Source organism: Candidatus Pelagadaptatus aseana (assembly GCF_040362265.1).
Taxonomy (GTDB): Bacteria; Pseudomonadota; Gammaproteobacteria; order Pseudomonadales; family Cellvibrionaceae; genus Pelagadaptatus; species Pelagadaptatus aseana.
Map to the genome: position 1 here is coordinate 1 of NZ_BAABNJ010000006.1, position 57671 is coordinate 57671.

51 protein-coding genes (1 of these 51 running past the window's edge) are annotated in these 57671 nt (G+C 52.5%); 32 read left to right on the forward strand and 19 right to left on the reverse strand.

Annotated elements, in window-relative coordinates; all coding sequences use genetic code 11:
* Positions 1 to 144: 144 nt before the first annotated feature.
* Positions 145 to 786 carry a S1 family peptidase gene (locus ACPXV9_RS10185; protein WP_423896531.1) on the forward strand — a complete coding sequence of 214 codons (642 nt, stop codon included), beginning with the start codon at positions 145 to 147 and terminating at the stop codon, positions 784 to 786.
* Between the two features lie 166 nt (positions 787 to 952).
* Here ACPXV9_RS10185 and argF read toward each other — a convergent pair whose 3' ends face one another.
* Entirely contained in the window at positions 953 to 1867 is a 915-nt protein-coding gene (argF, locus tag ACPXV9_RS10190; RefSeq protein ID WP_423896532.1) for an ornithine carbamoyltransferase, read from the reverse strand.
* Between the two features lie 4 nt (positions 1868 to 1871).
* Positions 1872 to 3047 (reverse strand): aspartate aminotransferase family protein, encoded by a 1176-nt coding sequence (locus ACPXV9_RS10195; protein WP_423896533.1) that lies wholly within the window; start codon positions 3045 to 3047, stop codon positions 1872 to 1874.
* Between the two features lie 288 nt (positions 3048 to 3335).
* Here ACPXV9_RS10195 and grxD point away from each other — a divergent pair, with 288 nt between their 5' ends.
* Both grxD and ACPXV9_RS10205 read left to right on the forward strand, forming a co-directional pair.
* The gene (gene grxD, locus ACPXV9_RS10200; RefSeq protein WP_423896536.1) at positions 3336 to 3659 is read left to right on the forward strand and encodes a Grx4 family monothiol glutaredoxin; all 324 of its coding nucleotides are present in this window, start codon (positions 3336 to 3338) and stop codon (positions 3657 to 3659) included.
* A gap of 301 nt (positions 3660 to 3960) precedes the next feature.
* Complete coding sequence (locus ACPXV9_RS10205) at positions 3961 to 6459, forward strand: EAL domain-containing protein (RefSeq protein ID WP_423896539.1); 2499 nt, start codon at positions 3961 to 3963, stop codon at positions 6457 to 6459.
* A 19-nt stretch (positions 6460 to 6478) separates the two neighbouring features.
* Here ACPXV9_RS10205 and ACPXV9_RS10210 read toward each other — a convergent pair whose 3' ends face one another.
* A complete protein-coding gene (locus ACPXV9_RS10210; RefSeq protein ID WP_423896541.1) occupies positions 6479 to 7828 on the reverse strand; it encodes a DUF1329 domain-containing protein in 1350 nt (449 codons plus the stop codon).
* 234 nt (positions 7829 to 8062) lie between these two features.
* On the opposite strand from ACPXV9_RS10210, the gene ACPXV9_RS10215 reads away from it, so the two are divergent.
* On the forward strand, positions 8063 to 9316 hold the full coding sequence (locus ACPXV9_RS10215) for a methyl-accepting chemotaxis protein (RefSeq protein ID WP_423896544.1): 1254 nt from the start codon (positions 8063 to 8065) through the stop codon (positions 9314 to 9316).
* Here ACPXV9_RS10215 and lnt read toward each other — a convergent pair.
* From lnt to miaB, 5 genes are all read right to left on the reverse strand, one after another.
* On the reverse strand, positions 9313 to 10857 hold the full coding sequence (gene lnt, locus ACPXV9_RS10220; protein WP_423896546.1) for an apolipoprotein N-acyltransferase: 1545 nt from the start codon (positions 10855 to 10857) through the stop codon (positions 9313 to 9315). The two genes, ACPXV9_RS10215 and lnt, sit on opposite strands and share 4 nt — an antisense overlap.
* An 11-nt stretch (positions 10858 to 10868) precedes the next feature.
* Positions 10869 to 11723, reverse strand: a complete 855-nt coding sequence (locus ACPXV9_RS10225; RefSeq protein WP_423896547.1) for an HlyC/CorC family transporter — start codon at positions 11721 to 11723, stop codon at positions 10869 to 10871.
* Positions 11724 to 11756: 33 nt separating this feature from the next.
* Complete coding sequence (gene ybeY, locus ACPXV9_RS10230) at positions 11757 to 12230, reverse strand: rRNA maturation RNase YbeY (RefSeq protein ID WP_423896550.1); 474 nt, start codon at positions 12228 to 12230, stop codon at positions 11757 to 11759.
* Positions 12231 to 12232: 2 nt separating this feature from the next.
* Positions 12233 to 13249 (reverse strand): PhoH family protein, encoded by a 1017-nt coding sequence (locus ACPXV9_RS10235; RefSeq protein WP_423896552.1) that lies wholly within the window; start codon positions 13247 to 13249, stop codon positions 12233 to 12235.
* Positions 13250 to 13401: 152 nt separating this feature from the next.
* Positions 13402 to 14757 (reverse strand): tRNA (N6-isopentenyl adenosine(37)-C2)-methylthiotransferase MiaB, encoded by a 1356-nt coding sequence (gene miaB, locus ACPXV9_RS10240; protein WP_423896555.1) that lies wholly within the window; start codon positions 14755 to 14757, stop codon positions 13402 to 13404.
* A 159-nt stretch (positions 14758 to 14916) separates the two neighbouring features.
* Here miaB and ACPXV9_RS10245 point away from each other — a divergent pair, with 159 nt between their 5' ends.
* From ACPXV9_RS10245 to ACPXV9_RS10270, 6 genes are all read left to right on the forward strand, one after another.
* Entirely contained in the window at positions 14917 to 15258 is a 342-nt protein-coding gene (locus ACPXV9_RS10245) for a DUF1820 family protein (protein ID WP_423897105.1), read from the forward strand.
* A gap of 159 nt (positions 15259 to 15417) precedes the next feature.
* Positions 15418 to 16536 carry an efflux RND transporter periplasmic adaptor subunit gene (locus tag ACPXV9_RS10250; protein ID WP_423896558.1) on the forward strand — a complete coding sequence of 373 codons (1119 nt, stop codon included), beginning with the start codon at positions 15418 to 15420 and terminating at the stop codon, positions 16534 to 16536.
* Positions 16537 to 16538: 2 nt separating this feature from the next.
* Positions 16539 to 19730 carry an efflux RND transporter permease subunit gene (locus tag ACPXV9_RS10255; RefSeq protein WP_423896560.1) on the forward strand — a complete coding sequence of 1064 codons (3192 nt, stop codon included), beginning with the start codon at positions 16539 to 16541 and terminating at the stop codon, positions 19728 to 19730.
* 116 nt (positions 19731 to 19846) lie between these two features.
* Entirely contained in the window at positions 19847 to 20494 is a 648-nt protein-coding gene (locus ACPXV9_RS10260; RefSeq protein ID WP_423896563.1) for a flagellar brake protein, read from the forward strand.
* On the forward strand, positions 20460 to 21047 hold the full coding sequence (locus ACPXV9_RS10265) for a hypothetical protein (RefSeq protein ID WP_423896565.1): 588 nt from the start codon (positions 20460 to 20462) through the stop codon (positions 21045 to 21047). The genes ACPXV9_RS10260 and ACPXV9_RS10265 overlap by 35 nt, the downstream gene beginning before the upstream one ends.
* Before the next feature lie 18 nt (positions 21048 to 21065).
* Entirely contained in the window at positions 21066 to 21893 is an 828-nt protein-coding gene (locus ACPXV9_RS10270) for a hypothetical protein (RefSeq protein ID WP_423896566.1), read from the forward strand.
* Here ACPXV9_RS10270 and dinB read toward each other — a convergent pair.
* From dinB to ACPXV9_RS10285, 3 genes are all read right to left on the reverse strand, one after another.
* Positions 21882 to 22955 carry a DNA polymerase IV gene (gene dinB / locus ACPXV9_RS10275; protein ID WP_423896569.1) on the reverse strand — a complete coding sequence of 358 codons (1074 nt, stop codon included), beginning with the start codon at positions 22953 to 22955 and terminating at the stop codon, positions 21882 to 21884. The two genes, ACPXV9_RS10270 and dinB, sit on opposite strands and share 12 nt — an antisense overlap.
* 48 nt (positions 22956 to 23003) lie before the next feature.
* Positions 23004 to 23480, reverse strand: a complete 477-nt coding sequence (locus tag ACPXV9_RS10280) for an aminoacyl-tRNA deacylase (protein ID WP_423896572.1) — start codon at positions 23478 to 23480, stop codon at positions 23004 to 23006.
* Between the two features lie 240 nt (positions 23481 to 23720).
* The gene (locus ACPXV9_RS10285) at positions 23721 to 25181 is read right to left on the reverse strand and encodes a M48 family metalloprotease (protein WP_423896575.1); all 1461 of its coding nucleotides are present in this window, start codon (positions 25179 to 25181) and stop codon (positions 23721 to 23723) included.
* A gap of 113 nt (positions 25182 to 25294) precedes the next feature.
* Here ACPXV9_RS10285 and ACPXV9_RS10290 point away from each other — a divergent pair, with 113 nt between their 5' ends.
* The 5 genes from ACPXV9_RS10290 (at position 25295) to aceF (ending at position 34103) form a co-directional block, all read left to right on the forward strand.
* Positions 25295 to 25522 carry a sulfurtransferase TusA family protein gene (locus ACPXV9_RS10290; RefSeq protein WP_423896578.1) on the forward strand — a complete coding sequence of 76 codons (228 nt, stop codon included), beginning with the start codon at positions 25295 to 25297 and terminating at the stop codon, positions 25520 to 25522.
* Between the two features lie 12 nt (positions 25523 to 25534).
* Positions 25535 to 26608 (forward strand): AI-2E family transporter, encoded by a 1074-nt coding sequence (locus tag ACPXV9_RS10295; protein WP_423896580.1) that lies wholly within the window; start codon positions 25535 to 25537, stop codon positions 26606 to 26608.
* Between the two features lie 37 nt (positions 26609 to 26645).
* Positions 26646 to 29528 carry an insulinase family protein gene (locus tag ACPXV9_RS10300; RefSeq protein WP_423896582.1) on the forward strand — a complete coding sequence of 961 codons (2883 nt, stop codon included), beginning with the start codon at positions 26646 to 26648 and terminating at the stop codon, positions 29526 to 29528.
* Between the two features lie 207 nt (positions 29529 to 29735).
* Positions 29736 to 32381, forward strand: a complete 2646-nt coding sequence (aceE, locus tag ACPXV9_RS10305; RefSeq protein ID WP_423896585.1) for a pyruvate dehydrogenase (acetyl-transferring), homodimeric type — start codon at positions 29736 to 29738, stop codon at positions 32379 to 32381.
* Between the two features lie 36 nt (positions 32382 to 32417).
* Positions 32418 to 34103, forward strand: a complete 1686-nt coding sequence (aceF, locus tag ACPXV9_RS10310) for a dihydrolipoyllysine-residue acetyltransferase (protein ID WP_423896587.1) — start codon at positions 32418 to 32420, stop codon at positions 34101 to 34103.
* Between the two features lie 3 nt (positions 34104 to 34106).
* Here the strand turns inward: aceF and ACPXV9_RS10315 are convergent, their stop codons facing one another.
* Both ACPXV9_RS10315 and ACPXV9_RS10320 read right to left on the reverse strand, forming a co-directional pair.
* Complete coding sequence (locus ACPXV9_RS10315) at positions 34107 to 35330, reverse strand: hypothetical protein (protein ID WP_423896589.1); 1224 nt, start codon at positions 35328 to 35330, stop codon at positions 34107 to 34109.
* A complete protein-coding gene (locus ACPXV9_RS10320; RefSeq protein ID WP_423896592.1) occupies positions 35330 to 35902 on the reverse strand; it encodes a tRNA-(ms[2]io[6]A)-hydroxylase in 573 nt (190 codons plus the stop codon). The genes ACPXV9_RS10315 and ACPXV9_RS10320 overlap by 1 nt, the downstream gene beginning before the upstream one ends.
* 151 nt (positions 35903 to 36053) lie before the next feature.
* Here ACPXV9_RS10320 and fabV point away from each other — a divergent pair, with 151 nt between their 5' ends.
* From fabV to ACPXV9_RS10350, 6 genes are all read left to right on the forward strand, one after another.
* A complete protein-coding gene (fabV, locus tag ACPXV9_RS10325) occupies positions 36054 to 37241 on the forward strand; it encodes an enoyl-ACP reductase FabV (protein ID WP_423896594.1) in 1188 nt (395 codons plus the stop codon).
* Positions 37242 to 37353: 112 nt separating this feature from the next.
* The gene (locus ACPXV9_RS10330; RefSeq protein WP_423896597.1) at positions 37354 to 38244 is read left to right on the forward strand and encodes an MBL fold metallo-hydrolase; all 891 of its coding nucleotides are present in this window, start codon (positions 37354 to 37356) and stop codon (positions 38242 to 38244) included.
* 453 nt (positions 38245 to 38697) lie between these two features.
* Entirely contained in the window at positions 38698 to 39573 is an 876-nt protein-coding gene (dapA, locus tag ACPXV9_RS10335; protein ID WP_423896599.1) for a 4-hydroxy-tetrahydrodipicolinate synthase, read from the forward strand.
* 26 nt (positions 39574 to 39599) lie between these two features.
* Positions 39600 to 40859, forward strand: a complete 1260-nt coding sequence (bamC, locus tag ACPXV9_RS10340) for an outer membrane protein assembly factor BamC (RefSeq protein ID WP_423896601.1) — start codon at positions 39600 to 39602, stop codon at positions 40857 to 40859.
* A gap of 13 nt (positions 40860 to 40872) precedes the next feature.
* On the forward strand, positions 40873 to 41628 hold the full coding sequence (locus ACPXV9_RS10345; protein WP_423896604.1) for an MBL fold metallo-hydrolase: 756 nt from the start codon (positions 40873 to 40875) through the stop codon (positions 41626 to 41628).
* Positions 41629 to 42119: 491 nt separating this feature from the next.
* Positions 42120 to 42413: a PilZ domain-containing protein gene (locus tag ACPXV9_RS10350; RefSeq protein ID WP_423896605.1), complete on the forward strand. Its 294-nt coding sequence runs from the start codon at positions 42120 to 42122 to the stop codon at positions 42411 to 42413.
* Here the strand turns inward: ACPXV9_RS10350 and ACPXV9_RS10355 are convergent.
* Positions 42410 to 42913 carry a leucine-rich repeat domain-containing protein gene (locus ACPXV9_RS10355; protein WP_423896607.1) on the reverse strand — a complete coding sequence of 168 codons (504 nt, stop codon included), beginning with the start codon at positions 42911 to 42913 and terminating at the stop codon, positions 42410 to 42412. The genes ACPXV9_RS10350 and ACPXV9_RS10355 overlap by 4 nt on opposite strands.
* A 135-nt stretch (positions 42914 to 43048) precedes the next feature.
* Between ACPXV9_RS10355 and ACPXV9_RS10360 the strand changes: the two genes are divergently transcribed.
* From ACPXV9_RS10360 to ACPXV9_RS10400, 9 genes are all read left to right on the forward strand, one after another.
* Entirely contained in the window at positions 43049 to 43699 is a 651-nt protein-coding gene (locus ACPXV9_RS10360; protein WP_423896609.1) for an OmpA family protein, read from the forward strand.
* A 68-nt stretch (positions 43700 to 43767) separates the two neighbouring features.
* Positions 43768 to 45054 carry an HDOD domain-containing protein gene (locus ACPXV9_RS10365; RefSeq protein WP_423896611.1) on the forward strand — a complete coding sequence of 429 codons (1287 nt, stop codon included), beginning with the start codon at positions 43768 to 43770 and terminating at the stop codon, positions 45052 to 45054.
* Between the two features lie 133 nt (positions 45055 to 45187).
* Entirely contained in the window at positions 45188 to 46126 is a 939-nt protein-coding gene (locus ACPXV9_RS10370; RefSeq protein ID WP_423896613.1) for an ABC transporter ATP-binding protein, read from the forward strand.
* Positions 46127 to 46145: 19 nt separating this feature from the next.
* Positions 46146 to 46904, forward strand: a complete 759-nt coding sequence (locus ACPXV9_RS10375; protein WP_423896616.1) for an ABC transporter permease — start codon at positions 46146 to 46148, stop codon at positions 46902 to 46904.
* Positions 46905 to 46909: 5 nt separating this feature from the next.
* Positions 46910 to 48817: a Gldg family protein gene (locus tag ACPXV9_RS10380; protein ID WP_423896619.1), complete on the forward strand. Its 1908-nt coding sequence runs from the start codon at positions 46910 to 46912 to the stop codon at positions 48815 to 48817.
* Entirely contained in the window at positions 48817 to 49620 is an 804-nt protein-coding gene (locus tag ACPXV9_RS10385; RefSeq protein ID WP_423896622.1) for a class I SAM-dependent methyltransferase, read from the forward strand. Before ACPXV9_RS10380 ends, ACPXV9_RS10385 begins: the two co-directional genes overlap by 1 nt.
* A gap of 121 nt (positions 49621 to 49741) precedes the next feature.
* Positions 49742 to 50896, forward strand: a complete 1155-nt coding sequence (locus ACPXV9_RS10390; protein WP_423896623.1) for a CaiB/BaiF CoA transferase family protein — start codon at positions 49742 to 49744, stop codon at positions 50894 to 50896.
* A 377-nt stretch (positions 50897 to 51273) separates the two neighbouring features.
* Positions 51274 to 52650 carry a DNA repair protein RadA gene (radA, locus tag ACPXV9_RS10395; RefSeq protein WP_423896626.1) on the forward strand — a complete coding sequence of 459 codons (1377 nt, stop codon included), beginning with the start codon at positions 51274 to 51276 and terminating at the stop codon, positions 52648 to 52650.
* Positions 52651 to 52722: 72 nt separating this feature from the next.
* On the forward strand, positions 52723 to 53100 hold the full coding sequence (locus ACPXV9_RS10400) for a hypothetical protein (RefSeq protein WP_423896628.1): 378 nt from the start codon (positions 52723 to 52725) through the stop codon (positions 53098 to 53100).
* Between the two features lie 60 nt (positions 53101 to 53160).
* On the opposite strand, the gene ACPXV9_RS10405 is transcribed toward ACPXV9_RS10400, so the two are convergent.
* Positions 53161 to 53547: a PilZ domain-containing protein gene (locus tag ACPXV9_RS10405; protein ID WP_423896630.1), complete on the reverse strand. Its 387-nt coding sequence runs from the start codon at positions 53545 to 53547 to the stop codon at positions 53161 to 53163.
* A 165-nt stretch (positions 53548 to 53712) separates the two neighbouring features.
* Here ACPXV9_RS10405 and ACPXV9_RS10410 point away from each other — a divergent pair, with 165 nt between their 5' ends.
* Both ACPXV9_RS10410 and ACPXV9_RS10415 read left to right on the forward strand, forming a co-directional pair.
* Positions 53713 to 54174 (forward strand): NUDIX domain-containing protein, encoded by a 462-nt coding sequence (locus tag ACPXV9_RS10410; protein ID WP_423896632.1) that lies wholly within the window; start codon positions 53713 to 53715, stop codon positions 54172 to 54174.
* A 53-nt stretch (positions 54175 to 54227) separates the two neighbouring features.
* Positions 54228 to 55193, forward strand: a complete 966-nt coding sequence (locus ACPXV9_RS10415) for a YbgA family protein (RefSeq protein WP_423896634.1) — start codon at positions 54228 to 54230, stop codon at positions 55191 to 55193.
* 110 nt (positions 55194 to 55303) lie between these two features.
* On the opposite strand, the gene ACPXV9_RS10420 is transcribed toward ACPXV9_RS10415, so the two are convergent.
* The 4 genes in view from ACPXV9_RS10420 to ACPXV9_RS10435 are tightly spaced (at most 11 nt apart) and all read right to left on the reverse strand, a layout consistent with a single transcriptional unit that may run on beyond the window.
* The gene (locus tag ACPXV9_RS10420; RefSeq protein WP_423896637.1) at positions 55304 to 55795 is read right to left on the reverse strand and encodes a chalcone isomerase family protein; all 492 of its coding nucleotides are present in this window, start codon (positions 55793 to 55795) and stop codon (positions 55304 to 55306) included.
* On the reverse strand, positions 55774 to 56271 hold the full coding sequence (locus ACPXV9_RS10425; protein ID WP_423896639.1) for a DUF2878 family protein: 498 nt from the start codon (positions 56269 to 56271) through the stop codon (positions 55774 to 55776). The genes ACPXV9_RS10420 and ACPXV9_RS10425 overlap by 22 nt, the downstream gene beginning before the upstream one ends.
* Before the next feature lie 11 nt (positions 56272 to 56282).
* Entirely contained in the window at positions 56283 to 57566 is a 1284-nt protein-coding gene (locus tag ACPXV9_RS10430) for a class I SAM-dependent methyltransferase (RefSeq protein ID WP_423896640.1), read from the reverse strand.
* Positions 57547 to 57671: the 3' end of a DUF1365 domain-containing protein gene (locus ACPXV9_RS10435; protein WP_423896642.1), read on the reverse strand. The gene runs 754 nt beyond the window's last position; 125 of the gene's 879 nt are visible here — the last part of the coding sequence; its start codon lies off the right edge, out of view; the stop codon is at positions 57547 to 57549. Before ACPXV9_RS10435 ends, ACPXV9_RS10430 begins: the two co-directional genes overlap by 20 nt.

Sequence of the window (57671 nt, forward strand, 5' to 3'; positions counted from 1 at the left end):
AGGAGCCCGAAGGGTCAGAAGCGGAGCTTCTGATCAATGTAGGTCATCGTCAGACATTTAATACTAAAGGCCCAGTGCTAACGCACTGGGCCTTTTTTTGTTTTAAGCTATGCTTTAAATACCTCAATCAAGAAGGCGCTCATTATGCTGACAGGCGCGTTCAAGGTATTTTGTATTCTATCTGTCTCTTGTCTGGTTCAGGCTTCTGATCGGTGTCTGGAAACTATACGGCGGGCGGATTATCTGTTACTTGCTTCCGCAAGCACTTCGCATCATTTCTCTGCGGTTCTTATTGCTCCTGATTTAGCCATAACGACTGCTCATGGGCTGCCGGCCGGCAATGATATTTCTCTGTGGCAAGGCAACTACAAGGTTGAGGCCAATCTGTTGGCGCTGCATTGGGGGATGGATATTGCCCTGCTAAAGTTGTCATCACCGCTATACGGTGCGGTAACTTTGTCTGATAAGCCTGTGGCGCTCCAGACAATCATCTGGGCCAGCAGTTTTGATCACAATGCCAATGCAGATATACGCCGTGGTGAGGTCATGGTTAGTAAAAGGGGGGAATTGATAACTACAGCAACTCTCGAACCTGGAGGCTCCGGTGGAGCGTTGCTGGTTTGTAATCAGGGCTCTGAGCAGCCAAAACTTATCGGCGTGCTGCGTGCTGCGTGCTTATCGGTTGATCCGAGAGGCGTATGGCTGGCGCGAGGCTGGTATCTCTGTATCAACTCCTATCAAAACGCTCTATCACTTTATTGTCGAGAATGGTCTGAAAGATACTGAATATTACGATCGAAATCTGTATGCCGGGCAATGTTCACAGCAGGTATTGAGCAGCAGAATTTGCTGAAATAAAAAAGCACCAGTTGTATGGTGCTTTAAAAGATTGTCTGAGCCTGACAGGCTAAAGAATAAGCCACTTAAGTCAGCAAGTTATCAGGCTTAAAAGTTATTTTCTGTGATTCAAAAGAAATTCCATCAATGCCTTTTGCGCGTGCAGTCTGTTTTCCGCTTCATCCCATACCACTGAGATAGATTCGTCTTCCAGTAGCTCACCACTGACTTCTTCGCCTCGGTGTGCAGGCAGGCAATGCATAAAGATGGCATCCTTGTTAGCCAGTTTCATCAGCTCGTGATTCACTTCATAGCCAGCAAACTTGGCTTCACGCTCCTTTTGTTCTTCTTCCTGACCCATTGAGGCCCAAACATCAGTGACAACCCAGTCAGAACCTTTGACCGCTTCTTTAGGATCGCGATAGATGGTGACTCTGTCAGAGTTTTTACTGACCAGTGCTTGATCCGGGTCGAACCCCTCCGGGCAGGCAATATTCAAATGGAAGTCGCACTTGGCTGCTGCATTGATATAAGAATGACACATGTTATTGCCATCCCCTACCCAGGTGACAGTTTTCCCTTGAGGGCTGCCACGGTGTTCAACATAGGTTTGAATGTCAGCAAGCAGCTGGCAGGGATGGTAGTCGTCGGTTAATGCATTAATCACCGGTACGCTTGAGTATTGCGCAAATCGCTCGATTTTCTCGTGCTCAAAGGTTCGAATCATAATGATATCGACCATGCGTGAAATAACTCGTGCGGAATCTTCAATCGGCTCACCACGACCCAATTGGGTATCTCGAGGCGAGAGAAAGATCGATGAGCCTCCCAGCTGAGCCATTCCCGCTTCAAACGAGACTCTGGTACGTGTCGACGACTTTTCAAAGATCATGCCCAGTACATGATTTGGGAAAGGGGCATTCTCAATGTGTTGCTTACGCAGGGCCTTCATTTCGACTGCCCGCTCAATGATGGTTGCCAGTTCGCTATCTGACAGGTCGTTCAGCGTTAAAAAGTGTCTGACAGTCATAGGATTATCCTTGTGCTTCCAGTTCGTTAACCAGTGACGAAACGATTTCAGCTACGTCATCGGCTTGTTGTTTACTAAGTGTTAAAGGAGGCAGGAGGCGAATAACAGAACCTGCGGTGACATTGATCAGAAGACCCTTATCGGCTGCTTTGCCTACCAGTTCAGGGCAGTCCATCGTAAGCTCAATACCAATCATCATGCCCATGCCCCGGATCTCTTTGACCAGTGCCGAACTACCGATCGCCTGATTGAAACTATCAAGCAGGTAGTTTCCAGTTTCCATGGCTTTACTATCAATACGGTCTCGCTTCAGAACCTTTTGAACGGTTAAAGCGCCCTGGCACACAAGCGGATTGCCGCCATAGGTTGAACCATGAGTACCCGGGACAAGTATCTCTGCTGCTTTACCTCTGGCCATACAGGCGCCAATTGGAAGACCGTTGCCCAGTCCCTTTGCCGTAGTAACAACATCCGGCTGGATCTGGTTGTGTTGAAAAGCAAAGTGCCTCCCAGTTCGACAGTTACCAGTCTGAATTTCATCGAGCATCAGCAACCAGTCATTTTGATCGCAAAGTTCACGTAGCTGATTCAGGTAATCGGTGGCAGGGATATTGACTCCGCCTTCCCCCTGAACTGGTTCTACTAAAACGGCAACAACGTCACTGGTTGCTGCGGCCTTTAGTTCATCTATGTTGTCGTAGGGGACGTGTACAAAACCTTCAAGCAATGGCGTGAAGCCTGTTTTAACTTTGGAATTGCCTGTGGCGGTCAGGGTGGCCATGGTTCTACCGTGGAAGCTGCCGTCCATGGTGATAATAACTGGCTTGGTGATGCCTTTATCGTTGCCGTATTTGCGGGCAATCTTGATGGCCGCTTCGTTGGCCTCGGCACCTGAGTTGGAAAAAAATACCTTTTCCATTCCCGTTTCTGCACAAAGGTTATCCGCCAGTTCCAATCCGGGGTCGGTCAAATACAGATTGGAGGTGTGTAACAGTGTAGAGGCCTGCTCGGCTATGGTTTGTGCTACTTCAGGGTGCGCATGGCCCAGACCGCATACGGCAATGCCACTGAGTGCGTCGAGATATCGATTACCCTGTTTGTCCCAAAGGTAGCAACCCTCCCCTTTGGTAAAGGTCAACTTACGCTCACCGTAAGTATTCATAATTGATGCGGTACTCATGCAAATCTCCCGTTTTGTAAATCGTCGCTAACGGCTTCCTGCCTATCGCGACATACATTACATCCCTGTAAATAAATAAGGCAGCGCGATGGCTGCCCGAAACAGGCGATACTATAAGCAATTTGCATTTGCTGCAATAAGGCTCAGGGGGAATTGAAAAAGCTATCTGTCGATTCCCTTGTCATGTAAAATGACACATAACCCAGTAATTGACTCGGCTTTTCTTTTCTCTGTGATTAAAGAATGCGTCGATAAGCTCATTTAAGTTTTAAAGAGGTTATTATTCCTATGGATATCATGGATACCATCAAGCAACAAATTGCGGATAACGATATTATTCTGTACATGAAAGGCTCGCCTAATGCCCCACAGTGTGGCTTTTCCATGCGTGCCTCTCAGGCGATCATGGCCTGCGGTCAGCGTTTTGCCTATGTGGATATCCTCAGTAACCCCGAGATTCGCACCAATCTGCCCAAATACGCTAATTGGCCTACATTCCCACAGCTGTGGGTAAAAGGTGAGCTTGTAGGTGGTTGTGACATCATCACTGAAATGCATGAGAGTGGTGAGTTGAAGCCGTTGATCGACGCAGCGGTGGCCGAAGAGGGCTAGTCCACTTTAGAAGCATAGCTTGTCACAAAGGCTCCGCTGTCATGCGGGGCCTTTTTTGTTTCAGCTCCCAATGCATGTCACTTTAGGCCTGGCTGTTGAAGGAGGTTATCGCAGGATGACCGGAACCATAGGGTGATGGATGACCCGCTTGTCATTTTGTAATAGGGACTATACTGGTCAGCAGGACTTACTGTTGGGCGGTAGGGGTGCTTGCGTTCAGGGGTTTTTCTATGGATGTGTTGCTTGCGCGCTATTCGTAATCATTGTTGATGGGTTTCTCAAGGAGTGAGGTCTGTTGCGGATGTCGGTTTTGAAATCTCTGGTGTTGTGGGGCTCTGCTCTGTTTTTTGCCTCCGTGGTCGCGGCAGAGCCCTATATTTTTCTGGAAGACAGTTACGACCGCTATACGGTAAAAAAACCTCTACCGACCTTACTCGATGATGGCTATGGGCCGGCAGACGTGCTGTTGTCCCAACAGTTTTCCAACCTTCACTACGAACAATCCCTGAATGAGGGGCCGCAAACCTACTGGCATCGCCTGCACATTTCTGCGGCCCAGGAGTTACAGGAAAAGGGCGACTACTATCTGGTTGCTAAAAATCCGGTTTTACAGCAGCTGACTTTTTATCTCTATGATGAATCTGGCGCCTTGATCCAGCAACGACAAGCGGGAGTGCGGCAGCGCCAGCCTGGAGACGAAGTGGATTTAGACCCGGTGTTGCAGTTCTCGGCTACTCCGGGGCAAAAGCTGACGGTGCTGATTAAAAAGCAAAGCGATGGCCCGGCGGTGATGCCGCTGGTGGTATATAGTCAGGAGTCCATGTATGAATACCGATCAAAGCGTTATGTGATGATTGGTGGTGTTGCTCTGTTCCTGGTTGTTATAGCTCTGTTTAACAGCTTTGTCGGTATTCTTATTCGCAGCCAAACCTATATTTGGTATCTCGCCTTTTATGTCCTGACCTTTCTGGAACTGTCGGTATTGATGGGATTTGGTCAGTATATCTGGCCTTTCTCCATGCAGATTTGGCTGGCAACCCACATGCTGGTCATCAACTTTCTGTTGTTGCTAACCGCTTTCCTGTTCGGTAGCCAGTTTCTGGTCGCCAGACTCTATGCCTCCGGTTATTACAAATACCGGGCGCTGATTATTTCCCTGTTATTAATGGGGGCAATGTCAGCTCTGTTTGTGCCTGAGTACTATCTGTTGCAACCGTTTATAGTGGCTCAGGTGTGGGGCAGTCTGTTTATTCTGGGGATGTCACTTACCGCTTACCGCAATGGTTTTCTGCCGGCACGCTTTTTTTTGCTGTCCTGGGTGTGCCTGTTAATCGGAGCGGGTGTCGGTATGGGCAGTTACAAGAACTTGTTGCCTTTCAATGATATTACACGCCATGGTTTGGCTCTGGGAGCTTTGGCGGAACTGTCCATTCTGTCGTTTGCGTTAGTGGATCGACAGTTTTTTACTGAGAGAAAGGGCATTAAAACCGCCTACACCGATCCTCAAACCGGGCTACCCAATTATTCCTTCTTCCGCAATCGCTTTGCCGAGGCGGTAGAAAACTCCATGGGTCATGGTGATCAGCTTTGGGTGATTATGCTGCGCATCACAGGTGTTGAATCATTTACGGGGCTGTTGGGGCCGGACGCAAGTTCCAAAGTCTATCGCCAGCTGGTGGACCGTTTTAATAAGTACCTGGAGGCATCACCTTGGTCGATTCCAGTGGAGCTGCCCTATGGCGGTAAAACCTATCTGATCAGTTTACCGGGGAATCAGATGCTGCTGATGGCCGACAGTCGCAGTGATCCAAATGAATTTATCGAGGCTTTTTTACAGCGCGCAGAGAAGCCTGTAAGAGTTGGTGCCATGGAGAGCAGCTTGTCACTGCAGGCTGGATTGACTCTGTACCAGATGGATAAATTCACACTTCAGGAAGCCTATCGCAAGGCTCAGCTGGCATTGAATGATTGTGAACTGCACCGTACTCGCTGGTCCCGTTATGACCCTCAAAGTGATCAGGTTTCAAAAGAGCGCTTGCATTTGCTGGAGGATCTGCGCGAAGCCATCGTGCATCGGGATTTGACCTGTCAGCTTCAACCTCAATTCGACATGGATAAAGCACTGATCGGAGCCGAGGCGTTGGTTCGCTGGAATCACGTTAACAAGGGGTTTATCAGTCCGGCGGTATTTGTACCTCTGGCGGAGCAATCCAGTCTGGTGTTCTTTATCACCCGGATAATGATTGAGAAGGTGTGCTCCTGGTTGTCAAAAACCAAGGTGCCCGATGGTTTTCATGTCTCGGTAAATCTCTCTCTGCTGGATTTGCTGGAGCCTGAACTGCTGGGCTTTATTGAAACCTGTCTGGTGCGTTACAACATTCAGCCATGCCAATTGGTGTTTGAGGTAACAGAAACGGCTGCTATGGAGGACGATGCCAATTTTGTGGCCACCATCGAAGGCCTTCACCGAATGGGGTTCCGTGTGGCTTTGGATGATTTTGGGACCGGGTATTCGTCACTGGTCTACATGCAGCGAATGAAGCCAGATATTGTCAAAGTGGACATGGGATTCGTACAGAATATTCACGAGTCCGAAATTAACCGGAAGATTGTTCGCGCGATTGTCCAGATTGCCCACGCTACCAAGGCCACCACCATTGCCGAAGGTGTGGAGCTGGAAGAGGAAATGCTGTTGCTAGGGCGCCTGGGGGTTGATTTTGTGCAGGGTTACCTGATGGGCAAGCCGGTACCCATTAACGAGTTTTCCGGCCTTTTCTTTGAGGAGCAGGAATCGACCTGAATCGATTCCTGGGGCCCGATTATCTGACACCGCTGCGCTTCAGTGATGACGCGGTGTAATATCTGGATTTCTTGGGTTTTTTTCTGGATGTTGTGGTCATCGCGTGAGGCAGGCTGACGTGATAACTTTTTTGCAGCAGGTCGTACATGGCAATACCGCCTGAAGAGGCAAAAGATTTATCCATGTAGTTGGGGGCAAACAAGGCAAAGTTGGTGCGCCACAGATTGCCCCGGTTGTCATACAGGTCGCCCATCAACGCAACCCATGAGTCCTCGTCGATGTAGTAGCGGCGTTTACTGTATACATGACGTAGGCCCTCCTTGAGTGTGGCCTCTACCACCCAGCAGCGGTGGATCTCCCAGCGTACCGCGTCCGGATTGAAATGGCCCGGGGTGATCAGCGCTTTTGGTTTATCGACGTTGGTTGTTCTCCAGTTGTTGTAAGGCGTCAGGCACTCCTGTTTGCCAACCAGTTGCCAGTCAAATCGCTCGGGAGAGCCATTAAAAATATTGCTGTCGTCATAGGTGTTGTTGCCGGAAGAGGCAGGCGCTGGAGTATCAAAGGCGATGCTGGGGGCCATGCGGACCCGGCGCTGTCCTGTCAGGTATTGCCAGGCTTTGCGGCCCTGAGCTTTGCTGAAATCATAGGGCTCGCGCACCAGAATGATTTCACCGGCACGACGGGGAGGCGCCAGAAAGTTGGCTCTGAGCAGAAACAGTTCATTGGCGCCTTTGCCCCAATCCCGATCCGGGGAATAAACCGGTGATGCAAAGCTGATGAACTGGGTGCTGGATTGGATGACTTTGCCATTTGAACTGGAAAAGTAAACGGTAGAGGTGTACTCGCTGTGACTGCCGGACCAGCGCGTCAGGTGATTCCAGATGGCTTCCAAGCCATTTTGGGGAATCGGGAAGGGGACGCCTGGCTGCCAGTTTTCCAGTGTTAATCCGTCATTGGTAAGGCGAGTGTGTGTGGCATTATGGCGGGTATTGTCGTAGATAAATTGTGGAGCGACTGCCGTGCGCAGAGTCGGGTAAACCGACATGCGATAGTCCTCTTTGTCCTGCAGCAAAGCTTTACTCCCTTGCGAGAGCAGGGCGCTGTAATCGTCCATATTATCGCGGGTGATGTCGAACAGGGCCTGCTCATCGTTCAGCGGGTTGGTGATGTAGATGGGATCGGATGACGACAGTTCTACATTTGGGCTCCAAGCCGGGATGGTGCCAGAAGCGTTGCCGCTGGTTTCTGCCCCCAATGGTGTCAGTGTGCTTCCCAGTTGTTCGGCTTGTTGTTCGGATACGGCGGCGTTTAAGCCGTGACTGATAACCAGTAACAGTGGCCACCGTAAGAGAGAGATGATTTTCAACATGTTTCCTGCTTTTATCATTATTGTTTTAAAGGTTGATCTGAATGATGGCTGGCAAGCCAGATATGTAGATAATCTTACGGCAGCTGCCATTGGCATTATAAGCTCTGGTGGTTGATCAAAACTGACGCAGAGACATTCGTGGATGGATTTACCCCTTGAGAAAATCCGGTTTCTGCCGCTATAAACAGTGATCAGTGGGTCTGGCAGATGACTCTGCCTCAAGAAGGATTGAATATGAGCCGTAAACAACTCGTCGCCATTATTGTGGCCTCATTTCTGTTAACCGATATCTTGTTTTACAAATATCTCGACAGTCTCTGGTTACTGATGTTGAAGGATATCGTCTTGCTTGGTGTGTTTATTCCCTGGGCATTTGGCCAGTCGCAGAAGCGCATTGGTTATATCGAAGACAAGATTGGCGATGTACTCAAAGACGGCAAAGTTGATTTGCGGGTGCGGATGATGGATGGCGAAGTACCCGCGCCGCTTCTGTCCTGGGCTCAGGAATCCGATCGCATGTTTAATGATCTGGATCAGAGCATGATGGATCTGGCCTCGTCAGCCTCGCGTCTGGTGCCCATGTCGCAGGAATTGGCCGACACCCACAATGACGTCAATCAGAAAGCCCTGCTGCAGACGCGCTACTCCCAGAGTGTGATGGAGGCGATGCTGACCATGTCTGAGCAAACCCGCGATGTGGCAGATCAGGCGGCCATGATCGCTGATCAACTCAAACAGGGGGATGAGTCAGTCAATACCTGTCAGAACACCATGATGGCAACCAGCGGTGTGGTGAGTGAGTTGTCCGAACATATGGAGGATGCCGAGACCGTGCTCACGGAGCTCAAGCAGGAGACTGATCAAATTGGTTCCATTGTTGAGGCCATTAACAGCATTGCTGAGCAGACCAACCTGCTGGCACTGAATGCCGCGATTGAGGCAGCTCGCGCTGGGGAGCAGGGGCGTGGTTTCGCCGTGGTTGCCGATGAGGTTCGTTCGCTGGCATCCAGAACCCGTGAATCCACTGATGAGGTTCGCGGCATGCTGGAGCGTGTTCAGGAGCGCACCAGTGATATGGTTGAGGTAATGAGCAAGAGTGGTGAAGCATCCAAGGAAAGTCTTGCTCAGGTGTCACGTGTGGCGGAGCAATTGACTGAGCTTGTTACGGTCATCGGTGCCGTCAATGACTCGGGTGCGGCCATCAGTGACTCGGCCTCACGTCAATTGAGTACGGCAGAGAATGCCAGAGAGTCCGCCGATGGCCTGGCGGAAATGAATAAGGAAAGTTTGGAAGAGTCGAAGATGCAGGCCATCTCCAAAGACGATATGGAAAAAATAGCCAACCAAATGTTCGATAACTTTTCACGCTTTCTCACCACCGAAGAAGTTTGGCTAACCCAGCGGCGCCAGACCGCCCGGATGAAGCCCTTGGGTGATAACGCAGTGGAAATGTCCTCATCCTCTGATGAGGACATCGAGCTGTTCTAAACCAACGGCTCGAATGATTTCACTTTTCGCTCCGGTAGAAAAGCCAACCCCAATAACAGGCCACAGAGCAGCACCCAAGGCAGGCTGCCCCATCGCATAAAGGGGGTGCTGCCGGCTCTGGGGGTGGCCTTGCCGGTTACCACCTCCCTTTCAAATTGGCGGCTTTGCAGGGCAATGGAGCCATCCGCGGTAATGATGGCGCTGATGCCATTGTTGGTGCCGCGAATCACATCACGTTGAGTTTCCAGTGCCCGCATTTGTGCCATCTGCAAGTGCTGCAAGGGCCCCCAGGAATGGCCAAACCAGGCGTCGTTACTGAGAGTGGTTATAAAGTGGGTATCGGTGGCTCTGGCTGCAACCAGATCCGGGTAAACAATTTCATAGCAAATGGCCATCCCGGTCTTAACCTGGCCCATCAGTATTGGGGGCTGTTGCTCTCCTCCGGATTTAATCGCGGACATGGGCAGATCAAAAAATGCGATGACTCCCCTGAGCCAGTCTTCTAAAGGTACGTACTCACCGAACGGAACCAGACGGGATTTATGGTAAAGCCCTGACCCCTGACCCAGGGCAACCGCACTGTTATGAAGATGGCCAGTCTCCGGATTGTCATAAATAATGCCGGTCAGAAGGGCGGTGTTGTGCTGTGCCAGCAGAGCCTCCATTTCGGCAAGAAAGGGGCTGGCCCGGTGGTATAGCATCGGGACGGCGGCTTCCGGCCATACGATCCAATCAACACCCTCCAGCTCCTGACTCATATGACGCAATAGTTCCAGAGTGGGCAGGCGATATTCTGGTCGCCATTTCTTGTCTTGGGGAATGTTGGGCTGCACCAGAGTAATGCGCTGATCGGGACCAACTGGGGCGGTCCAGTTCTGATCTTGCAGCAGTGCACCTGCAAGCCAGAGTATGAATACTGCCGCTACAGCCCCCAGTCGCTGTCGACGTTTGCCTCGCCAGATGAATACCAAAGCCAGAGCGGTAGCAAGCGTTGCCAGAGAAACCGCGAACACCCCACCAATGGGGGCAAAGCCTGACAGCGGTGTCGTCAGTTGACTGTAACCGACATACAGCCAGGGGAAACCTGTCAGCAACCAACTCCTGAGCCATTCTCCCAGCACCCAGAGGGCTCCGAAGGCGGTCAAAAAATTTCCGTTGGTAGCGTGCTTTAAATATCTGAGCGGATAAAAGGGCAGGGCAAATACCAGCGCCAGGCCGGCGACAAACAGCAGGGTCAGGCAAGCCGCCAGAGGCACACTGGCGTAACCAAAATTGTGAATGCTGACGTAAACCCAGGAGGCGCCGACACCAAACAGTCCCAGACCAAAGCTGTAGCAATGGTGCAGGGTATTGCGGCCCCTGCTGATGACGGCCAACAGAGCAGGAGAGATGATGGCCAGTGGCCAGAGATTCAATGGTGCCAGCGACAGAGGCAGCAGGGCACCGGCGACAAGACTGAGCAGCAGGCTTTGCCAGCGGCCGAGGCCACTGAAGGTGATATCAGCTGTGGGATGCTGCGGATTGTGTTGATTGGCGAGCACAGGCCGGTGCTCTAGGGAACGCTGAGACGCAACAGATGGATCTGGCGATCATCGGCGAAGAGCACCCGAAACTTGTAGCCGGATACTTCGGCAACTTCATTGCGTTTGGGCAGGTGTCCAAACGCCCCCATCATAATGCCGCCGATGGTATCGAATTCGTCTTCGTCAAAGCCTGCATTAAAGTATTCATTGAAATCTTCTACCGGAGTCAGAGCTCGTACAATATAGTCGCGGTCGGATACCTTGCGAATCAGAGCGGAATCGTCATCGTCATCGGTTTCATCTTCAATCTCGCCAACAATTTCTTCCAGAATGTCTTCAATAGTAACCAGGCCGGAAATGCCGCCGTACTCATCAATCACCATAGCCATGTGGTAGCGATTTTCACGGAATTCTCGCAGCAGAATATTGAGGCGTTTACTTTCCGGAATAATGGTGGCCGAGCGGATGATATTTTCCAGAGAAAAGTCGTCGGCGCCGTTGAGGATCAGTGGGAGCAGGTCTTTTGCCAACAAAATGCCGCGTACGTCATCGGTGGATTCACCAATGACCGGGAAGCGTGAGTGGCCAGAGTTGATTACCTTTGGCAGCAGATCTTGCAGAGTGTCATCAAGATTGACGACCACCATTTGTGAGCGGGGGATTTGAATCTCACGTACCTGACGGTTTTCAACGTCAATGGCGCCCTGAATGATTTCCAGTGATTCAGGGTCTACCAAATTCTTGGCTGCAGCCTCCTGAATCACTTCGAGCAGTTCTTCCCGGGATTTGGGTTCTCCGGAAAAGGCGTTGAGCACCCGATCCAACCACGATTTATCGCTGCTGGTGCCGGGTGCGCTTGTACTACTCGCTGGTTCGTCGTTCATTGTTTGTTGGTTCCTTAAGGGTGTTGCTGTTGCTTATTGAGCATCATCGGCGTAGGGATCAGGATACCCCATGGCCATTAAAATTCTGGTTTCGAGCCCTTCCATGGTTTCGGCTTCGCGATCGTCCTGATGATCGTACCCCTGCAGGTGCAGTGTGCCATGAACCACCATGTGGGCCCAGTGAGCTTCAAGTTGTTTGCCTTGCTCGATAGCCTCTTGAGCAACCACCGGAGCGCAGATTACCAAATCCCCCAGTAGCGGCAAATCTATCCCTTCAGGTAAATCGGCAGGAAACGACAGCACATTAGTGGGTTTGTCCTTATGGCGATAGCGGTGATTCAGCTCCTGACTTTCCGCGGCATCGACAATGCGAACACTCAATTCACTGTCTTCGACTGGAGATTGCAGTGCCGCACCTGCCCACTGCTGCAGTTGCAATTGTTCCGGCAGATTCGGTGCTTCGCTGGCGACTTGAAGGTCCAGTTGCAGATCGTACTTGGGTGGCACGATCAGCGACCTTGATTCGGTTTTGGCGGTTCCGCCGCATCGTAGGCTTCGACAATGCGCTGTACCAGTGGATGCCGAACCACATCTTTGGCATTAAAGTGCGTAAAGCTGATGCCTTTGACGTTTTCCAGGATATCCGAGGCGTGACGCAGCCCGGAAAATTGCCCGCGCGGCAGGTCAATCTGAGACGGGTCACCGGTGATCACGGCTGTAGAGCCAAAGCCGATCCGGGTCAGGAACATTTTCATCTGCTCGCGGGTCGTGTTCTGGCTCTCATCGAGAATCACAAATGAGTTATTCAGGGTACGTCCACGCATATAAGCCAGAGGTGCCACTTCAATCACATTGCGTTCAATCAGTTTGCCGACGGTCTCAAAACCCAACATCTCGTAGAGGGCATCGTAGAGTGGGCGCAGGTAAGGGTCTACTTTCTGGGCCAGGTCGCCGGGTAAAAAGCCCAGCTTTTCTCCAGCCTCGACCGCGGGGCGAACCAGCAGAATGCGTTCCACCTCGTCTTTCAGCAGAGACTCTACAGCGCAGGCGACAGCCAGATAGGTTTTGCCTGTGCCGGCCGGGCCGATGCCAAAATTGATGTCGTGGGTTTGTATGGCGCGCACATAGTGCTGTTGATGCAGTCCTCGGGGCTTAACGGTGCACTTTTTGGTGCGGATCAGGGCCAGAGGTTGCTGCTCATCTACCTTCGCTTGCGCCGGCTCGGGTAAATCGATTTCCATGCCCGATTGCTGCAGGGCCAAATGCACTTCGTCAGGGGTCAGTTGGCCACCATTATCGGTATCCAGATAGAGGTTCTCCAGAATTTGCTTGGCGGTCAGAGCCAGCTTTGGGGCACCACTGAGGGAAAACTGATTACCGCGATTGCGTATCTCCACGCCAAGGCGGCTTTCGATCTGTTTCAGGTGTTCGTCAAATTGGCCGCAGAGTTCAGCCAGGCGGCGATTGTCGTTGGGCTCCAGAGTCAGCAGTACTGGCTGCTCCGGGGTTGAGGTCGCACTGTCCAAAATTGTTTCTTTTAACACCTTGATTTCTATGAATAGGGTTAGACTAGCCTAATCGTCGTTACGGTAAAACCCGGTTTTGGGTTTAATAGATTCTTAAAAAAAAGTTGCTTATAGCTGAACTATTTAGCCGGCGTGATTTTAGCCGTCCAGCTTTAGTCGTCCAGCTCAGATCCCACCAGCGTGCCGCGCAGCGAGTTGGGCAGAGCTTCTTCAATCAGGATGTCGGCGAACTTGCCAATCAGCTCGGCGTTGTCGGTTCTGAAGTTCACCACGCGGTTATTCTCGGTGCGCCCCGACAATTGGCCGGGATCTTTTTTGCTGTACCCGGTGACCAGAACCCGCTCGGTATTGCCTACCATATTGCGGGCAATTCGCTGGGCTTGCTGATTGATGCGCTGTTGCAACAGTTTCAGACGCTGTTTCTTGACCTCTTCCGGGGTGTCATCGGGCAGGTCGGCTGCCGGTGTGCCCGGACGAGGGCTGTAGATAAAACTGAACGACAGATCGAAGTCCATGTCCTGAATCAGATTCATGGTGGCCTCGAAGTCGGCATCGGTTTCACCCGGGAAGCCTACGATAAAATCGGACGAGAAACAGATGTCCGGGCGCAGCTTTTTGATGCGGCGCAGCTTGGATTTGTACTCCAGCGTTGTGTGGCCTCGCTTCATCGCCATCAGAATGCGATCAGAGCCACTCTGTACCGGCAAGTGCAAATGGCTGACCAGCTCTGGCACTTCGGCGTAGACGTTAATCAGACTCTCGGAAAATTCCACCGGATGAGAGGTGGTGAAGCGAATGCGATCAATGCCGTCGATGGCGGCAACATAGGTTATCAGTTCGGCCAGATCGACGATCTGACCATCCGGGCCGTCGCCGCGGTAGGCGTTAACATTCTGGCCCAGCAGATTGATTTCGCGCACGCCCTGTTGCGCCAAATGGGCGACCTCTTTGAGTACATCGGTGGCCGGGCGGCTGACTTCTTCACCGCGGGTATAGGGCACCACGCAGAAGGTGCAATACTTGGAGCAGCCTTCCATAATGGAGACAAAGGCACTGACGCCATCGGCTTCCGGCTCGGGCAGCTTGTCGAATTTTTCAATCTCGGGAAAACTGATGTCCACCACCACGGCGCCATTATCCCGGGGGGTTTCCATCATCTCCGGTAGGCGGTGCAGGGTTTGCGGGCCAAAGATCAGGTCGACATAGGGCGCGCGCTTGGCAATGGCGTCTCCTTCCTGACTGGCGACACAGCCGCCAACCCCGATCACCAGATCCGGGTTCTTTTCTTTTAGATGTTTCCAGCGACCCAGTTGATGAAACAGCTTTTCCTGGGCTTTTTCACGAATGGAGCAGGTGTTGACCAGCAGTACGTCGGCTTCTTCCGGATCGTCAGTGGCTACCATTTGGTGAGAGTCTCCCAGCAGGTCGCGCATGCGGGCAGAATCGTATTCGTTCATCTGGCAGCCGTGGGTCTGGATAAACAGCTTCTTTTCAGGTTTTGCGGTCATGGGTCTATCTGAACAAAATTTAGTCAAATTAAGGGGCGGGCATTATAGCCATAGCCATGGTTGATAGCCATAGATGGATGGCCAAATTGGGGGTGTTTTGTGCTATCCTTGCGCGCCCTCCGGCTCTGGTGCCGGAGATTGATGAATTCCGAGAGCCCTATGTCCGCCAAACCCATCTACAAAGTGATCTTCTACAACCAGAATCAGGTGTATGAGGTCTATGCTCGTGCCATTTATCAGAGTGATATGTATGGCTTTATTGAGGTGGAGGAATTTGTTTTTGGTGAGCGAAGCCAGATGATTGTGGATCCAGCCGAAGAAAAGCTGAAGTCTGAGTTTGGCAACGTCGCCCGTTCCTATATTCCGATGCAGGCCATTATTCGCATTGATGAGGTGGAAAAAGAAGGCGAAGTCAAAGTTACCGACATCAAGGCCGGTGACAAGGTTGCCCAATTTCCCGGGCCGGCCGGTCTGACGCCTCCGTCAACCCATAAGGATTAATCAGTCCTGAGTGCATTGATCTTCTGGTGGGGTCGAGGCTAACCACATACAACTATAAAAATCAGGGTTTTTACAAAACTTGGCTTGTGGCTTGCTTCGGGCTTTTTTAGAGTTCAGTGTAATCCTGTCCTAAAATAACCAGACATAAGCTTGGCCTCGATGAAAAATTATCTCCAAACCTTTTGGTCCAACACCAATTATCGCAAAGCACTGTACATTCTTGTTCTCATCAGTGCCTGGCTGGTCAGTGGCACGCTGCGATCCGATCCGGATGCGCTGCCCGATGCTGAGGGGCAGAACAACAAAACCTTTGTGGTCAAAGCTCGCTATATTGAGGCGCAAAATTTTCAGCCAGCGGTAAAAGTCCGCGCTCAAACCGAGGCCGACCGCAGTGTCAGTCTTAAAGCTGAAATCAGTGGTCGGGTGGTGTCACTGCCGGTTACAGAAGGGCAGGTGGTCAAGACTGGCGATACCATTTGTGAGTTGGCGGTGGAAGATCGGGCGTTGCGCCTTGAAGAGGCCCGCTCGGCCGTTGCTCAGGCTCAGTTGGAATACGATGGTGCCTTGAAACTCAAACAGGGCTACCAGTCGCGCAATGCGATTGCCGCTGCCAAAGCTCGGTTGGACTCCAGAAAGGCCGATTTAAAACGGAGTGAGCTGAATCTTGCCAACACCCGGGTGAAAGCACCTTTCTCCGGTGTTGTTGAACGTCACAGCGTTGATGTCGGTGACTTTATGGATCGGGGTGCCGAGTGCGGTGTGATTCTGGATCTCAATCCTCTGATTGTTACCGGCGAGGTGTCAGAGAAAGAAGTGGTTAATATGCGTGTTGGCCAAAAAGCCCTGGCGAGTTTTGCCGGTGGTCATCAGGTCGATGCCGAGTTGCGTTTGGTTTCTTTTGAGTCGAGCCCAGTCACTCGAACCTATCGCGTTGAAGCGGCCATCGATAATGCCTCACTGGCATTGCGCAGTGGTCTGACCTCGGATTTGATGGTGTCTCTCGACAACGTTCAGGCTCATTTGATCCCTGCGTCACTGCTGTCGCTCGACGATTATGGTGATATCGGTGTGCGCATCCTCGATGAAAATAATGTGGTGCAGTTTGTGCGTCTGACCATTATTGGCGATCGCGATGAAGGTGTTTGGGTGTTGGGTCTGTCCCAGCGCAGTCTGCTGATTACCGTTGGTCAGGAGTACGCCATTATTGGATCCACCGTCGGTGTTGAAATCGAAACTGCTGAAACCGGTGTGGCAGGCAAGACGGCGGGTGTGAACTGAGTATGAATTTTCTGCAGAATGCGGTTACCTATTATCGCAGTACCTTTTCCGTTCTCACCCTGATTCTGCTGGCGGGTATTTTCAGTTACAGCAAGATGCCGGTTGAAGCGCAGCCCTATGTGAAAATTCCTTACGCTTCGGTCAATGTCCGGCTTGAAGGCGTTTCTCCAGAGGATTCTGCACGTTTGTTGGTGCGCCCGCTTGAGCAGGAAATCAGAACCATCGCCAATGTGGAAGAGATCCGTGCTTTCGGTCGTGAATCCTATGCGCTGGTGTTGGTAAAATTTGAGGCCGGTGCCGTGGATTCGGAAAAGGCCATCAACGATCTGCGCGTAGCTGTCGATCGAGCCAAGGCGGAGTTGCCCAGCGATGCCGACGAGCCAATAGTTGAAGAATTGACCGCTGACGATTTCCCTTCCATTACCGTAGTCCTTACGCCAACACTGCAAACCTCGGAACGCGACCTTTTCAAAACCGCCAAGATGTTACAGCGGGAAATTGAGGGTGTTGACGGTGTTCTTGACGCACCTTTGGCAGGCCATCGCGAAGAGGTGGTGGAAGCCATCATTGATCCGGCCCGTCTGGAAAACTATCGCTTTACCAGTAATGAATTAATCACCGCCATTTTGGGAAATAACATTCTCGTGCCTGCGGGCTCACTGGATTCTTCCCAGGGCCGTTTTTCAATCAAAGTGCCGGGCTTGATCGAAAACTACAAAGACGCTTATACCATTCCGCTGAAGTCCACCTCAGAGGGTGTCATCACCCTGGGCGACGTGGCCGAAATTCGTCGCACGTTTAAGGATCCCAGTCGCTTCAGTACCTACAACGGCCGCAAGGCCATTTTGCTGGAAGTGAACAAGCGCATTGAGGCCAATCAGATCGAGGTGGCGCAAAAGGTCAGGGAGTTGGTGACGAGTCTGAAAAGCCGAATCCCTGCTGGTGTAGAGGTGGACTACGCCTTTGACCTGTCGGAGTTTTCTCAAGGGCTGGTCAATGAAATGCGCGGTAATATCATCACCGCCATGGCGCTGGTTATGGTTATTGTTGTCGGGGCGCTGGGTTTTCGCTCCGGTATTCTGGTGGGACTGGGCATTCCGGTATCGCTGTTGATCGCCATGATCGCCATGAACTATCTGGACTACTCCTTCAATATGATGGTGATGTTCGGAATGATGCTGGCATTGGGGATGTTGATTGACGGCTCGATTGTGATTACCGAATTTGCCAATCGCAAAGTGGCGGAGGGTCTGGGTAACCGGGCGGCCTATCAGTTGGCGGTCAGACGCATGTTTTGGCCGGTGATGGCCTCGACGGCGACGACTCTGGCGGCTTTCCTGCCGATGATGTTCTGGCCGGGTGTACCGGGCCAGTTTATGGGTTATCTGCCAGTGACAGTTTTCTGTGTGTTGCTGGCCTCGTTAAGCTACGCGCTGTTTTTCGCACCGGTGGTCGGTTCACTGATGAAAAAAACTGAACTGGACAAGCGCACCCGGGATTACCTGATTCACTTGGAAGAACAGGACCCGACCACCTTGCCCGGTCATACCGGTCGCTACGCGCGATTTTTAAGCTGGGTGCTGCGCCGCCCTGTGGTCTGGACGCTGGTGGCCCTGATGGTGCTGGTGTCAATTTTCCAGATTTACGGTCGCTACAACAACGGCGTGACTTTTTTTACCGATACCGAAGAAACGGCCGGTGTGGTTGCCATCCGCGCTCAGGGTAACTTCTCCATTGAAGAGAAGAAGGCGCTGGTTGCTCAGGTTGAGCAACGGGTGTTGTCTCTGAAAGAGGTGAAATCCGCTTACTCGGCCAGTGGTGGCGATAGCTCAGCCCGGGTAAAAGACAAAGACGAAATCGGCAGCATTCTGGTGGAGCTCTACGACCCCAAGACTCTGGGGCGTTCAACTCACGATGTGTTCGAAGAGATGAACACTCTGACCGAGGATATGGCGGGCATCATTGTCTCTGCCCAAGTGTTTGAAGGTGGGCCGCCGGTGGGTAAGCCGATCCAGTTGCAGCTGGAGTCCAACAATTACGACAAGCTGCGGGCTACCACCAGTTATCTGCGCAATTACATTGAAAACAATTTTGAGGGGGTTCGGGATGTCACCGATACCACCCCGTTGCCGGGCATTGAGTGGGAAATGAAGGTTAATCGCACTCTGGCTGCCCAGTTTGGCGTCAATGTCATGGAAGTGGGGCGCGCGGTGCAGTTGGTGACCAATGGCATCCTGTTGAGTGAATACCGTCCCGATGACTCCAATGAAGAAGTGGAGATTCGTGTTCGTTACCCCGCCGATGACCGTGGTTTGCGGGTGCTCGATGAGCTGCGCGTGACCACCGCTCAGGGGCCGGTTCCCATCAGCACCTTCGTCACTCGTGAGGCTCACCCGAAAGTGGATCAGATCGAGCGGGTAGACTCGATCAATATCATGAAGGTGCAGTCGGAACTCGAGCCCGGTTATCTGGCCGATGATATCGTTCAGGAAATTAAAGCCTGGCTGGAGGAAAACCCTCTGGATAAGGAAGTTAATCTGGTATTCCGTGGTGCGAACGAAGAGCAGGAAGAGTCTTTGGCGTTTTTGTCAGTAGCCTTCTTGTTGGCCCTGTTTCTGATGTACATCCTGTTGGTGACCCAGTTCAACAGTTTTTATCAGGCTTTTTTGATTCTGTCATCCGTGGTGATGTCCACCGCCGGTGTGCTGTTGGGGCTACTGCTGACCGGAGATTCTTTCAGTACGATTCTTACCGGCGTGGGCATTGTTGCTCTGGCCGGGATTGTGGTGAACAACAATATCGTTCTGATTGATACCTACAATTATGTGCGTGAGGAAGAGCCGGATTTGTCGCTGACCAGTGCTGCTGTCAAAGCCTGTGCCCAGCGTTTACGGCCGGTATTTTTGACCACGGCTACCACCATTCTGGGGATGGCGCCAATTGCCATGGGTGCCAGTGTCGACCTGATCGCCAGAGAAGTGGTGATTGACGGTGTGGTTGCCTCCTATTTTGTGCTGGTGGCCCGGGCCATTGTCTTTGGGTTGTTGTTTGCCACCCTGCTGACATTGATAGTTACACCGGTCATGTTGATCTTGCCCTCCCGTCTCAAGGAGTTGTTGGCTCTCTATCTGGCTCCCGTCTGGCGGTCGATGAACCCCGGTTGGTTGACTCGCAAGGGTGAAGCCGGGCAATAAAGTTTCGCAGTGCCGGGTATTTCGTATAAAGTACCTTTCTGGCGGTCGATGGTTTCTGTCATAGTAACCATCGACCGCTTCGATATTCAGTACGTTTTATTCCAGCACCCGAATCTATGAAGTTTGAAGAACTAAAATTGCCCTACGGTTATCCTGTCCAATTACAGGCTGGCAGTGGTACTGACGCCGTTAAACTCAGTTCCCGGCTGTTGGGCTGTGTACCAGGTAAGACGTTGATGGTATCCGTACCCAAGGCGTCCCGTCTGCGCACCGGGCAGAAGATCATTGTTCGTATCATGGCTGCCAATGGCATTTGTCTGTTTCCGGCCGTTCTGGAATCCACTGCCAATATGCCCTTACCCATGTTGTGCCTGAGCTACCCGGGGTCAGTCCAGTTCAAAGAAATCAGGGGCGCCACCCGGGTTGATGTGGGTTTGGCTATTCAGGCAACCAACCTCAGCTCCCTTGAAGAGAAAAGCTGTGATGGCAAGGTCAGTGATATTTCCCTGTCCGGAGCTAAAATAGAGCTGCGTGAAGCCATTGGCGAAGTGGGAGAAGAGCTGGACCTTGAAATGACGGTTAATATCGCCAACCTGACCCGGAAGCTGAAAATCAAAACCCTGATACGCTCCAGAATTGAACGCAGCACCCGGGAGCAGGATGAAGAGTTTTCTGCCGTATACGGGGTGGAATTCAAAGAAAACAATGAAGAACAGCTGTTGGGACTCTATGCCTATATTTACAGCGCCATGGCGCAAGCTTAGTCTGTTTCTGGTTTTGCTGGTTGCCACCCCGACCAGCTGGGCGGTGAACGATCTCGATCTATGGTTGCCCTCGAGTATGCGTGACCTGATGCCGCAGTTGCGCAAGGCGGCTCTGGCAGTGGAGGCAACCGAAGAGTGCAGCAAGTTGATGCAGGCCGGTCTCTATGAGCCCTCTCGCAAGGCTGAAGTTCCCAAATTCCGGATGCTGTGTCGCGATGCCAATCGCCGTTCTTATGCGGTGTTGGTCAATTCTCAAAGCCTTGAAATTACCTATCCGGGACGCAAGCCTGAGGTTACGACTTTTAATAAAAAAATGGTGGCTTCCATTTGGCGTAACTGCCAGCAACAGCTGCAACAGAAAACCAAGTTTATGAACGATATGGTGTTGCTGACCAAGGGCATGCCAAAGCCTGATACATCGGAGCCGGGGGCTCTGACCATGCTGGTGGATTTCGATGCCAAAACCATGCAGGGCAAGCCTCTGCGTTATCGGGCGACCTGCTTTGCCACATTGGATAAGCCGGCTCGTTTGACCATCAAGGGTCGCCCCTGATTTCGGCTGTTTGATTCTATGTTTGCGCTTCGCTCTCTCTATATACGGTTTTACACTCTGGTGGCCGTGATGGTCTCTGTTTTTGCTCTGATGCATTTAGTGCAGGGACACTGGCAGTGGTTGGCGCCTCTGCTGGCCTGGGTACCAATGCCGCTGCTGAATTTATGGCGACGATTTAAAACCAACGCCTGGTATCGCGATGAACGCGAGCGCCCGGTGATGACCCTGACCTTACTGGCTGTGGCCATGGTTTTGATTACCGGGGAGCGCGAAGCCCCCCTGTGGTGTACTTTGGCCGGGCTGTTTGGTTTGCTGCTGTTACTGTTTGTCGCCACCGCGGTACCACGCGGTCTCAGGGAAAAGCAGGGCAATTCGACGTTATTGGCAGAGCTGGAGTTCTCTGATGCTGCAGGCAAGCCATGCCGTTTACGGCAGTCCCTGCCGCAGGGGCCGGTGATGGCCCTGTTTGTTCATTCGCCTTCGCAGGTATACGGCTGTATGGCCGTGCGGGAATTACAGCAGTGGTTGCAGCAGGGGCATTCCCCCATACCGGCCAGCCAGATTGTGGTGATTTTCCCCGGGGATATTCCCGCTTGGGTGGAGCCTTTGAAATCCTTGGGGGTGCATTGCTGGCAGGATAGTCAGGGGGCTTCTCTGGCGACGCTGGGGCTTTGGTTGCGCGGTGGCAATGTCGGCTTTCCGGGTGGGCCCAATGCTGCCCGCCCGGCGCTTGCGGTACTGGCGGATGATCAACAACAACCGGGTTTGTGGCAGGTGGCGGATAATCTGCGTATGCCGCCTTCTCTTGAGGTGCTGCAGTCCAAAATAGACCGGTTAGTTAAATAACCCCAGCTGTGGCTCCGAATTATCCGGTGCCGGCGCTTGTGCTATTTCCTGAAAGCGGACGCCAATACCAAGTAGCCGAATTGGCCGTGCGTCCCTTTGGACGGCTTCTTTAAGGAGTTGCTGGTAGTCCTCCAATTTGGCTTGGGTTCCCTCTCTTTCCAGCGTGGTGCTGTGAAAATCGTTGAATTTCACTTTGACAAAGGCTTTGCGAACCCGGTATTCCGGGTCAAGTTTTGACAGGCGGCGATTCAGATCCTGCAGCAGTCCGGGCAGCTCGGCCAGACATTCATCAATGTTATTCAGGTCCCGGGCAAAAGTGTGTTCGACACTGAGGGATTTTCGGATTCGGTGGGGTTTTACCGGTCGGTGATCGATCCCTTGCGACAGCTCAAACAGCCTCTCACCGAAGCTGCCAAAGTGCTGGCTCAGGCGTTCAGCCCCAAAGCGGTAGAGGTCGGCACAGGTTTCGATACCGAGCATCTGCAGTTTTTCGGTGGTGACTCTGCCGACACCGTGGATCTTCCTGACTGGCAGTTGGCTGACAAACTCGTGTACCTGATCAGGGCTGATGACAAACAGGCCATCAGGTTTATTCCAGTCACTGGCAATTTTGGCGAGAAATTTTGATGGCGCAACTCCCGCAGACACGGTGATGTTCAGTTGTTGCTTGATTCTCTGGCGTATTTCTTCAGCGATGCGGCTGGCGCTGCCTGCGTGGGCCTGACACTCAGAGACGTCGAGGTAGGCCTCATCCAGCGACAGGGGTTCGACCATCTGGGTGTAGTCATGAAAAATATCGTGCATTACCGAGGAGGCGACTTTGTATTTCTCCATGTGGTGTGGGACAAGAATCAATTCCGGACAGAGGCTTAAAGCCTGTCCGGTTGCCATGGCTGAATGCACGCCATATTTGCGGGCCTCGTAATTGCACGCGGAGATGACTCCGCGTCGGTCAGAGCGCCCGCCAACGGCCACGGGGCGGTTTCTCAGGTAGGGGTTGTCCCGGATTTCGATGGCGGCGTAAAAACAGTCGGCATCGACATGGATGATTTTTCTCGGCATCAAAAAATCATAGCATTTTACTGTTTTTATATACAGTTTTTGTCGAGCTCAGTGACGGTGACCACTGATGCGGTCGTGCATACAGCTTTGCATTAAGCGTTCAAAATCGGCTTTTGACACATGAATCAGGTGTTCGTGATCACCCGCTTCCAGCCAGAAATCAGGTGCCTCCAGCAATTGTTCGTCCCAGATGACGTTAATGCCATAAGCCTGACCAAAGGAAGGGATGGCCCCGTGTTCGCAATCGAAAAAAATGTTTTCCAGTTCATCCTCGTCAGCGAGTACCAAGTGCCGGTCAAATACCTGATTCAGGGTGTGGCGTAAAACCCGATTGCTGGCCGGAATCACGGCCATGGTGTAGTGGAAGTCCTCGTCCCGGAATACAACGCCTTTGATCAGAGCGGTCGCGGGTATGTTGGCACTTACGGCGGTATTGTAAGAGCCTTCGGTATAGGGGTGATGTACGACATCAAAATCGATGTCTTTGGTTTTGAGAAAATTATCCAAAGTAACCGCAACGCCCATAAGCCACCTCCAGTGAGTGTGACCAGCGGAACGCGCAGGCATCGTGGGATGCATCAATGGTACGGCAGACCAAGCTTCAGGCAACTTGAGCTGGGTTCAACTCAAGCCTGAGTCAACGACAGCGGTTCCGTCTGGTTAGCTGTTCTTGTCGAGCCTTGTTGTAAGTATACGTGCAATCCGGCTTTTTGAAGTTTAGTTTGTGACTTTGCTGTTAGTTTTGGTCACGCGTGTTGCCGGGGTTTACAATTTGGTGTCTTCCATTAATGCATTGAGTTGACGGATTCGCTCTTCCAGCAGAGTGCGCTTCATGTAGTTGTCTTTCACCAGCGCCAGGGCATTTTCAAGTTGCTGTCTGGCCTTGTCGAGCACGCCGTTTAGGATGAAGTATTCCGCCCGGGCCGTGTGAACCCCGTAAATATTGCCCGCCAGACCATGTGCTTCAGCCAGCAGATACCAGACGTAGTCGTCTTTGGGGCGGCGCTTGATATGAGCCGTAAGGACTTCTTCACACAGCGGGTAGTTGCCGTTGCGCATCAGAAGTTCGGCGTAGCGCACGGTAAGCGGGTGGTTGCCCGGCTGTTGTTGCAGGTGTTGCTCAACCAACTGCAGGGCGCCGGTAAAGTCTTCCTGCCCGGCCAGAGTATCGGCGCGGGCCATGACATAGGCCACTTTATCCGGGGACTGTTGCAATAGCGGGATAATGGCTTCAGTGGCTTGCTGATACTGGTGAGACTTGTTCAATGCGATCACCAGACCATAGCGGCTGGCTTCTTCGGACAAGGTGTCACCTTCAAGTTCGCTGCGGAATCGCTTGACCGCTTGTTCCGGTGTCTCCGTGTGCAGCAGGGTGGCGCGGGCCCGCATCAGGTGAAAATCGAGGGAGCTGGGGGTCGACCTTTTGGGGTATTTTTGGGCGCGATTGAGAGCGTCGGCAATACGGCTTTCGGTGACCGGGTGCGTCAGCAGGAATTCCGGAGGGCGTCTGCTGTAGCGGGTGGTACGGAGCATGCGCTCGAACATTTCAGCCACGGAGTGAGGATCCATTTCCGCCGCCACCATGGTTTGCATGCCGATGCGATCGGCCTCCTGCTCGTTTTGACGACTAAAGCGCAGTTGCGAGTCGAGGGCTGCGGCCTGAGTGGCGGTGATGGCCGCCAGGCCGGCATCGCCACCGGTGGTCGCTGCTATCACCAGGCTGGCGAGCATGGCTGCCATCATGGGAATGGTGTTTTGCTGTTGCTTGGCGACACTGCGGGCAAAGTGGCGCTGACTCAGATGAGCCAATTCGTGGCTGAGTACCGAGGCCAACTGCCCTTCGGACTCGGCGTGCAAAAACAGCCCGGTATGGACACCGACAACACCGCCGGGCACGGCAAATGCATTCATGCTGGGATTGTTGACCACCACCAGTTCGAGTTTGTTCTCGCTCAGTTGACTGTGACGAGCCAGGCGGTTTAGCAATTGTTCCAGATAAACGTAGGTCAGTGCGTCGGAGTTGGCGGGGACTTTACTGCGAAACGAACGCAGCCAGGCCTGACCCAGCTCGTATTCTTTCTGGGGCGAAATGGTTGCGCTGGTGCTGTCACCCAGAGAGGGCAGATTGTAATTTTGTGCCTGGGATACGGTCGGCTGAAACATCAAAGCGCCGGCAAACAATGCTCTTTGTAAAAACTGTTTGGCGTGTTTTAAATCGAAGGACACAAAAAAATCCAGTGGTTATTTATTATCGGATAACAGCAAGTGTATAGGGTCTGGTTACGATCGGGTATCATTTCAGGCTATTATTCTGGCTCTATTTTTGGATGATGTAATTGATGGATATTACTCAGGAAATTGACGCTCGTGGATTGGAGTGTCCCATGCCTTTATTAAAAGCCAAATTGGCTCTCAATAAGTTGGACTCTGGTGCCACCTTAAAAGTTCAAGCGACCGATGCCGGCTCCGTCAGGGACTTTAAAACCTTTGCTGAATTAAGTGGCAATCCCCTGCTGTCCAGTGATGAAAGCGACGGCGTATACACCTACATATTACAAAAAGCCTGACAGGGACTGGCCATGTTTAAGATCTTGAGAAATTGGATTGATCGCTATCTTGGCAATGAAGAAGCGGTACTGTTTGCCATGTTGCTGATTGCGGCTGTGGTGATTGTCTGGAGCCTCGGCAGTGTCTTGACCCCGGTTTTTGCCGGTATTGTGATTGCCTTTTTGCTGCAGGGGTTGGTTGACAGGCTCAAAGACTGGGGTATGCCCCACTGGGCTTCGGTGACGGTCACCACTCTGCTGTTGGTGCTGGTACTGGTTATTACTTTGCTGTTTGTATTGCCAGTGATCTGGCAGCAAAGCACCAAGTTGATTGGGGAGGTGCCGGCCATTTTGGCAGAGGGGCAGGAGCAGTTGATGTTGTTGCCGCAAAAATATCCACAGTTGATTTCCGAAGTGCAGATCAATCAGATGATTGAGTTGGCTGGACACGAAATTGGCCAGCTGGGGCAGAGCCTGGTGAGTATGTCGGTGGCCAGTTTGCCGATGTTGGCTACCTTGCTGATTTATCTGATTCTGGTGCCCATTCTGGTGTTCTTTTTCCTCAAGGATAAAGATCAGATACTCGGTTGGTTGGGCAATATGCTTCCGGCTGAGCGCCCCATGATGCGTCAGGTTTGGCATGAGATGAATGCCCAGGTCGCCAATTATGTGCGCGGCAAAGTCATCGAAATTCTGGTGGTGGGCGTAGTCTCCTGTATTGCGTTTGCGCTGCTGGGACTGAAGTACGCTCTGTTGATGGGATTGTTGGTGGGCCTGTCGGTTGTGATTCCCTACATTGGGGCTGCGCTGGTGACCATTCCGGTGATGGTGGTGGGCTTCTGGCAGTGGGGCATGGGCAATGAATTCTACTGGTTGTTTGTGGTCTACACGGTGATTCAGGCGCTCGATGGCAATGTGCTGGTGCCGCTGCTGTTTTCAGAGGCGGTTAATCTGCACCCGGTGGCCATCATTTTGGCGGTGCTGGTGTTTGGTGGTCTCTGGGGCTTCTGGGGCGTGTTCTTTGCCATCCCTCTGGCGACTTTATTCAAGGCCATTGCCAGTGCCTGGCCGGTGGCCATGCATAAGCTTGAAGCGTCTGTGGATTAGCCTTACGACACAATAACTATTTAACACGGAGCTCCTTATGGGCAATCGTCCAGCAATCTGCTTTTTGATCTTACTGGTGTGGGGACTGACGGGTTGTGATGCCGAATTGTCTTCATCGAAAAACAAGGATGAGTCAGGTGAGCTGACACAAGCAGCAGCGTCCGGTGATGTTATTCCCGGTGTGGTTATTAAAGGCGACAGCGACCCCAGAACTTATCGTTACCTGTCATTGGCTAATGATCTGCGGGTGGTGCTGATATCAGACCCTGAAACCCAAAAGGCTGCAGCTTCACTTGATGTGGCAATTGGCAGTGCTGACGACCCGCGAGACAGAGAAGGGCTGGCTCACTTTCTTGAACACATGCTGTTTTTGGGGACTGAAAAGTACCCGGAGCCCGATGCCTATCAGAGTTTTATTTCCCAGCAGGGGGGCAGTCACAACGCCTACACCAGCCCCGAACATACCAACTACTTTTTTGATGTGAAAGCCGAAGCCTTGCCCGAGGCATTGGACCGGTTTTCCCAGTTCTTCACCGCGCCACTGTTCACTCCGGAATACGTCGATCGTGAGCGCAACGCAGTGCACTCTGAGTACCGGGCAAAAATCAAAGACAGCTACCGCCGCGAGCGGGACGTCTATCGGGAAATTGCCAGCCAGTCTCATCCCATGTCCAAGTTTACGGTGGGCAGTCTGACAACACTGGCTGATCGCGACGGTGATCTCGTGCGTGATGATTTGCTCGACTTCTACCAGCGCTATTACTCCTCTGATCGCATGACTCTGGTCGTGCTGGGGCGGGAGTCACTGGACGATCTGCAAACTCTGGTTGAGCCCTTGTTTAATTCCGTGCCCTTGCGCAAGGCCGACAAGCGGATCGAGGGACAATCACTGTTCGATGACGATTTGTTGCCTGTGCAGCTGCGTGTCCAGTCGGAAAAGCAGGAACAGCTGTTGTCACTGATGTTTCCCGTCAGTTCAGCTCGTGATTACTACCGGCAAAAACCTTTGCAGTATCTGGGCAATCTGCTGGGGCATGAGGGTGAGGGCAGTCTGTTTGCGCTGTTGAAACAACAGGGGTGGGTAGAATCTCTGAGTGCCGGCGGCTATGCCAGTGGGCGCAATCAGGGCGTGTTCGAAATCAGCATGCGGCTTACTGCCGATGGCTATCGCAACAGGGATCAGGTGGTGGCCATGACCATGGCCAAGATTGATCATATTCGCCAGTCCGGCATTGAAGCCTGGCGATTTGCGGAGCAAAAAATGCTGGCGGATATTGCTTTCCGATTTGCAGAGAAAGGTAAGCCCATTGGAGCCGTCAGTCGCCTGTCGAGACAAATGCACGATTACCCGGTGACGGATTATTTGCGCGGCGCTTTCCTGTTTGCCGAGTTTGATAAAGATCTGATCGCGTCTTATCTGGCGCAGATGACAACCGACAACCTGTTGCTGCAGCTTACCAGTCCCGATGAGGTTACCGACCGACAAAGTAGCCTTTACAGCACGCCATACAGTGTTGAGCCATTACCTCCTCTGATGGAGGCTGATGATGAGCTGCTGGCACAGCTGTCCCTGCCGCCAGTGAACCCGTTTGTCCCTGAGCAATTGGGTCTGAAACCAAAGCCTGCGGGATCATTCGAGTTGCCTCGTCAGCTTGAATCTGCTGACGGGCTGGCCTTGTGGCACCATCAGGATCAAACATTCAATGTGCCTAAATCGCGGTTCGCCGTTCGGGTTAAAACGCCACTGATCGGTGACAGCCCGGACAACGCTGCCCTTGGCCATCTCTATGCCGCGCTGGTTAACGACCAGCTCAATGCCTTTTCTTACCCGGCCTTGCTGGCGGGTCTTTATTTTGATTTCGGGGCCAATACCCGAGGTTTTGATATCAGTGTCGGTGGCTATAGCGATCGCCAACAGGTGTTGTTGAAAGAAGTTTTGAGGGTAGCGCGTCAGGCGGAATTTAGCCCTGAACGTTTTCAGGTGTTGCGCGAGGAGCTGCTTAAAAGCTGGCGTAATACTCGCCAGTTAACCCCTTACCGACAATTATTCCGTCGAATCAATACCACGCTCTACAGCCCGGGCTGGGATGATATGAGTATGGCGGATGCAGTGGCTTCAGCCAGTTTTGAGCAGTTACAGAATTTTGCTTCTGAGGTGTGGGCGGGGTCTGAACTGACGATGTTTTCCTCCGGTAATGTGACTGAGGAGGAATCCCTGCAAATGGGCGAGTTGCTGCAGAGCGCATTATTGCTTCCCTCGGATAATAAGCCGGTTGCGGCCAAAGTGGTGGATCTCAAGGTGGGACAGGTGCCTCATTATGGTTTTGCAGTAGACCACGACGATGTCGCGGCAGCCCTGTATTTGCAGGCTGATGACGACTCAATCGAATCACGGGCCTTAAGTGCTTTGTTACAGCAAAATCTGAAATCCGCATTTTTTCATGAACTGAGAACCCAGCAGCAATTGGGCTACATCGTTTTCGTGACCGGACTCGAGTTAAAGAAAGTGACCGGCAGCTTGTTTGTGGTGCAGTCGCCTTCCACCCCACTGCCCGATGTGGTGGCTGCGATTAATCATTTTCTGGCTGAGCAGTTGGGCGATTTTGATGATTTTGAATCCCATCGTCAGGCGTTGTTGCAGAAGCTGCGCGAGCCACCAAAAAATCAGATGGAGCAGGCCACGCGCCACTGGCGACAGATTCTGGGCGAGGACCATGAGTTTGATGATCGGGAGTTGATGGCATCCTATATCGAGTCTCTTAGCAAAGAGCGTTTTGTTGAACAGGTGCGTGGGGTTCTGGCCGCACCTCAATCCATGTGGTTCAGTGCCAGTCGCAATCAATTTGTTATAGAAGGAACGCAAGCGGTGCAAGATGTTCAGGTGTTCAAAGGTGAGCAGGAGGCGTTCCAATACCCTTGAGGAGAGTGCGACTTTAGTCGTAATAAGCCCGTTGATGAAGCCAAATGACGAAATAGTGTCACAATCATTTGGTATTCTTCAAAATTATTTTCGTTATTCATATAGAAAATAATGGTCTGTTCTATATATAATAGACCTGCCGGTCATTTCGTGGCTGGTGGTTATTTATTGGAATAAGCAAAGAAGTCATCAACGAGGATTCTTGGAATGCAAGAGGATATCGATTCCCTTGAAACCAAAGAGTGGATGGATGCATTGCATTCAGTCATTCGTTACGCAGGAAAAGAGAGAGCCTCTTTTCTGCTGCAAAAGCTGGCACAGGGTGCCACCCATGCTGGCGTAAAACTGCCCCAGGCCATTGTTACTCCCTATCGCAACACCATTGCGCCATCCTCGGAAAAGCGCATGCCGGGTGATCTGTTCATGGAGCGCCGGATTCGCTCGCTGATTCGCTGGAATGCGCTGGCCATGGTCATGCGCGCCAACGACAACGATGAGGGGCTGGGCGGCCATATCTCCACGTTTTCCTCGGCGGCAACCCTTTACGATATTGGTTTCAATTATTTCTTCCGCGGCAACGATCAATCACCGGGCGATCTGATTTATTTTCAGGGGCACTCGGCACCGGGCATGTATGCCCGCTCCTATCTGGAAGGCCGCTTCGATGAAGATCAGCTCGACAACTTCCGACGCGAAGTGGATGGGCATGGGCTGTCTTCCTATCCGCACCCCTGGCTGATGCCGGATTACTGGCAGTTCCCCACCGTCTCCATGGGGCTGGGGCCGATTCAGGCCATTTATCAGGCACACGTCATGCGCTACATGTCGGCCCGGGGACTGTCCCCTCGTGGCGATCGAAAAGTGTGGGCGTTTCTGGGTGATGGTGAGTGTGATGAGCCGGAATCATTGGGCGCCATTTCTCTGGCTGGCCGCGAGCAGCTGGAAAACCTGATCTTTGTGGTCAACTGCAACTTGCAGCGCCTTGATGGCCCGGTACGTGGCAATGGCAAAATTATGCAGGAACTCGAAGGTGTGTTCCGTGGTGCCGGTTGGAATGTCATCAAGGTGGTCTGGGGGCGGCATTGGGATCAGTTACTGGAAAAAGACAAAACCGGTCTACTGCAAAAGCGCATGGACGAAGTCTGTGATGGCGAGCTGCAGAACTACAAGGCCAACGGTGGCGCCTACACCCGTGAGCATTTCTTCGGCAAATACCCGGAACTGTTGGAACTGGTCAAAGACCTGAGCGATGAGGACATCATGTACCTCAATCGCGGTGGTCACGACCCTTACAAGGTTTATGCGGCCTACGCCGAGGCCATGGAGAGCAAGGGGCAGCCCACTGTAATTCTGGCCCAGACCGTAAAAGGGTACGGCATGGGTGATTCTGCCGAGGCGCAAAACGAAACACACTCGGTGAAAAAGCTGGATCTGGAGAGCCTCAAACGTTTCCGCGATCGCTTTGGTATTCCCATCAGTGACGAAGAATTGAAGAATGTTCCCTACTATCGCCCTGCACCGGATAGCCCGGAGATGGTGTATATGCAGAACCGCCGTAAGGAATTGGGCGGGCCAATTCCGTCGCGCCAGGCGGGTTTTGATGCACTGGAAACCCCATCAATGGATGCCTTTAAGGCGCAGTTAAAAGGCAGCGGTGAGCGCCAGATTTCCACCACCATGTCGTTTGTGCGGATTCTGTCGTCACTGGCGAAAGATAAAAATATCGGTGAGCGGGTGGTGCCCATTGTGCCGGACGAAGCCCGTACTTTTGGTATGGAGGGTATGTTCCGCCAGCTGGGTATCTATTCTTCTGCCGGTCAAAAATACACCCCCCACGATCACGACCAGATCATGTTCTACAAAGAGAGCAAAAAGGGGCAGATCCTCGAAGAGGGTATTAACGAAGCGGGTGCCATGTCGGCCTGGATTGCCTGCGCCACGGCATACAGCAGCAGCGATTGCCCGATGATACCTTTCTATATTTATTACTCCATGTTCGGGTTTCAGCGTATTGGTGATCTGGCTTGGGCGGCAGGCGATATGCAGGCTAGGGGCTTTTTGATCGGTGCTACGGCCGGCCGAACCACCCTCAATGGTGAAGGTCTGCAACATCAGGATGGTCACAGCCATATTCTGGCCAATACCATCCCCAATTGCCGCACCTACGATCCAGCTTACGGTTTCGAACTGGCGGTGATTATTCAGAACGGTATTGAGCGCATGTTCAATCAGCAGGAAAACTGCTTCTACTACATCACCACCATGAACGAAAACTACGTTCACCCGGAGATGCCGGTGGGTTCTGAAGAGGGCATCATTCGCGGTGGTTATCTGTTGCAGGAGAGCAAGCCCACTGACAAGCACGTTCAGTTACTGGGTGCCGGTACCATTTTGCGTGAGGTTGAAGCGGCGGCTGAATTGCTGCAGGCGGACTTTGGCGTTAGCGCGGATGTATGGTCATTGACCAGTGTTAACGAGCTGACTCGCGATGGCCTGGCCTGTGATCGCTGGAATTTATTGCACCCGGAGGAAGAACCCAAGCAAGCCTATCTGACAGAGCAGTTGCAGGGCCGCAAGGGGCCGGTGATTGCTGCTTCCGATTATATGAAAGCCTATATGGAGCAGTTGCGCGCCTATGTGCCCGGTAATTTCTCAGTGCTGGGTACCGATGGTTTCGGTCGCAGTGATACCCGTAAGAAGTTGCGTCACTTCTTTGAAGTGGATCGCTATTTTGTGGTGATCGCGGCGCTGAAGGCGTTGGTTGATGAGGGCGAGTTGAGTCGTGATGTGGTCACCAAGGCCATAGCGAAATACGGCATTGATGCGGACAAGAAAGATCCGATGAAGTCCTGAGTGTGATCAGAGTAGAGAGAATTTTGAGGAGATAAAGTGACTACTGAGACGATTCTGGTACCGGATCTTGGCGGCGCTGAAAATGTTGATGTGATTGAGGTGTGTGTCGCGGTGGGTGATACCATCGAGGCCGAGCAATCACTGCTGGTGTTGGAGAGCGATAAAGCCTCCATGGAAGTGCCAGCTCCCAAGGGCGGCAAAGTGGTTGCTCTGCATGTTAACGAGGGTGATAGCCTGTCAGAAGGCTCCAAAATATTGGAGCTGGAATTGGCTGGCGAAAGTGATGGCGATAGCGATGCTGAGAGTTCTGTAGCCGCGGTTCAGCCTGAAGCGCCAGCAGTAGAATCAGTTGCCGAGCCCGCCGTTCAGTCTGAGCCGGTCGCGGCAGCGGCGGTTTCCGAGCAGGAAGTGCCCGTGCCTGATGTGGGCGGCAGCGATGCGGTTGAAGTGATTGAAGTCTGCGTTCAGGTTGGTGATGAACTGGCGGAGGGGGATTCGCTGGTGGTGCTGGAAAGCGATAAAGCCTCCATGGAAATTCCAGCGCCAGCGGCAGGTAAAGTCGTTGCAGTAAAACTGTCTGAGGGTGACAAGGTTCACACCGGTGATGTGATTGCCATTATGGCAGTGGAGACCTCAGCGGCTTCCGCTGCGGCGGCCAGCGAGCCAGCCTCTGAATCACCTGTTAAAAATTTACGACGTTCCATGCAAGTCAACTCCGCACCTGCACCTGCACCTGCACCGAGCCATGCGCCTGCGGTGGATGCAGTCTCGGACACTCAGATACCCGACAGTGATATGCCCGGCATTGATGTGGCAGGACACGCCGGCCCCGCTGCCCGCAAACTGGCCCGTCAGCTGGGCGTGGATCTGACCAAGGTGGTTTCCTCCGGGCCACGCAGTCGGGTAACCCGTGAAGATATTCGCAATTATGTGCAAAAAGTGGTGCAGCAGGTTGAGAGTGGTAAAACGCCAGTGGCATCCGGTTCCGGTATTCCACCGATTCCCGAGGTGGACTTTGCCAAATTCGGCGAAGTGGAGATGGTCAAGTTGAGCAAGATTGCCAAGGTGACGGTACAGAATATGTCCCGCTCCTGGCTTAATGTGCCTCATGTGACCCAGTTTGATGATGCCGACATCACCGAGCTGGAAGACTTCCGCAAGTCCATGAAGGCCGAGGCCGAACAGCGCGGTGTGAAACTCACACCCTTGCCGTTTTTGATGAAGGCCGCTGCCGCGGCTCTGGTTAAAGAGCCTTCCTTTAACGTGTCCCTGCACGCCGATGGTGAGCACAAGGTTCAGAAAAAGTACGTGCACATTGGTATGGCCGTCGATACCCCCAATGGTTTGATGGTGCCGGTGATTCGCAATGTGGATCAGAAGAGCCTGTGGCAACTGGCTGAGGAAACCGCCGTCATGGCAGCCAAGGCTCGCGCCGGTAAGCTCATGCCCAATGATATGCAGGGTGGCTGTTTTACCATTTCCAGTCTCGGTGCCATCGGTGGCAACGGCTTTACTCCGATCGTCAATGCCCCTGAAGTGGCGATCATGGGGGTGTCCAAGGCTCAGATCAAGCCGGTGTGGAATGGTTCGGAGTTTGTGCCAAGGCAGATGCTGCCATTGACCGTGTCCTACGATCACCGTGCCATTAATGGCGCTGATTGCGGGCGCTTCTTTACCTATCTGGTGGCAATGCTGTCGGATATTCGCAAGCTGCTTCTATAGCGACTACAGGTTGGGCTGTGACGCAGTCCATCCTGTCAGTGCTCTGGCTTGTGGATAGGGGTTGGTCAGAGCAGGGTAGTGATATTGCTGCAGGTAGTGAATAAATTTCAAGGTGCGAAAGCCATCGAACCATAGGTGAAAATGACTGTGGTGTTGCGATGGCTTTTTTTGTTGCAGGTGTTGCCAGAGATGATCAATACCGGCGTCGCTCAGGGCTGACGTGATCTCGCTCGGCAATTGCGCCATCAGGGATTGTGGTTCAATGCCTGTGGTTTGGCTTGTTCCTATTTCATCCAGTAATTGTTTCAGGCAGGCAAACACTTGTGGATTGTAATCGCGCAATGACGACCCTTCCCCGGTAATGATTTTCTCCACCGCCGGGCCGGTACCGAAGGGCACCCGGTGCGACAAGCGAGGTTGCAGGGTGATGGTGTTATGCGCCGTTGCTGGCAATTGTTGAATGGCGCCGAGTTTGGCCAGTTTATTCAGTAAATAGAAATCTTCACCGCCGGCGCGTTTGGGGAAGCCCCGCGCCTGACAATAGTACTCAATGTGAATCGCGAGAATGCTGCCGAGGGTATGAAAGGCGTAGGGCGAGCCCGCCCAGCGCAGTCCCTCGACGTAGTAATTCAGGCGCTGCTGATAGTGTTGGGTGGCCTTGCTGATGGGGCAGTCGGATACCCGTTTGTGCTGGTAGGGATAGAGTCGCGCGGCTGTTTTATCCTTGTTACTGTCCGTCGTTAGATAATTGTCGGGCAGCTCCGCGTCTGCGTCGGTACTGTGAACCCAGGGGGTTTGTAATTGGCCGAGGTGAAACAATTGTGCTGCCAGATCGCAGCCGATCTTGCGCGCCAACCCCACCCCCTGTTTGCGCGGAATGGCTTGGTGATTGCGGTCTACCAGCAGTACTCCCCAGTCGCTATTGCCCAGTAGGGTCAGTGTGTTGTGGTGCCAGAGGGTTGGCAGTTGTTGCTGCAGATAATCCATCAGTTGCAGGTTGCTGGCCGGTAGCTCGCGGTGTTCCGGTCGATTGATCACCAGAATCAATAAGCCATGATGGCTCGGCAGCAATCCCCGATCACCGATCAGTTGCGGCAAGAAATCCGGTCGCTCGTCGTAAGCGGGAATCACCACGCACTGTCGATAGCGGCAGTGGGCAGGAAAGTCGGTCAGGACTGAGCACTCCGGCTCGGCGTAGTGATCCAGGTATTTGCTAATGGCTCTCATCAGTGCAGGGCGGAGCGGATTGGCAGCTCGCGCACAATTTCCGCTTCAATATCCAGCAGTTCGTCCATGCGCTGTTCCACCACCTCTTTGGGAAAGTACTCCAGAGCCAGATCGTAAAACAGGGTGTTGTGACGGCCTTCGGATTCGGCAATGGCCACATAAAAACGTTTCAGTTTGCCTTCCGGCAGAGCTTCCCCAACCAAGCCAAAACGCTCGCAGCCTCTGGCTTCGATAATGCCGGCAGTGATCAGGCGATCGAGAAAATAAGCGTCGCTGCCTTTGCGGATAGCCCTACGAAATTGGTTGATGTAGGGATCTTTTTCGTCGGCGCTGAGTTGCACGCCTCGCTCCATCATGATTTTTACCACGGAGCGAAAGTGGGTCATTTCTTCAATGGACAAGTCCATCATGGCGTCCACCAGTTTAAAGCGATCGGGGTAGTGGGACAGCATGGAAATGGCCATACCGGAGGCCTTCTTTTCGGCCGCGGCGTGGTCTTGTAAAAAAGTATCGAAGTCGGCCAGTACGGCATCAACCCATTGGCTGGGGGTGGAATATCTCAGTTCAAACATAGTTTACGGCTGTATTTTATGACTGCTCAGTCTATAATCGGGCCTTCTATGATACTGGCTGTGGCTGCCGGAAAGAAGTTGGGAAAAGCAGTCGCTTAAATAACGCCGGGCGAAACGTCGCAATTGATCTCATTAAGAGGATTTTTAGAGCATGATTATCAAGCCCAAAGTACGTGGTTTTATCTGTATCAACGCCCACCCGCAAGGTTGTGCGGCCCATGTACAGGAGCAAATTGACTACATCAAAGACAAGGGGCCCATTGCCGGTGCCGCCAAAAACGTTCTGGTGATTGGCTGTTCTACCGGTTACGGTCTGGCTTCGCGCATTACTGCGGCCTTTGGTGGTGGTGCCAATACTCTGGGTGTCTGTTTTGAAAAGCCACCGACTGAAAAGCGCACCGCCTCAGCCGGTTACTACAATACCGCCGCCTTTGAAGTGGCGGCCAAAGAGGCCGGCCTCTACGCCGAAACCATCAACGGTGATGCCTTTTCGCACGAGTGCAAAGACAAGGCCATTGCCATGCTTAAAGAGCAAATGGGCAAGGTGGATCTGGTGGTTTACAGCCTGGCTTCTCCAAGGCGTCAGGACCCGGACAGCGGTGAGCTGTTTACCTCGGTGCTCAAGCCCATTAACGAAGGCTACACCGCCAAGAACCTCAACACCGACACCCTGAAAATCGGTGATGTGACGGTAGAGCCGGCTAACGAAGACGAAATCGCCCAGACCGTCAAGGTGATGGGTGGTGAAGATTGGGAGTTGTGGATCGATGCTTTGCAAAAAGCGGATCTGCTGGCGGATAACTGCAAAACCGTTTCCTACACCTATCTTGGTGAAAAGCTGACCTGGCCCATTTACGGTCACGCTACCATTGGAAAGGCCAAGGAAGATCTGGATCGAGCCTCGGCTGCCATCAATGAAAAGCTGGCCTGTTTGGGTGGTGACGCCCATGTATCGGTACTGAAAGCGCTGGTTACCCAGTCCAGTTCGGCCATCCCCATTATGCCGCTCTACATTTCTCTGCTGTACAAGGTGATGAAGGAAGAGGGCACCCACGAAGGCTGTATCGAGCAGCTGTATCGTCTGTTTACCGAAGGCCTCTACACCGACAGCCCGCGTCTGGATGACACCAATCGCTACCGCATGGATAATCTGGAGTTGTTGCCAGAAATTCAGGCCAAGGTTGAAGAACTATGGCCTCAGGTAACCGAAGAGAATCTGATGCAGATTTCTGACTACAAAGGTTACAACGAAGACTTCCTGCGTTTGTTTGGTTTTGGTTTTGATGGCGTTGACTACGAAGCCGATACCAGCCCGCTGGTAGAAGCGGACTTTAAATAAGTCTGTTCGCTGTATAAATTGCCCGGCACTGTGAGTGATTAGGGCCTAGGGAGCGCCGTTCATTACTTTATAATGAGCGGCGTTTTCATTTCAGCTATTGATTGGGGGAGTTATGGCCGATTTACATACCACGCTGGTGCATTTTGATCTGGAGCCGGGCAAGCCGGTACAAATCAGCCCGCTGGTGCAGCGTTTGACGGCGGATAACGCCAGTGTGTTTACCGGGCCAGGCACCAATACCTATATTGTCGGCACAGAGCGTTTTACCGTGATCGACCCGGGCCCCAATGATCAGGCTCACATTGATGCGATTATGGCGGCTACGGGTGGCCGTATCGATAAAATTCTGGCCACTCATACCCATGAAGATCACTCCCCGGCGGCAGTGCCTTTGGCGGAGTTAACCGGAGCCGAGATATTCGGTTTGCGCGCAGACAGCAGCTACGAGTACATCGACAAGACTTTTCTTCCCGAGCAGGATGTCACCGAAGGCCAGATCATCGAGGCTGAAGGTTGTCGACTGCGTTGTATTCTGACCCCGGGACATCTGCGCCAGCATGTCTGCTTTTTACTGGAAGAAGAGCAGCTGTTGTTTACCGGTGATCATATTATGCAGGGGGCAACCGTGGTGATTGTGCCTATTCACGGTGGCTCCATGCAGGATTATTTCCACTCTTTGCAGAAGCTCAAGGGTATGGGGATTGAACGGTTGGCGCCGGCCCACGGTCATGTGCTGCAACAGGCTGAGCAGGTGATTGATGAACTCTATGCCCATCGTGTTGCCCGGGAAAATACCATTCTGGCGGTGCTCGCCGAGCACAAGAAAGGCACCGTAGAGGAATTGGCGCCACTGGTTTATCCGGAGTTGGAAGGCGAAATTACCAAAGGTGCGCTGGCCATTCTTTGGGCTCACCTGCAAAAGCTAGTGGATGACGGTCGTGCCAAGCGCACCCATGAGAAGCATTGGATTGTGGGTGAAGAGATTTGGGAGATCATCGAGTAAGTCATTTCTGCCGGTCGGTCGCCAGGGATAGGGGTTGGAGACACGCCGTGAACCCATCCATGGGGGCTCTTTATAGACATCCCTGTCTATAAAGGTCTCCAACCCCTATCCCTGACACCCTCCCTACATTGTGCCTAACTCGAATCTTGTGGGGAGTGAGGGAGGGTGCAGGGGAGTCGCTTTTGAGACCGTTTGCCTGGGCAGTAAACTGCTCCTGCGTTAACTGCATTCACGCCATCCATGGCGCTTGGATGCGGCAACCGAGCTTACAGGGATGTATTTACAGCGTGTCTCAAAAGCGACTCCCCTTTGGCCGACCGGGAACAGAGCCCTGTATCCGTCATTCCTTATTATTTTTCACTTTCAGCCAAAGAAAAGTGGCGCGGAACTTGTGTCCGGCAAGGGGCGTAAGTAACATTAGCCCCTTTGCGTGACCCCGATGGAGACGAGACGATGATGCAAGGTAGTATGGTTGCCCTGGTGACCCCGATGCTGGCCAATGGTGAGCTGGATTGGGACAGTCTCCATAAACTGGTCGACTGGCATCTGGAGCAGGGTACTGACGCCATTGTGGCGGTAGGCACTACCGGTGAATCAGCCACATTGAATGTGTCCGAGCACCTCGCTGTGATTAAAAAAGTGGTTGATCAGGTGAATGGTCGCATTCCCGTGGTTGCCGGTACTGGCGCCAATTCTACTGCTGAAGCTGTGGAGTTGACTCAGTCCGCCAAGAGCGCCGGTGTTGATGCCTGCTTGCTGGTAACTCCTTACTACAACAAGCCGACTCAGGAAGGCTTGTTTCAGCACCACGAATTTATTGCCAAATCCGTAGCCGTACCGCAATTGCTGTACAACGTACCGGGTCGTACTGGCATCGATATGGATAAAGAAACCGTACAGCGACTCAGTGCCATTGATCACATTGTTGGTATTAAAGAAGCCACCGGTGAGATCGATCGGGCCAAGTGGTTGGTGGAAAATACTCCGGATGATTTCCTGATCATGTCCGGTGATGATGAGACTGCGGTGGAATTGATTCTGGCTGGCGGCAAAGCCAATATCAGTGTGACGGCTAACGTTGCTCCAGCCCAGGTGGCCAAAATGTGTGCTCTGGCTCTGGAAGGTAAAGCCGATGAAGCTCGGGCCATTAACCAGCAGTTGATGCCTGTGCACAATGCCATGTTTGTTGAGTCCAACCCGATTCCGGTCAAATGGGCTGTCGCCGAGATGGGCCTGATGCAACACGGTCAGCGTCTGCCGTTGACCCGATTGGCTGACTCTTATCACCAGCAGGTGCGTGAAGCACTGAGCGGTGCAGGGATCTTGTAATTCTAGCTTTTAAGATGAAAACAATAATGATGAATCGCCTATTTTTGAGAGCCTCTCTGGTTGGCTCCCTGACTTTCATGGTTGGCTGCAGTTCTCTGTTTGGACCTGAAGGATACTTCCGCAATCGCGGACACGACTACCTGAGATCCGATGTGATCGAGCCCATGAAGGTGCCTGATCAGGTAGAGACCTCTTCGATTGATCAGCTCTACAATATTCCGCCAGTGGCCGAAGATGAAATGCTGTACAGCGACTCTTTCGAAGTGCCCAGACCTTTGCCAATGGCCGCTGCCGTCATGGAAGATCGGGTGAAAATTCAAAGTCTGGCTGAGCGTCGCTGGATTCTGGTCAATGCCTTGCCGGCCGAAGTTTGGCCGCAAATTCGTGCTTTTCTGGCCCAGAACAAGCTGGATGTGATTTATACCAGTGCCTCTGAAGGTGTGATGGAGACCAGTTGGTTGAAGTTTCAGGACAATCAGTCCTCCAAGGATAAATACCGGATCAAAATTGATTCCGGCATTCAGCCGCGTACTACCGAAATCCATGTGCTGCACATGAGCATGCCCTGGGGCGTTCCTGGCAGTGGCCAGGTTAACTGGCCTACTCGCTCAACCAGCTCTGAGCGTGAAGGTTGGATGTTGGACGAACTTGCAGCAACTCTGGCTGTGAATGCCGCACCGGGTTCATCGGCCTCCCTGTTGGCCCAGACTATTGGTGTCAGCGATCGGGTTAAACTGATCTCCGACGCAGGTGAGCCGGTTCTCAGTCTTGGTCTTGATTACACTCGTGCGTGGGCGACAGTCAATCACGCTCTGACCACTGAAGGCTTTACGTTGTGGGAATCTGACGATGTGGTTGGTGTGCATTACATCAACTATCAGAAGTCCGAAGACGAAGAAGAAGTGGTGTTTGAAGACACCACAGGTAAGAAGCAGGGCTTGATGGGCGGCTGGTTCGACTTCAAAGGTATGCTGGAGTTTGGTGGTGATGATAAGGCTGAAGAGGCAGAGGCGTCTCAGGAGCCGGTTCAAAAATCCTCTGCACCCTATTCTCTGCAGGATATTCTGGCTAACCTGAAGCTGGAAGAAAGTGCAGCCAATAACCGCATTTTTGCCGACATCAACGCCACGTCTGATGTCTCACTCAGCAGTGCCCCTGGCTACCTTGTGGTGGTTCGTGGCTGGGATGGTGAAGTGCAGGTAAGGGTGCGTGATGCTCTGGGTCGCAACCTCGATCCGCGTCAGGCGAGACAACTGCTCAAGCAAATCCGCCTGAATCTGATCTGATTGTTCTCGGCTTATGCGCTATGCATCATTAGGTAGCGGTAGCCGGGGCAACGGGACACTTATCCAAGCCGGTGATCAACTGGTGCTGCTCGATTGTGGCTTTACCATCAAAGAGGTGGAGCGACGCATTGAGCGGCTCGGTTGTGGCGTTCAGGATATAACCGCTGTTCTGGTTACCCATGAGCACGCCGATCATCTCAAGGGCGTGGCGCCTTTGGCGCGTAAGTACAAACTGCCGGTCTATATGACCCCGGGTACTTTTCGCAGCCGTGACCATGGCAAGCTGCCCAAACTGCATTTGATCGAAGGCTTCAGGCCCTTTGAGCTGGGTGATCTTGCGGTGGAGCCTGTGGCGGTACCCCACGATGCGCGCGAACCAGCGCAGTTTATCTTCAGCTATCAGCAGCTTCGCCTTGGTGTGCTGACGGACCTTGGAAATATCAGTGCTCATGTGGAAGAGAGCTATCGCGATTGCGATGCCCTGGTTCTGGAGGCAAACCACGACCCCCACATGCTGGCGTCGGGGCCATACCCCATTTCTCTCAAGCAGAGGGTTGGGGGAGCCTGGGGGCACCTGAGTAATGCCCAGGCGGCGGGTTTTCTTGAGCGTGTCAATTTGCAGCGGCTAAGGCAGCTGGTGGTCGCCCATATCAGTCAGCAGAACAACTCCCGTGAACGGGCCGAAGAGACCCTGTCTCACATCGTCTCTGATATTCCAGAGGTTGTCTTTGCCTGTCAGGATGAAGGCTTCTCCTGGATGAGTCTCTGATCCCTTGCTCTGGTGACCTACGTTGCTGGATTTTGTTTAAGTTGGCACTTGCTAACACCCTGTTTGGGGGGGTGATTTTTGTTGGGTGTCACTTTTTTCCACACTTCCTAAGTTTTGTTAACTTTTTTTAATATTTTCTATTGCGTTTCTTTTTTTACTGTAAAAAAATCGTTAAGTCATTGAATTATAGGGGAAAGTTAATTTAGGTTGTTTTTTGATCAAAATGTTAAACCCCCTTTATTTTCAGTGTTTAGAAACTATTTTCTAATCATATCAACAGAGATATCCACAGAAGTTGTGGATTGTTTTGTGGCTCTGTTCCGATGGTTGTACAGGGTGCCCTGTGCAAGTGCAGAACTGCTGTGAATCTATGGAATTTGTGACCTGACTCTGACAGAATTAAAGTGCCTCGGCGTTAGAGAGGTGCGACAGAAGGGGTTCCCCTTTGTCATGCTGGAAGTGCTGTTTATGGATAAATGGAGAGATCAGAGTTGGAAGATCGTCGCGAATTTGAACGTAAGGTAACCTCGGTTCGGGTGGAGATGGAGCATCCTTCGTGTGGCTACCTGGCCGGTTTTGCCCGAGATATCTCCGATGGCGGCGCTTCTGTTCTGGTTAATTCATCGCAGCTGCCACCTGTAGGCACTTTACTCAACGTTCGCTTCAGTCGATTGATTGGGCGCATAAACGAAGATTCGGTTCCGATGAAAGTGGTGAACCTGCGCCGCAATGTTATGGGGCTGATGTTTGTGCCTGAAACATCAATGGTTTCAGGCCAGAGTTAAGGTCGACACTGCTCTGGGATTGTCAGGTCACCTGTGTAAGATTTTTGCAGTTGCCTAAGGTCCCCACAGTCGAGATTGCTGTTGTTGGCTAAATCCAGCTTTTGCAGCTTGGGTAGCGTCAGTATCTCTGGTGCGCTTTGCAATTGGTTGTCATTGAGCAGCAGGGTTTCAATACGCCCCATTTTTCCTAAAGCCTGAACCCGTTGTAGCTGGTTGTTGCCAAGATTGACGTGGCTCAGATTGCTGAAGACCTCGAGCCCATCCAGGCTTTTAATGCCCGCGTGAGAGCAGCTTAACAAGGTTAGCTGTTGGGGTGAGGTGATGTTTTGATCTTTGATGGTTTGGTCCAGACAGTTTTGCAGGCTTTTATCCGCAGTTTGAAAGTCGGTGAAGAGAGCAGGTGGTGTGTGTACCACAGTTTCGTTGAGGGTGAACTGGTATTTGCTGCAGGCACTCAGGGAAAACAGTGTGATTAAAAGCAGCGCGAGTTTTATTGGCATTTGCAAAGTATCCGGGTAATTCGTTCGGCCGGGTGACGGCTGTTGTAGAGATCACAGGGTATAATGGATACAATCAATTGCAAAGCAGTGGCCCACCAGCGATGGGCTTACCACAAGCATACAAAGGAGATGGCTATGCGCATTCTGGCAGTTGTTTTGATGACTTTTCTGGTTGGTTGTACTTCCATTGATCCCTATACCGGGCAGCAAAAGACAAGTAATACCGCCAAGGGTGCCGGCATTGGTGCCATTACCGGGGCGGTGGTCGGTGTGGCTACGGCCAGTAAAAAGGATCGCAATAAAGGCGCGTTGACTGGCGCTTTGGCTGGCGGTGCTATCGGCGGTGGCGTTGGCTACTACATGGATCGTCAGGAAGCGGCACTGCGTGCTCGTCTGGAAGGCACCGGTGTCCGGGTCCGACGTGAAGGTAATATGATTCAACTGGTAATGCCCGGTAATATCACCTTCGCTACCGGTCAGAGCGATATCCGTGGCGGCTTTTATGAAACCCTGAATTCCGTTGGTGTTGTCCTCAAAGAGTTTGAAAAAACCACCATTCGCGTCAGTGGGCACACGGATTCCACCGGTGGCCTTGATCTCAATCAGCGCCTGAGCGAAGCGCGGGCCAACAGCGTTAAGCAATATCTCCAGAGTCAGGGTATTGTCTCTGGTCGAGTTCATGCAGTGGGTTACGGACCGCGTTACCCGATTGCTTCCAATGATACCCCTGAAGGCCGTCAGGCCAATCGCCGGGTTGAACTGGAGTTGCAACCTCTTACACAGTAGCAGTGGCTGCATCTGCAAAGGAATGATGTAGGGCGACCGGAGTGCCGGTCGCTTTTTAAGGATGCCAAATGAGTCGAATCAAACCCCCTCAATCTGATAACAACAGCTTTGATCCTGTCCGGCTTCGCCAGTTTGCGGCGTTTGAGGCCATGGACTCCCATCAGCTGATTTTATTGGCTTCCAGAGCCAAGTATCTGCAGGTTGAGAAGAAGGTCCAGCTTTTTTCTCACGGTGATATCGATACCAACGAATTCTTTCTGTTGTCCGGTGATGTCGAGATGCTGTCGGCCGACGGTGTTAAATACGTTGTTAAATCGGCTGACCAGACGGCAAAACGACCTCTGGCTAGGCTGCGTCCGAGGCAGTACACAGTGACTACTCTGAGCGCCTGTGAATTGGTGGTGCTGGATGCCGATCTGATTGAAGAAATTCAGGGCGCTGAATCTCAAGCGGCCAGCGGTGGTGACAGTTATGCGGTCAATGAGGTGGGCAGTATTGAGGAGTACGAATCTCAGGAAATCCTGATGTCGTTCAAGCAGGCTCTGAAAGACAATTCCTTCGTTTTGCCCAGTCTGCCAGAGGTGGCCATCAAGGTGCGCCGTCTGTTGGAGGACGATGATTGTGATGTCGACAAGGTGTCAGCGGTGGTCAATACCGATCCGGCCATTGCCGCCAAGTTGATTCGGGCTGCCAATAGCCCTATCTATCACGGTTCCAGTCAGTGTGATACCACCAAGGCGGCCATCGTGCGTCTTGGTTTGGAAACCACCCGGCAGCTGGTGATCAGTTTTGCGATGAAAGACCTGTTCAACAGTTCGTCTGATATGCACAAGCAGAAAATGCAGGGCGTCTGGCGGCACAGTGTCGAGGTGGCGGCCATCAGTCTGGTGATTGCGCGCATGGTGAGAATGCCCGAGTGCAGTCCCGATGAGGCTATGCTGGCGGGCTTGTTGCACGACATCGGGGTGATTGCGGCCATCGGTTTTCTGGAGAGCCGACAGGAAGATATTGAATCGGATGAGAAGTTTGAGGCCACGCTGGAATTGATGCGGGCGGATGCCGGTGAGGCGATATTACGCTCCTGGCGTTTTCCTGAAGATTTTATTGTGGCGGCCCGTGAGGCCAAAAACTGGACGCGGCAACATCGATCGTCTGCGGATCTGTGTGATGTGGTACAGATCGCCAAATTGCACAGCTATATCCGCGCCGGCAATGCCAAGTTGCTGCCCCGAATCGATAAGGTGCCGGCGTTCTCAAAGCTGCCTTTGGGTGAAGTCACCCCGGAGCTGACCATCAAAATTCTGGATGAATCCAAGGCCCAAATTAAAGAAGCCCGACAGTTATTAGGGCAATAGGGTCTGCCCAGATTTCAGCGGGATTGTCTTGCAATCGCGGTGAGAATAATTATATTTTATCGCTCCTCGAATGAGGCTTATCTGATTTGATTCAGGTAACGGTCACGAATCATTTTAGCTAATAATAAAAGACATGATTGAAGTAAAAAATCTCTGTAAATCGTTCGGTGATCACCGGGCGGTCGATGATCTATCGTTTGTTGTTCGCCCAGGTGAAGTTCTGGGTTTTCTTGGTCCCAACGGTGCGGGTAAAACCACGACCATGCGTATGATCGCAGGTTTTATTGAAGCCGATTCCGGGCAGATTCAGGTCATGGGTAAAGACGTCGCGGTTGAACCAATGGCGACCAAAACCATGATCGGTTATCTACCTGAAGGTGCTCCAGCCTATGGCGAGATGAGCGTAATCAAGTTTCTCGAGTTTATTGCCGACGTGCGCGGTCTTGATGGTCAATATCGGCAGGACCGGATTGATGCTGTCATTGCCAGATTGCAGTTGCAGGCGGTCAGTCAGCAGCGCATCGAAACCCTGTCCAAAGGTTTTAAGCGTCGAGTCGGTCTGGCTCAGGCGTTGTTGCACGACCCCAAAATCCTGATTCTGGATGAGCCTACCGATGGCCTGGATCCCAATCAAAAATTTGAAGTGCGCAACCTGATCCGGGAAATTGCCGCTGAAAAAATTGTGATTATTTCCACCCACATTCTCGAAGAAGTGGATGCTCTGTGTCAGCGCTTGATTATTGTCAGTCAGGGTCAGCTGGTGGCTGATGGCACGCCGGCAGAACTGAAGCTGACGTCCAAATACCACAAGGCCGTTGAGATCGAAGTGGCCGAGCCATCGAGCTACATCGAGTTGTTCGCTGCCTGTAATGGTGTGGCTGCGGTTCACGTCAGCGAAGACAATGCGCAGACGCTGGTGCTTGAGCCTGAAGCAGGGGCGGAGTTACTGGCGCCGGTTCAGGAAATTCTGGCAGCCAATGAAATCAAGGTTCAGGCCGTATCCGTTTCCGGCGGCCGACTGGATGATGTGTTCCGACGTGTGACCGCGGCCGAGCAGCCGCGCAACGGTTAAATATTCTGGATTATTTGTTATGACTAACGCAGACACTGCGGTGGCCGAATTTTCGCCCCATCGTATCAAGGCTTTGTGCCGCAAGGAGCTGGCAGGCTATTTTGCCACGCCGCTGGCGTATATTTTCCTGTCCGTATTTATCATGCTCAGTGGCTTTTTTACGTTTGAGCTGGGCAGTTTCTTTCAACGTGATCAAGCCGATCTGATGGCATTCTTTTCGTTTCATCCCTGGTTGTATCTGGTGCTGATGCCGCCGTTGGCGATGCGCCTCTGGGCGGAGGAGCGTCACTCAGGCTCGATTGAATTATTGATGACACTGCCACTGTCTACTCTGGAAGCGGTGCTGGCCAAATTTCTCGCGGCCTGGTTGTTTGCCGGAGTGGCACTGTTGCTGACTTCCCCGATGTGGATGACGGTCAATTACCTTGGAAATCCCGATAACGGCATTATTCTGGCGGGTTATCTGGGCAGTTGGCTGATGGGGGGGGGCTACCTCGCCATGGGTGGTTGTCTGTCAGCCCTGACTAAAAATCAGGTTGTGGCTTTTGTGATTACTCTGGCGGCCTGCCTGTTTTTTCTGTTCCTGGGCTTTGAACCTGTGGTCGCTGCCTTGCCCGAAGGCGTTCGCAGCCTGTTGTCGAGCATGAGCTTTCTTGATCGTTTTCGTTCCATCTCCCGTGGCGTTCTGGATGTCGGCGATGTCGGCTTTTTCGTTCTGTTTATGGTGTGCTGGCTGTGGGCCACGGTTGCCGTGGTTAACTGGAAAAAGGCGGAGTGATTGAGATGACATTGATTAAAACCAAAGGCGCTCGTCAGTTGTTGGCCGCTTTGCTGGTGCTGTTGGTCGGCACCCTGTTACTGAAAACCTTGCCCGCCTGGCGTCTGGATCTTACCGAAGAGTCGCTCTACAGCCTGAGCGATGGCAGTCAGAACATTGTGAGTGCGATTGATCAACCGCTGGAACTGGAGTTGTTTTTCTCGGTTTCTGCCGCTGAAAATTTACCGCAGCTGCTGGACTACGGTCAGCAAGTCAGCGATCTGCTGGCGGAGTATGTGGCTTTGAATACTTCCCAGCTGACCTTGAAGGTGACCGATCCCGAGCCCTTTAGTGAAGACGAAGACCGGGCTACCGCGGCCGGTTTGACCGGTGCTCCGGTGTCCATGGGCGGCGACAGTTTCTATCTTGGTCTGGTGGTAACTCGTGGAGACGGTGAGCAGCAGGTGATTCCGTTCTTTAATCCGGATCGCGAGCGCTTTCTGGAATACGACATCAGTCAGCTGCTGTATCGTATCAGTCAATCCAATCAGCCCGTGGTTGGTGTGCTCACTGCCACTCAGGCTCTGGGTGGGTATGATTTCCGCACCCGTGGAGCAACACCGGCATGGATGGCTCTGGAGCAATTGAAAGGGTTTGCCAAGGTCGAAGCGGTTAATATTGATCAGGGTGTTATTCAGCAGGATCTTGATGTGTTGCTGGTGATTCATCCGCAGCAGTTGGGCGATGAGGACTTGTATGCCATTGACCAGTTTGTGCTCAAAGGTGGCAAGGCGATGGTGTTCGTTGATCCTAGCGCGGAAGTAGCCGCGCAGGGCCCCGGGATGCCCAATGCGTCTAATCTGGAGCAGTTGTTCAAGGTCTGGGGTGTAAGCTACAACGCCGATGAAGTGGCCGCCGACCGCAGTTGGGCGTTGCGGGTGCCAACCGCGACCAACCAGATGCCGATTCCTCATGTGGGTATCATCGGCTTGCAGCCCGAGGGCTTTGATCAGGAATCCCTGATTACTTCCGAGCTGGAAGTGATCAATGTTTCCAGTGCGGGGCATTTGGCCGCGGCCGAGGGCGCTGCCACTGAATTTGTGCCTTTGTTGCAGACCTCGGCTTCTTCCAAAATATTTGAAAGTGCCGAGTATGCGTTAACTCGTGATCACGGCAATTTACTGGTGGACTTTGTTGATTCCGGCAAGGCTTTGACCATTGCCGCGCGGATTCGTGGCGAAGTGGCGTCGGCGTTTCCACAAAAGCCGAAATTCGATCAACCCGAAACGGCTGATGCGGCAGAAGACGCTGATGCAAGTGAAAGCGCCGAAGCTGAAACCACTGAAACTGAAGTCACACCTGAAGTGGCCCATGAGTTGAAATCCAGTGGCCCGATCAATGTCTTGATCGTCGCCGATGTGGACCTGCTCAGTGATCGCCTCTGGGTCCAGGTGTCCAATTTTATGGGGCAGCCGATGGCCATGCCCTGGGCCAGCAATGGCGACTTTGTGGCCAATGCGGTGGAGCAGATGTCCGGCAGTGAAGATTTGATCGGGTTGCGTTCTCGCGGTCAATACTCCCGCCGCTTTACCGTGGTGAATGACTTGCGGGTTGAGGCGGCCGAGCAATTCAAACAGCAAGAACAGAGGTTGACCGACCGGCTGGCTGAGTTGGAGCAGGAAATTGCCAGCCTGAACCCGGAGGCCAACGCCCAGAACGAATTGGTGCTCAGCCCCGAACAAAAAAAGGCCATCGAGGCGTTTGAAGACGAGCGGTTGCAGGTGCGCAAGGAATTGCGTCAGGTTCAGCATCAGTTGAACAGTTCCATTGATGAGCTGGAAACCCGTCTGAAACTGATCAATATCTTTCTGGTGCCCTTATTGTTGCTCGGTTGGATGCTGGTGATGCCGAAGTTACGCCGCCGTCGTACCTGATGAGTCAACTGGCCAATCTACTCTTAATGTGTGACTACGAGCCTGCACAGCCGCAGGCTCAATCCATAGCGGCTCGTTTGGGCGTGCCGCTGGTGCAGGCATTGGATTGGCGCGATCCCTCAGCTCCGTCTTTTGTTCTTTATCTCAGTGAACAGGGCCTGTCCCTGAAGCAAACCGGCAAGAAAGCCCCCGGGCCTGTTGCTGCAGAGTTCGTTTCCGGGGCCGTGGCGCACCGGCGCAAATTTGGTGGTGGCAAAGGGCAGATGATTGCCAAGGCCGTTGGGCTCAACAAGGGTGGGCAAACTCTCGCGGTGTTTGATGCCACTGCCGGTCTGGGGCGAGACAGTTTTGTCTTGTCGACTCTCGGCTGTGATGTGACCATGATGGAGCGCACCCCGGTGGTCTATGAATTGTTGCTCGATGGTTTGAGTCGGGCTCGGACTACCGATGACCCGGAGTTGGCCGAGATTCTGGCCAGAATGACTTTGTTGGCCGGTGACAGTCTGAGTTATCTGCAGCAACTGACTGACGATGATAAACCGGATGTGGTTTATCTCGACCCCATGTTTCCCGAGCGCTCCAAGTCAGCCAGTGTTAAAAAAGAAATGGCGGCTTTCCATTCGGTTGTCGGTGCTGATGTCGATGCCGATGCCTTATTGCCTGCTGCGTTGAAGGCAGCCCGCTTTCGGGTAGTGGTCAAGCGCCCGGCCAAGGCGCCATTGCTAAATGATCAACAGCCCACTTATCAATTGTCTGGTAAAACCAGTCGTTACGATATTTACGTCAATCAGAAAATTTCCTGATAGCTTCTCTCCTGTCTGCCTGATGTCTTAGGACAACTCGGTTGATCCCCGTGGTTATTGTCTAATCCCCGGCCTGAGTCAAAAATACTTGTCATCGAGTTATTGATTGAGGGTTTGAATCATGGGCAGTGGACCATTAGCGGGTATTAAAGTTATTGAGATGGAGGGCATTGGCCCCGGACCCTGTGCGGGCATGATGTTGGCGGATATGGGGGCTGAGGTGATCATTGTCGGTCGCAAGGTAGCCAATGCCAACGCCGCTGGGATCACCGGTGATGGCAACAAACACATGTTTTTTAACCGTGGCAAGAAGTCCATTGCGGTTGATCTGAAAAACCCTGAAGGCATCGAGCTGGTGTTAAAGTTGATTGAGGGTGCCGACATCCTGATCGAAGGCTTTCGTCCGGGCGTTATGGAGCGTCTGGGGCTGGGGCCGGAAGTATGTCACGCGCGCAATCCCAAACTGGTTTTCGGGCGCATGACCGGTTGGGGCCAGACCGGCCCTCTGTCACACGCGGCAGGTCACGATCCCAACTACATCGGGGTGTCCGGTGCCATGTGGTACGGCGGTTCGGCCGATCGTAAGCCAACCGCTCCCCTGACTCTGGTGGGTGATTTGGGTGGCGGTACCATGATGCTGGCCTGGGGGATTATGTGCGCCACCATGGAGGCCCAGCGCACGGGCAAGGGGCAGGTGGTTGATGCTGCGATCACCGACGGCTCGGCTTATATCTCCAGTCTATTGATGATGATGCGCAATACCGGTCAGCTGCAGGAAGAGCTGGGTACCGGCTGGGCCGATGGCGCGGCTCCCTGGAGCGATACCTATGCCACCGCCGATGGCAAGTACGTCAATATCTGCGCGCTGGAGCCCAAGTTTTATCAGGAGTTGCTGGAGCGTCTGGGGCTTGTTGATAACGAATTGTTTGCCAACCAGTGGGATGCGTCCAAGTGGCTTGCGGGCAAGGAGGCGATGGCGGAATTGTTTGCCAGTAAAACCCGTGCAGAGTGGTGTGAATTGCTCGAAGGCACCGACGTCTGCTTCGGCCCGGTACTGACCTACCATGAGGCCGCTGAGCATCCGCACAATGTCGCCCGTAATACCTTCCTGAATATCGACGGTGTGTTGCAGCCGGCTCCTGCACCAAAACTCAGCAACCACAAGCCGGAATTTAGCAACCCGCCAGCCAACGGTGAGAACGGTGATGAAATTCTGGCAGCTGCCGGGTTTGATGCCGATGCCATCGCGGCGTTGAAACAGCAGGGTGCGGTTTAAAATAGATTGGGTAGTGTTCTTTATACCGGCTGATCACCGGGGATAGGGCTTGAAGACACGCCGTGAACCCTTCCATGGGGGCTCTTTACAGACATCCCTGTCTGTAAAGGTCTTCAATCCCTATCCCCAGTGCCCAGCCTGCATCATGCCAAACTTGAAGTTGGTGTGATGTTAGGGCGGATGCGGAGTGTTGTTGTATGAGACCGTTTGCCGCACGGAAGCGGCAATCGAGCCTACAGGGAAGTATTTACGGCGTTTCTCATACAACAACACTCTGTAGCCGACCGATGGAAGAAAACCATTACAAAGAAGGCTTTTCTTAAAGCCCTAATCCCACCACAATACCCCAACAAAAAATATCATTGTTGGAGTTCTCCTTGGCCAAATCAAAATCTTCCTCTGCCTATGTGTGCAATGAGTGCGGTGCTGACTTTGTAAAGTGGCAGGGCCAGTGCAGCGAGTGCGGTGCCTGGAACAGTCTATCGGAGGTGCGTCTTGGGCCGACGCCTTCAAACCGCGCAGAGCGCTTTGAAGGTTATGCCGGGGCGGCGGGCTCCGATGTGCAACTGTTATCAGAAATTGATTTGCAGGCACTGCCGCGTTTCTCCTCCGGCAAAGGCGAGTTTGATCGGGTGCTTGGCGGGGGCTTTGTGCCCGGATCGGTGGTGTTGATCGGGGGGCATCCCGGCGCGGGTAAATCCACTTTGTTGCTGCAAACCATGTGTTATCTCGCCCAGCAGCAAGAGGCTTTGTATTGTACCGGTGAGGAGTCATTGCAGCAGGTGGCCATGCGGGCTCAGCGACTGGGTTTGCCTACCGATAAGCTCAAGATGCTGTCGGAGACCAGTGTCGAGAATCTGGTGTCCACGGCGCAGAAAATCCAACCTAAAGTGATGGTGGTCGATTCCATCCAGGTGATGCATATGGCCGAGATATCCTCGGCGCCCGGCTCCGTTTCACAGGTGCGGGAAAGTGCGGCCTATCTCACCCGCTTTGCCAAGCAGAGTGGCACGGTGCTGATTCTGGTTGGTCACGTTACCAAAGACGGCAGTCTCGCCGGGCCGAAGGTATTGGAGCATATGATTGATTGCTCGATCCTGTTGGAGGGCTCCCACGACTCCCGGTTTCGCACCCTGCGGGGCAGCAAAAACCGCTTTGGCGCGGTCAATGAGTTGGGCGTGTTTGCCATGACCGAGCAGGGCATGAAGGAGATTCACAATCCCTCGGCGATTTTTTTGCAGCGCGCCGACGATGTGGCCGCCGGATCGGTGGTGATGGTGGTCTGGGAAGGTACCCGCCCCCTATTGGTCGAAGTACAGGCGCTGGTGGACGACAGTCACATGGGTAATCCCAAGCGTGTGGCGGTTGGCCTCGAGCAGAATCGTCTGGCCATGTTGTTGGCGGTTTTACATCGCCATGGTGGTTTGTTGATCGGTGATCAGGATGTGTTCGTCAATGTGGTTGGCGGCGTCAAGGTAGTGGAAACCAGTGCCGATCTGGCGTTGCTGTTGGCGGTGGTGTCGAGCTTTCGCGATCGGCCGCTGGGGCAGGAGTTGATCGTTTTTGGCGAGGTGGGCTTGTCCGGTGAAATCCGCCCGGTACCCAGTGGTCAGGAGCGTCTGCGTGAGGCGGCCAAGCACGGCTTTAAAAAGGCCATTGTTCCGGCGGCCAATGTGCCGCGAGAGTCCATCGAGGGGATAAAAATCGTGCCGGTCAAAAACTTGCAACAGGCGTTGGCAGCACTGGACCAGTAGTGGTTAACTGTGCTGGCAAAAGTGATTCCGGGTTTTATACTTTAGATTCCAACAACGTGAACAGATTTTGATATGCCGATTGCGTACGAGTATTTTGAAGACGCCAATATTCTCGAGCTCAAGGTTACTGGAGAGTTGAAGTCCCGGGAAATTGTCGATTATTTCCAACTGCTGCTTGACGGTGATTTTCTACGCGAAGGCTTTATTGAAATTGTCGATCTCAATGGTGTAACGGATTTTGTGTTGCGCTTTACCGATCTTGAAAAAATTCAGCAGCTGACCGGTCAATTTCAAAAGGCAGGGCAGAAGGCAACGTTGATGTGTTGCTATAACCAAAGAGCCCGCGGTGTATCGGCGATGATGAACCCTCTGTATCTGTCGGCCAAGTTCACGTTTCTGATATGCGAGACCGAGGCGGACAAGGACGCGTTTCTGGAGTCTTTGAGCTAATTATCCGCCGGGATGATTCAATCAGGGATCCGTTAAATCCGGGGCTAGTTAAATCCAGAGTTAGTTAAATAAAGTCAATTGCGACTGGGCCTGATAGACCTCAAGGCTTTTAAGCACTTTTCGGGCGGCCTCAGACGTCGGTTTAAAGGCCACGCCACAGCGGTAAAAGTTATTGCTGCGAGCCCGATTACAGACCACACCGTGAACCTCTGCGGTACCGCTGCGACTCTGTACCAACAGTTCTACTTCATCACCGACACTGAAGCAGTGGGGGGTAATGAATCCCACGCCATGGCGATTAAAATCCACGGAGTCAACCTTGCCAAATTCGAAGCTGTTTGGGTTACTGCGATGTGATTTAATCAGCAGATCGATGTTCTTGGCCGGCAGGCGTTTTACCTTTCTGCGCTCTTGAGGTTTAAAAGCAGGGATGGTGACGCTGTTCAAAGTGCTACCCAGTCAGTATGTTGATGGCGCGTAATTTAACATTATTCGCATTCAAAATCTTGATTTGGCGCAACAATTTTGGCGTGACAGCCGGTGTAATAACGATGGTGCCGAGATAGTGCCGATCCACGGACTTTATTCATTTTTCGCAGAGGGAACGCGCTGATGCCACTCAAACTTACGATGGGCCTGTTATTGGTTGTACTGCTGGCCGGTTGCACCAAGGCGCCACCCTGTCCGGGATTTAAGGATTCCCCGGTGGTGGTCAGTGCCGGATGTCTGGCTTTCCAGGGGCAGAAGCTGTTGCTGGTGCAGGGGCAAAATGGTGCCGTCAGTGTACCCGGTGGCAGTGCCAATCCCGGGGAGAATGGTCGCTGTGCGGCATTTCGGGAGACCTGGGAGGAAACCGGTTTAAGGGTCGTGCCCGGACCATTGGTGAGGGCCTTCGATAATGGCTTTCACCTGTATCACTGTCGGGTAGGCGATTGGCCTGAGCGTTTTGAGCCGCCTTTTCGTCTGGAGATCCGGGAAGTGATGCTGCTGCATCGCGATCAATTTGACCGCGTTGACTGGCGCTTTCCGGAGCAGCAACAGTGGCTGTCGGATTGGCTGCAGCAAAATCAGTGAACCATTGAGCGATTGCGAGCGTAATAACCGGGAAACACTGCGAGGACCGGATTATGAGCTCCACAAAACCTGTACTGGGCATCAGCGCTTGTCTGTTGGGTGAAAACGTTCGCTATAACGGCGGTCATAAACTGTCGAGGTTCTGTCGGAACGCACTTGGCGAGTATGTTGAATACCGTCCGGTGTGTCCCGAGATGGCGGCAGGGCTTGGTGTGCCAAGACCCAGTATCCGTCTGATCAGCACCGACAAGGATTCCGACCAGGTGCGCGCAGTGGAAACCAGAAACCCTGAAGTGGACCATACCCTTGCCCTGGAACAGGCCAGTGACAGGCTGGTCGAAGGTCTGGGTGATCTGGATGGTTTTATTCTGATGCAGAAAAGCCCCTCCTGCGGTATGGCCAAAGTTAAGGTCTATCAGCCCAATGGCTACGCCGACAATGATGGCGTGGGTGTGTTCGCAGGGCGCCTGCAGGAAAAATACCCCTTCATGCCTGTGGAAGAAGCAGGCCGTTTACAGGATGACGTCATTCGTGAACATTTCCTGACCAAGGTTTATCTGTATCAACAGGTACGCCAGTTGGAAGCTAAAAATTTGACCGCCGGAGAGCTGCTGGAGTTTCATGCCGGTAACAAATACCTGCTGATGGCTTATAACGCCGAATCCTATCGCCAACTAGGCCGGATGTTGGCCAATTTGAAGCGGGGTTCTCTGGAAGAGATTAAACAAAATTACCTACAAAAGTTGATGACAGCTCTGAATAAACCCATTTCCCGGGGACGTCATGTTAATGTGCTGCAACATCTGGTGGGTTACCTCAAGCAATTGGTGACAACCCAAGACAAAGAAGAGCTGTTGTTCCACATTCGTCAATACCATCAGGGCATTGTGCCTTTGGTGGTGCCGATGACCTTGTTACTGCACCATTTCAAACGCTTTCCCCAAGAATGTGCCTACGTCCTGAAGCAGCGTTATTTGCAACCTCACCCTGATACTCTGGGGTTGAGAAGCAAAATCTAACAACAACAGAGCTGAATTCAGCGCAATCAGGCCTCCTTCCTACATCCCTCCTTGGCGAGCTCACTATCGGGTTCGCCTTTTTTATTGTTCTTTATTATTTTTTAAATTTTTTAATTGGCTTTGATCAATTGCTTTCTCATGTCCGGTTCCTGAGTGGCTTCAGATAACCAGATTTCGAGAAAGTGGCGGTTAAGCGCCGACGCGGCAAAATGATTCACTGGTGTGTTGTTGTGATGCAGTACGGCGGAATTGTCGGACTTTAATTCAAAACTCAAGGTCGCTCCGGATTCAATATCAGGCAGTGCCCGATAAAAGGCATCCAGCCAAAGGTCGTGTTCGCTGGACTGATAACCGAGCCGTTTGAACTGCTTACGGGTTTCTTTGTATATGCGTTTCGCCGGAATGTTGCGGTGATAGTTGAGCGATAACTTCAATGGACTCTCTATGCCCTGATATTGCCCCTGATCGTTATAGAGGGTGGCGGTGTAAATATCCCAGCGCCAAAAAGTCAGGGTGGATTGGCCAATGGTTTGCCAGCTTGTGGCGTATGCAGTGGAGATGGTAAGAAAAGAAACGAGGATCAGTGAGCCGATTTTAACCATGGAATACGCCCCATAAAAAATTCACAAATGGGAATAAAGGCAAGCCACCAGGCCAGAAACAGTGCCGTATAACCCAGTGATTGCCACTGAATGCTCGCTGCTCCCAGACGTTCTCCAGCAGCATAGTTGAGAGTCGCTGCGCCGCAGAACAGCAGCAGTTGCAACAGTGGATGAAGTTTCATGTGTTGCAGCCACTGATAGCTGAAGCGGGCAAAGCCCAGCCAAAGTACAAATAACCAGGCCGGCAACCAGACACTGTCAACAAAATTCATCCAGCCTTGGTAGGTCAGAAAGCCATCGACCGCGAGGCCCAGAACAGCGATAACCAACGTAAAAGCGAATTCACTTTTATTTGGCTGATTGATCAACAGCCAGGCAAAACAAACCAGCAGACCGAGCAAAGCAGATTGCATCACCACGGTTGTAAACCAGATGCCATTAAAAAAAAGACCACTCACCAACAGGGAGTTGCTCATGATCAGCTCCGTCAGTTGCTGCTCTTGGTTGCTGTGAGGTGAATAACACTGATGGTTTTCTCGAGAAAACCTGCTTCACAGTAACTGAAGTAGAAACGCCACAGGCGAATGAAGCGCTCGTCGTAGCCGTTGTCATTAAGTGATGATTGATTCGCCAGCATACGGCGATGCCAATCATCCAGAGTTTTGGCGTAGCTGTGTCCGAAATCTGAAATATTTCGAATCACCATTTGCGTATCTTTGGTGATGTGATCAGCAAGCAAATTAATACTCGGCAGAAAGCCGCCGGGAAAAATATGTGCCTGAATAAAATCAGGTTTTTTCAGGTAGCTATTGAGTCGCTGGTCGACCATGGTAATACTCTGCAGAACCAGAGTGCCGCCGGGTTTCAGTAAGGTATTGAGGGTTTTGAAATAATTGTCCATGTATTGCTTGCCAACGGCTTCAATCATTTCAATGGACACAATTTTGTCATAACCGGATGGGTGACCGGCGGATTGGGCATGGGTGGGCAGATCCCGGTAGTCTTTCTTCAACAGAGTGATGCGATCGCCCAGATTTTCTTTGGCAATGCGGTCCTGAACATATTGGTACTGTTCTTCAGAGATGGTGGTCGTGGTAACCCGGCAATCGCAATGTTTCGCCGCAGCAATGGCCAGATGGCCCCAACCCGTGCCGACTTCCAGCAGTGTGTCGCCATCCTTGAGATCCAGCTCTGAGAGAATCTTGGCGACTTTATTGGCCTGGGATTGTTCCAGCGTGTCCGAGTCTGAGAGATACAGCCCGGAAGAGTAGAGCATTGAATCGTCCAGGAAGTGGCGGTAAAGGGTATTGCCCAGATCGTAGTGGGCCCCAATGTTCTTTTTTGATTGCTTGTGGTGATTGCGGTTGCTCCAGTGTTGCAACCAGTAATAGGGACGGGTAATCCAGGAAAAACGGTTCTCAAAACGGTTCAACCAGTTCAGGTTGCGCGCAAAAATTTGCAACAGTGGGGTCAGGTCAGATGTGTTCCACCAGCCATCAACAAAGGCTTCTCCCATGCCAATGCCACCGTTGAGCAGCACCCGGCGAAAGAATTGTGGGTGGTGCACGTGCATGTGGACCGCGTCAGTCCCATCCGAGCTCCCCAGGGTGTATTCCTTGCCATCATAATTGAACAGATGGATCCGGCCCTGAGGTAGTTTTTCCAGATAATTGATAAAAAGTTTCTGGAAAAAGGCGTCTATGTTGCTCGACTGAGTGAATTCATTTGATGCGTTTGCTTTCAAATTGTTATTACAGACTTCTGTGTCCATCTTTATCCTCGGCAAGCTCAAGTTGACTGGTGGTGGTATTTTGATTTCCGGTCGGACCGGGGTAGCTCTGATAACGGATTCCCTTGCAGAACAGTTTAACGGCCT

What these genes read in the sequence shown, in the direction of transcription:
- ACPXV9_RS10290 (WP_423896578.1), top strand. Translation starts at nt 25,295, where the DNA reads ATGGATATTACTCAGGAAATTGACGCTCGTGGATTGGAGTGTCCCATG.
- ACPXV9_RS10385 (WP_423896622.1), top strand. Translation starts at nt 48,817, where the DNA reads ATGAGTCAACTGGCCAATCTACTCTTAATGTGTGACTACGAGCCTGCA.
- ACPXV9_RS10270 (WP_423896566.1), top strand. Translation starts at nt 21,066, where the DNA reads ATGTTTGCGCTTCGCTCTCTCTATATACGGTTTTACACTCTGGTGGCC.
- ACPXV9_RS10380 (WP_423896619.1), top strand. Translation starts at nt 46,910, where the DNA reads ATGACATTGATTAAAACCAAAGGCGCTCGTCAGTTGTTGGCCGCTTTG.
- ACPXV9_RS10400 (WP_423896628.1), top strand. Translation starts at nt 52,723, where the DNA reads ATGCCGATTGCGTACGAGTATTTTGAAGACGCCAATATTCTCGAGCTC.
- dapA (WP_423896599.1), top strand. Translation starts at nt 38,698, where the DNA reads ATGATGCAAGGTAGTATGGTTGCCCTGGTGACCCCGATGCTGGCCAAT.
- ACPXV9_RS10205 (WP_423896539.1), top strand. Translation starts at nt 3,961, where the DNA reads ATGTCGGTTTTGAAATCTCTGGTGTTGTGGGGCTCTGCTCTGTTTTTT.
- ACPXV9_RS10295 (WP_423896580.1), top strand. Translation starts at nt 25,535, where the DNA reads ATGTTTAAGATCTTGAGAAATTGGATTGATCGCTATCTTGGCAATGAA.
- argF (WP_423896532.1), bottom strand. Translation starts at nt 1,867, where the DNA reads ATGACTGTCAGACACTTTTTAACGCTGAACGACCTGTCAGATAGCGAA.
- ACPXV9_RS10355 (WP_423896607.1), bottom strand. Translation starts at nt 42,913, where the DNA reads ATGCCAATAAAACTCGCGCTGCTTTTAATCACACTGTTTTCCCTGAGT.
- ACPXV9_RS10280 (WP_423896572.1), bottom strand. Translation starts at nt 23,480, where the DNA reads ATGGGCGTTGCGGTTACTTTGGATAATTTTCTCAAAACCAAAGACATC.
- ACPXV9_RS10330 (WP_423896597.1), top strand. Translation starts at nt 37,354, where the DNA reads ATGGCCGATTTACATACCACGCTGGTGCATTTTGATCTGGAGCCGGGC.
- ACPXV9_RS10225 (WP_423896547.1), bottom strand. Translation starts at nt 11,723, where the DNA reads ATGAACGACGAACCAGCGAGTAGTACAAGCGCACCCGGCACCAGCAGC.
- ACPXV9_RS10195 (WP_423896533.1), bottom strand. Translation starts at nt 3,047, where the DNA reads ATGAGTACCGCATCAATTATGAATACTTACGGTGAGCGTAAGTTGACC.
- ACPXV9_RS10245 (WP_423897105.1), top strand. Translation starts at nt 14,917, where the DNA reads ATGTCCGCCAAACCCATCTACAAAGTGATCTTCTACAACCAGAATCAG.
- ACPXV9_RS10420 (WP_423896637.1), bottom strand. Translation starts at nt 55,795, where the DNA reads ATGGTTAAAATCGGCTCACTGATCCTCGTTTCTTTTCTTACCATCTCC.
- ACPXV9_RS10425 (WP_423896639.1), bottom strand. Translation starts at nt 56,271, where the DNA reads ATGAGCAACTCCCTGTTGGTGAGTGGTCTTTTTTTTAATGGCATCTGG.
- bamC (WP_423896601.1), top strand. Translation starts at nt 39,600, where the DNA reads ATGATGAATCGCCTATTTTTGAGAGCCTCTCTGGTTGGCTCCCTGACT.
- ACPXV9_RS10185 (WP_423896531.1), top strand. Translation starts at nt 145, where the DNA reads ATGCTGACAGGCGCGTTCAAGGTATTTTGTATTCTATCTGTCTCTTGT.
- grxD (WP_423896536.1), top strand. Translation starts at nt 3,336, where the DNA reads ATGGATATCATGGATACCATCAAGCAACAAATTGCGGATAACGATATT.
- miaB (WP_423896555.1), bottom strand. Translation starts at nt 14,757, where the DNA reads ATGACCGCAAAACCTGAAAAGAAGCTGTTTATCCAGACCCACGGCTGC.
- ACPXV9_RS10210 (WP_423896541.1), bottom strand. Translation starts at nt 7,828, where the DNA reads ATGTTGAAAATCATCTCTCTCTTACGGTGGCCACTGTTACTGGTTATC.
- ACPXV9_RS10215 (WP_423896544.1), top strand. Translation starts at nt 8,063, where the DNA reads ATGAGCCGTAAACAACTCGTCGCCATTATTGTGGCCTCATTTCTGTTA.
- ACPXV9_RS10360 (WP_423896609.1), top strand. Translation starts at nt 43,049, where the DNA reads ATGCGCATTCTGGCAGTTGTTTTGATGACTTTTCTGGTTGGTTGTACT.
- ACPXV9_RS10265 (WP_423896565.1), top strand. Translation starts at nt 20,460, where the DNA reads ATGCCTATATTTACAGCGCCATGGCGCAAGCTTAGTCTGTTTCTGGTT.
- ACPXV9_RS10375 (WP_423896616.1), top strand. Translation starts at nt 46,146, where the DNA reads ATGACTAACGCAGACACTGCGGTGGCCGAATTTTCGCCCCATCGTATC.
- ACPXV9_RS10345 (WP_423896604.1), top strand. Translation starts at nt 40,873, where the DNA reads ATGCGCTATGCATCATTAGGTAGCGGTAGCCGGGGCAACGGGACACTT.
- ACPXV9_RS10320 (WP_423896592.1), bottom strand. Translation starts at nt 35,902, where the DNA reads ATGTTTGAACTGAGATATTCCACCCCCAGCCAATGGGTTGATGCCGTA.
- ACPXV9_RS10300 (WP_423896582.1), top strand. Translation starts at nt 26,646, where the DNA reads ATGGGCAATCGTCCAGCAATCTGCTTTTTGATCTTACTGGTGTGGGGA.
- ACPXV9_RS10315 (WP_423896589.1), bottom strand. Translation starts at nt 35,330, where the DNA reads ATGAGAGCCATTAGCAAATACCTGGATCACTACGCCGAGCCGGAGTGC.
- ACPXV9_RS10415 (WP_423896634.1), top strand. Translation starts at nt 54,228, where the DNA reads ATGAGCTCCACAAAACCTGTACTGGGCATCAGCGCTTGTCTGTTGGGT.
- ACPXV9_RS10430 (WP_423896640.1), bottom strand. Translation starts at nt 57,566, where the DNA reads ATGGACACAGAAGTCTGTAATAACAATTTGAAAGCAAACGCATCAAAT.
- ACPXV9_RS10410 (WP_423896632.1), top strand. Translation starts at nt 53,713, where the DNA reads ATGCCACTCAAACTTACGATGGGCCTGTTATTGGTTGTACTGCTGGCC.
- ACPXV9_RS10390 (WP_423896623.1), top strand. Translation starts at nt 49,742, where the DNA reads ATGGGCAGTGGACCATTAGCGGGTATTAAAGTTATTGAGATGGAGGGC.
- fabV (WP_423896594.1), top strand. Translation starts at nt 36,054, where the DNA reads ATGATTATCAAGCCCAAAGTACGTGGTTTTATCTGTATCAACGCCCAC.
- ACPXV9_RS10365 (WP_423896611.1), top strand. Translation starts at nt 43,768, where the DNA reads ATGAGTCGAATCAAACCCCCTCAATCTGATAACAACAGCTTTGATCCT.
- ACPXV9_RS10250 (WP_423896558.1), top strand. Translation starts at nt 15,418, where the DNA reads ATGAAAAATTATCTCCAAACCTTTTGGTCCAACACCAATTATCGCAAA.
- dinB (WP_423896569.1), bottom strand. Translation starts at nt 22,955, where the DNA reads ATGCCGAGAAAAATCATCCATGTCGATGCCGACTGTTTTTACGCCGCC.
- ACPXV9_RS10255 (WP_423896560.1), top strand. Translation starts at nt 16,539, where the DNA reads ATGAATTTTCTGCAGAATGCGGTTACCTATTATCGCAGTACCTTTTCC.
- ACPXV9_RS10260 (WP_423896563.1), top strand. Translation starts at nt 19,847, where the DNA reads ATGAAGTTTGAAGAACTAAAATTGCCCTACGGTTATCCTGTCCAATTA.
- ACPXV9_RS10370 (WP_423896613.1), top strand. Translation starts at nt 45,188, where the DNA reads ATGATTGAAGTAAAAAATCTCTGTAAATCGTTCGGTGATCACCGGGCG.
- aceE (WP_423896585.1), top strand. Translation starts at nt 29,736, where the DNA reads ATGCAAGAGGATATCGATTCCCTTGAAACCAAAGAGTGGATGGATGCA.